Raw genomic sequence first — 57,671 nt, 5'->3', positions numbered from 1 at the left:
CATCTAAATTGTCAAGGGCAACGCGCAACCCTTCCAAAATATGTGCTCTTGCCTCAGCTTTGCGCAGTTCAAATGCAGTTCTACGTCTAATGACAACTTTTTGATGTTCTAAATAATAATACAAACATTGTTTTAAATTTAAAACTTTTGGTTGTCCATCTACTAATGCTAATAAATTAATGCCGAAAGTAGTTTGCAATGCTGTATGCTTATATAAATTATTTAATAACACATTTGCATTTGCATCTTTCCGGATCTCAATGACAATTCTCATTCCGCGGCGATCAGACTCATCACGTAAATCAGTAATACCGTCAATTTTTTTATCTCTAACAAGATCAGCTATTTTTTCAATTAACTTCGCTTTATTCACTTGATACGGAAGTTCTTTAACAATAATAACTTCTTTTCCGCTCGATTTTTCTTCAATTTCAACTTTTGCCCGTAATGTAATTGAACCGCGGCCTGTTTCATACACTTTTCGAATACCGCTTCGTCCAAGAATAAGTCCTGCTGTTGGAAAATCAGGTCCTGGAATATATTCCATTAGCTCTTGGGTGGTAATATCTGGATTTTTACTTAAAGCTAAAACTCCATCCATAACTTCTCCTAGTTGGTGGGGAGGAATATTTGTCGCCATCCCTACAGCTATCCCAGAAGACCCATTTACAAGTAAATTCGGGAAACGAGATGGCATTACAACAGGTTCTCTCTCTTGGCCATCATAGTTATCTTGAAAATCAATAGTATCTTTATTAATATCACGTAATATCTCCATTGATATTTTAGACATGCGGGCTTCTGTATAACGCATTGCAGCCGCTAAGTCACCATCAACAGATCCAAAGTTCCCATGACCATCTACAAGCATGTAGCGATAGTTAAAATCTTGTGCCATTCGCACCATCGTAAAGTATACTGCCGTATCTCCGTGAGGATGATACTTTCCAATCACTTCACCGACAATACGAGCAGACTTTTTATAAGGTTTATCTGAATGCATCCCTAGATCATGCATTGCATAAAGAATCCGGCGATGAACTGGTTTTAATCCATCACGAACATCAGGCAGTGCCCGAGAAACGATAACACTCATTGCATAATCTAAAAAAGAAGTGCGCATCTCCTGACTAATATTAACTTCTTTCACACGAGAATTTGGTGTTTCAGCCATATGTGGAACCTCCTTTTCCAAACTTGGCAGTTCAAGCTTAATCAAGTGACACCTTTATTAGTCTCAAATTGATGGATAGTTGAACCATTAAATTTTCAAAACGCTAAAATAACATATTTTTGCAGAATATATAAACTTCCATCAGTCATTTCAACCCTCACCGATGGAAGTGAATAAATGTTTGTCTATTTAAGGATTTTTAAATTATATTTAAGCTTTTTATTAGAAAATATATTATAGTTTCAATATATCTAAATTCTTTACGTTTAAAGCATTTTCCTCAATAAAATGGCGCCGTGGTTCCACTTTATCACCCATTAATATTTCAAACGTTTCATCAGCTTCAATTGCATCTTCTAGACTAACTTGCAAAAGCGTCCGCGTTTCAGGGTTCATTGTTGTTTCCCAAAGTTGTTCAGCATCCATTTCACCGAGACCTTTATAACGTTGAATCAAAGCCTTAGGCTGGCTCGGTAAACGTGCCGTTATTTCATCCATCTGGCGATCATTGTATGCATATTCAATCCGCTTTCCTTGTTGAACCTTAAATAAAGGCGGCTGGGCAATATAAATATATCCTGCTTCAAGGATTTTCCTCATATAACGGTAGAAAAATGTTAATAATAATGTGCGGATATGAGCACCATCTACGTCTGCGTCAGTCATAATAACAATTTTATGATATCGAGCTTTAGAAAGATCAAAATCTTCACCAATTCCCGTTCCGACTGCAGTAATAATCATTCGTACTTCATTATTTGATAGGATCTTGTCCAACCGAGCTTTTTCGACATTTAAAATTTTACCGCGCAATGGTAATATCGCTTGAAAGTATCTATCCCGCCCTTGTTTTGCAGAACCCCCGGCAGAGTCACCTTCAACGATATAAAGTTCACTTTTAGCTGGATCCCTTGATGAACAGTCAGCTAATTTTCCAGGTAAGCTAGATACTTCTAAGGCACTCTTACGGCGTGTCAACTCACGGGCTTTTTTCGCAGCAAGCCTTGCTCTTGAAGCCATTAAGCCTTTATCAACAATTTTTTTTTCAACAACTGGATTCTCTAATAAAAAACGTTCTAAATGTTTCGTGAAAATAGCGTCTGTTACAGTTCGTACTTCTGAGTTCCCAAGTTTTGTTTTTGTTTGCCCTTCAAATTGAGGGTCCGGGTGCTTAATTGAAATAATCGCTGTCAAACCTTCACGAACATCTTCACCTAAAAGATTTTCGTCATTTTCTTTAAAAATGTTATGCTTCCGTGCGTAATCATTAATAACCCTTGTTAAAGCAGTTTTAAAGCCTGATTCATGTGTCCCGCCTTCATGAGTATTAATGTTATTTGCAAAGGAATAAATATTACTAGTGAAACTATCATTGTATTGAAGAGCAATTTCTACTGTTATGCCGTCTTTCTCTCCCTCAATATAAATAGGATCATGAGCAACTTCTCTTGTCCGGTTTAAATGCTCAACGTATGATCTTATACCGCCCTCATAATGATATTCATTCTTTTTGTTCTCTACGCGCTTATCTTCAATCGTTATTTTTAAATTTTTATTCAAAAATGCAAGCTCTCTTAATCGGCCTACAAGTATATCGTAATCGTACATAACTGTTTCTGTGAAAATTTCTTTATCTGGTTTAAAATGAGTCGTTGTCCCAGTATGGTCCGTTTCACCAATTACCTTTAATTCTTCCTTCAGTACACCGCGTTCAAATTTAATAGAATAAATTTTTCCTTCTCGATGAACATACACTTCTAAAAACTCAGATAGGGCGTTAACAACTGAAGCTCCTACGCCATGTAATCCCCCTGAAACCTTGTAGCCTCCGCCGCCAAACTTCCCTCCAGCATGAAGAACTGTCATAATGACTTCGACAGCTGGACGTCCCATTTTCTCCTGTATACCGACTGGAATTTCTCGACCATTATCCCTAACTGTAATGCTATTATCTTCTTCAATGATTACATTTATTTCTGAACAATATCCTGCTAAAGCTTCGTCAATACTATTATCAACAATTTCCCAAACGAGATGATGGAGTCCCCTTGCACTTGTTGAACCGATGTACATCCCCGGACGCTTTCGAACGGCCTCGAGTCCTTCAAGAACTTGTATTTGATTCTCATCATAACTTTGTTCACTTATTGCCTTTTGATCCATAGCCACATCGATCACCTACACTTTCTATATCTCGCAATATCATTTAACTGTAAAAATACATCACTAAGAGAGAGTGAAGCTTCGGAAACTTTTTCAACATTTAGGACATGATCATTTGAAAATATTTTAACAAACAACAAATTATCTATGTTAAATAGAGCTTAAGTTCGCCCTATGCTTGATTTTAAAAATTTAAGAATCTCATTAGTTTGTATTTCGTTATAAGCTTATGAACTACGAACTCGATTCGCTTTCACCTTGTTTTTCGTCTCGATTATTTGAAGGATTTTCAAATTTATTTATAACTAAAAAGATTAAAAAATTCCGCTATTCATTAGAAAAATCTTGTATGATTAACTTTTGTGACCGTTTTTTTAAAGTTAGTGAAGAAATAGGGGAAAGATAAACTTTATCTTCAGTTACAACAACAGATTTGTAATTATTTTTAGCTAAATTAACAACATGGTCATCGATATCCTCTAGAAACTTTCTTGAATTGGCGGTATTATCCATACTATTTTTATCTATTATCACAATAATATCGTTTGATTTTACAAGAGTATCTTCTCCAATATGAACATACATAACTTCACCTCATTGGACTTTGCCAATTTGTCCTGCCTCAACATTAAACAGGGAAGCATTATTTAATGTTTGGTGGTCAATTCCTTCAATACTCGTAGTCGTTACAAAAGTTTGCACTTTTCCTTGAATCGTATTTAATAAATGTGATTGGCGAAAATCATCTAATTCAGAAAGAACATCATCCAATAGTAAAATTGGGTACTCACCAATTTCAGAATGGATTAACTCTATTTCAGCAAGTTTAACTGATAAGGCAGTAGTTCTTTGCTGACCTTGAGATCCGAACGTTTGCACATCGCGATCATTGACGAAAAAAAGAACGTCATCACGGTGCGGACCAAACAGCGTAGTTCCCCGTTCAATTTCTTTTTCCCCTATTTTAATAAATTTTTCTTGAAACACTTCTATCATTTTCGACAATTGATGCTCTTCTAATACATCAACGGACGGTTTATATACAATTTTTAATGATTCTTGATCACGTGTAATACCCCCATGAATAGGTTTCGCCCACTTTTCAAGCATTCTTAAAAAATTAAAGCGCTTTATAATAATTTTAACAGCAACGTCAATAAACTGCTCAGTTAATACTTCAAGTACTGTCTTATCCGTTTGTTTCCTCGTTTGGAGTAGCTTTAAAAATTGATTTCTTTGCTGTAAAATTTTTTGATATTTTCCGATGTCATGAAGGTATAATGGAGATACTTGCCCAATTTCCATATCAATAAAACGACGTCTAACTTGTGGGCTCCCTTTAACAAGATGAAGATCTTCAGGTGCGAACATGACTACGTTCAAGTTCCCTACGTACTGGCTTAATTTCCGCTGCTCAATATGGTTACATTTGGCCTTTTTACCTTTTTTAGATATCGTTAGCTGCATTGGCAATGCGCCATGGTATTTTTGGATCCTACCTTCTATTTTAGCATACTCTTCTTCCCAGCGAATAAGTTCTTTATCATTTGACGTTCGATGGGATTTGGCCATTGCCAAAACATAGATCGATTCCATTACATTTGTTTTACCTTGAGCATTTTCCCCTAAAAAAAAGTTTACTTTATTTTCAAATTCTATCTCCAAGCTCTCATAGTTACGGTAATTTTTCAACTGTAGTTGCTCAATATACATTTTTTTAATGCCTCTTACTTTCGAGAAACGAGAAATGTTCCAACATTCGGAATTTCAATTTGATCACCGACTCGAACTTTTCTACCTCTTCTTTGATCCTGTTCACCATTAATAAATACATGCTGTTCATTTAAAAACCATTTAGCCATTCCACCAGATTGAATGATGTCAGCGTGTTTTAAAAATTGACCGAGTGTAATATGTTCTGTGTCAATCTTTATTACTTTTGTCATCTACTCACTACCTTCATAAAAGTATCTAATACTTTATTTTACTAAAAAAAAAGAAAATACACAAAAGAGGCCCTTTAAGTGGCGAATTTAACAAAGCTGCCAGATAAATTCTGGCAGCTTTGTTAATTAATACGTGCGTACTGGAAGAATAAGTTGAAGAATCGAATCATCATGAAGCGGACGAATAACAAAAGGCCGCATCGCTCCGGTAAAGGAAACGGTAATTTCTGAGCCTTCTATTACTTTCAATGCATCAAGCATATATTTAGCACTAAAGGAAATTTTCAACTCTTCGCCTATTATCGATTGAGCTTGAACTTCTTCAATTACTTTACCTATTTCAGGTGTATTTGACGAAATTTCAATCAAATTATTTCCATTTGCAGAAAGTTTGACAACATTATTTTTTCCTTCACGTCCAAGTAATGAAGCGCGGTCAATTGCTTGTAGAAATGATTTTGTCATAACAGTAATATCTGTTTTGCTCTCTGTTGGAATTAATCGAGCTGTTTCAGGATAATTTCCTTCTAGCAACCTTGAGAAAAATAATAAATGCTTTGCTTTAAAAAGAACTTGATTTTCAGTAATAACAATTTCAACTGGATCATTTGAGTCATCTAAAATTTTGCTTAACTCATTTAAACTTTTACCAGGAATGACGACATTGTAGATCGTATCATCTTCTGTCTCTATACTTGATTTTCTTAATGCGAGTCTATGACTATCTGTTGCAATACAGATTAACTCATTATTTTCCACCTTCAAGTTGACACCTGTCAAGATGGGACGTGTTTCTGAGGTGGACACTGCAAATACAGTTTGGCGAATAATCGTTTTTAATAGATCAGTAGCAATCCGAAAAACATGACTGCCTTCAATATGAGGTAATCGAGGGTATTCTTCTGCATCTAATCCGTTTAAACTAAATTCTGAATGACCGGACCGAATAATTGTTAGAAAGTGATTCGTTACTTCAATTTCAACAACATCTAACGGCAACTTTTTTACAATATCACTAAAAAATTTTGCTTGTAAAACGATGGAACCGTATTCTTTTATTTCAACAATTTCATCCCCATCTTCCTCTTTAGGAATAAAAGAATCTATTGTAATATCAGAATCACTTCCAGTTAATGTTACTCCTTCATCTGATGCAGTTATTTTAATCCCTGTTAAAATTGGAATGGTTGTTCTTGGAGCAACGGCTTTCATAACATCTTGTACACTTTGAACGAGATGATCCCGTTGGATAATAAATTTCATTTTTTTAATCCTCCATTAAACATAATTTATTGCTAAGATCATATTATTTATATTTTAAAAATATAGTAGAAGTACTAGTAGTGCCTGTGGTTATGTGGATAACTCTCATTTTGAATGGAAACACAGCCTATCCACATGTGGACAGACTGTGCTTAATTCTTTAAAAGTTATACACAGAATTCCTATACTTTTAAAATTTCCTTGATTTCTTTTAGTTGTCTTTGCAATGTTTGATCAGTTTGCAAAAGCTTAGAGATTTTTTCATGAGCATGAATAACAGTTGTATGATCTCGTCCACCAAATTCTTCCCCTATTTTTGGGAGTGAAAAGTCAGTGAGTTCCCGGGATAAATACATAGCAATTTGGCGAGGATAAGCAACTGATTTTGTGCGTTTTTTTGCTTTAAAATCTTCCAATTTAACGTTGTAATGTTCTCCGACCGTTTTTTGAATATCAAGGATTGTAATTACTTTTGGTTTAGAACTAGGAATAATACTTTTTAAAGCTTCAGCAGCAAGATCAGCATTAATATCTTTATTAATTAAGGATGAGTAAGCAACAACTCGAATTAATGCACCTTCAAGCTCCCGAATGTTTGAATCAATTTGGTTAGCAATATAAAGCATGACTTCATTAGGAATATCTAAGCCTTCTGCTTTTGCTTTTTTACGAAGAATAGCAATTCTAGTTTCCAAGTCAGGAGGGGTGATATCAGTAATCAATCCCCACTCAAATCTAGAACGCAAACGATCTTCTAACGTTGGAATTTCTTTTGGCGGACGGTCACTTGAAATAACAATTTGTTTGCTTTCCTCATGTAATGTATTGAAAGTATGGAAAAATTCCTCTTGTGTCTGTTCTTTTCCTGCTAGAAATTGAATATCATCTATTAGTAAGACGTCTACATTTCGATACTTATTTCTAAAATCAACGGCCTTATTATCACGAATTGAATTAATAAATTCGTTTGTAAATTTTTCAGAAGATAAGTATAGAACTTTTGCTGAAGGATTATGCTCAATAACATAGTGTCCGATTCGCATGCATAAGATGAGTTTTCCCCAAACCTACTCCACCATATATAAAAAGTGGATTATATGCTTTTGCGGGAGCTTCTGCTACAGCTAACGAGGCAGCATGAGCAAATCGGTTCCCGGAACCGATAACAAATGTATCAAACGTATACTTAGCATTCAACATATTTTGCGGCAATTCGGGCTCTTCGATCTTCTTCTTTTTCCTGGCAGGAGTATTGGCATTAGTTTCTTCATCATTTTTCGTTTGCGGAATGATAAATTTTACTTCTAAGTTTTCACCAGTAATTTCATATAAAATACTGGATATTAGCTTAGAGTACCGTTCTTCTAACCAATCACGAGCAAACTCGTTCGGAGCCGTAACGACTAATGAATTCCCTTGGAGTGCATAAGCGACTGTCGATTTTAACCATGTTTCGAAACTAGGTTTACTTATTTTTTTTTTTATTTTAGTGAGCGCATTATTCCAAAGGTCTGCAATATTTTCCAAAAGATGTCCCCTCCTTTATGTATTTTTTCCAAATAGCGGATTTAGATTATTGAAAATGACTATAATTTTATAAATATACGAACCTAATAATGTGGAAAACCATATAATAAGGATGTAAAATGAAGTTTCGACAATATCCACTAACTGTGGACAAGTTTTATAAAGACAAGTGAATAACATATCCACAACATATCCACATTTTGTGGATAACAAAGTTTAAAATCGTTTTATTCACAGAATGAAAACACAAATATGATATCAAATTATGTCAAGTGGTGCAATGTCTTTAATTACTTTATCCACAAGTAAAACACATGTGAGTATATATTGTCCACAATTATTATATTTGTGAAAAAGTTGTCAATATGTGTTGTGGATAAGAAAAATAGCGAAAAAAATTATCCACAGTTTAATTAACGGATTCTTATTTGGTAAAAAAGTTGTGCGTGAAAATCACAAGTAGGGTTGTGATAGGGTATTTTTACTTACCAGAAAAATAAATCAGGATCGAGGAGTTGACTATTCGGATTGACGTTTATATAATTAGAAAGACTGTCTTGGATATTGCTATTTGAGTGTTATTCCTCAGGGAGGTGTCATATAATGAAACGAACTTTTCAACCTAAAAAACGTAAAAGAAGTAAAATTCATGGTTTCCGCAGTCGTATGAGCAGTAAGAATGGACGTAAAATTCTTGCTTCTCGACGTCGTAGAGGAAGAAAAGCTTTATCAGCTTAGGCCACTGAAAGTCTCAGTGGTCTTTTTTCTCATAACAAAGGTTAATAGCAATCTGATCCATATCTGGATTGTAGGTGCATGAAAATGAAAAAGGAATTTCGAATTAAAAAAAATAAAGAGTTTCAAGAAGTTTTTAAAAAAGGGAAGTCGTATGCGAACCGGCAATTTGTAGTCTATGTGTTACCAAAAAAAGATCAAGTACATTTTAGGATTGGTCTCTCAGTCAGCAAAAAAATAGGAAATGCCGTAAAAAGAAATGAAATTAAACGCTATATTCGCCAGTCTTTCCATGAGCTAATGGGTGAAGTACATAATGAAAATGATTATATCATTATTGCTAGGAAGCCAGCTGCTGAAATGAACTTCCATGAAGTAAAAAAAAGCTTGATCCACGTTCTTAAGCTAGCAAAAGTGTTGAAAAAAAAGCGGAATTAATACAATCAATAACACAACTGTAGTTATGTTTATGATAAAATATTGTTTAAAAAGATCGTAAAGGCTTTTTCACTATTTATCATTGAAAATATGTTTTACTGGACAAGCCTTTATATTAATAAATGACTTTAAAAAACGTTGCAGTTAGGAGGAAAAACGTTTGAAAAGGCGAATACTTCTTTTAATTGGATTATTTTCGCTTATAACCATTTTAACTGGTTGTACAGAATTTAACCAGCCCATCACTTCAGAGAGTACAGGCTTTTGGAACCAATATATTGTTTATCCGCTATCATGGTTAATTACGAAAGTAGCTGTAATGATAGGAGGCAGCTATGGTTTATCTATCATTCTTGTTACAATTTTAATTCGTTTAGCTATTTTGCCATTGATGATTAAACAAACAAAAAGTTCGAAGGCTATGCAGGCGTTACAGCCTGAGTTACAAAAACTTAAAGAGAAATACAGTTCAAAAGATCAACAGACACAACAAAAGCTTCAACAAGAAATGATGGGGTTATTTCAAAAGCATGGAGTAAATCCATTTGCAGGATGTTTTCCGCTTTTGATCCAACTTCCGATTCTAATGGGCTTTTATCATGCAATTAATCGAACTCCTGAAATTAAAAATCAAGCATTTTTATGGTTTGAACTTGGAGAAAAAGACCCGTTTTTCATTTTACCGCTCATTGCTGGGGCAACTACCTTTATCCAGCAGAAGGTAATGATGGCAGGAACAGAAGGACAAAATCCGCAAATGGCAATGATGCTGTGGATGATGCCAATTATGATTATTATATTTGCTATTAATTTACCAGCAGCACTTCCTCTTTATTGGGTAGTTGGAAATATTTTTATGATCATTCAAACCTATTTTATAAAAGGTCCCGAGCTTAAGAGTCAAGCGACGGGAAATGCGGGGGGAGCGAAAAAGTGAAACAAGTAACTGCTACGGGACAAACTGTCGAAGAAGCAGTCAAATCAGCTTTAGCTCAATTAAACACAACGAAAGACCGCACAGAAGTGACAATTGTCGACGAGGGCAAAAAAGGTATTTTTGGAATTTTTTGTTCGCGACCAGCTGTCGTGAAGGTAAAAGTTATCATTGATCCAATAGAAGAAGCACAAAAGTTTCTTTTAAGTGTTGCTAATAAAATGAATGCGCCAATTAACATTGAAGTCATTCGGGATGGAAGATTTATTCAATTTGTTTTAACGGGAGAAAAAATTGCCCTGTTAATTGGTAAAAGAGGGCAAACTCTTAATTCCCTCCAATATTTAACGCAACTTGTTGCGAATCGTTTTTCAGATCAATATTTAACCATTATGCTTGATGCTGAAGATTATCGAAAAAGACGAAATGATACTCTTGTCCATTTAGCTGAACGGCTTGCTCAAAAAGCATTAAGAACTCAACAAGATGTAGCACTTGAGCCGATGCCTTCATATGAGCGGAAAGTGATTCATTCTGCTTTAGCAGATGAAAAGCGTATTAAAACTTTCTCAACTGGGACAGAGCCATACCGTCATCTAGTCATTTCACCTGTAAAGAAAAGTAAGTATCCTACAAATAAAGATTAAAAGACAAGCTCCTAAGCATTTTACGTTTAGGAGCTTTTTACTTAATTAAAAAGTGTTGTGTACAAGCACAATGGAATTTTCACAATTTTAAAGTCTCTAGATATATTTGCCTAGGGACTTTTTATTTTGGAATAAATGGGTTATAAGACAGTTAATTGTTTAAAATAATGTTAATAAATAATGAGAATGGTCATACTTGACTAAAAATTTTGATTGTGGAAAAGTAAAAAAAAGTCTGTTGTACTTTATTGTTATTCACATGTGGATAAGATAAAATATATTGTATGTTAAAATTCACATGTGGATATTTTTAGCGAGGTTTTGATATAGTGAAAGTCTGTGTTATATTTTTTATCCACTAAATCAATCAAAGAGGACCATATCCTCTATATCATAAAACGTGTGCAATCTTTTTAACACGATATGGACAACCTCTCATAAAGAAAAGGGGTGAAAAGATGCAATTTGATACGATAGCAGCAATTTCCACTCCAATGGGGGAAGGTGCTATTGCAATTGTTCGGTTAAGCGGGCAGGAAGCGATTAAAATTGCTAATAAACTTTTTCATGGGGTAAGTGGCAAACAATTAAAAGATGTACCGACACATACGATTCATTACGGCCATTTAATTGATCCAAAAACAGGACAAACTGTTGAAGAAGTAATGGTTTCAGTGATGAAAGCTCCTAAAACATTTACAAAAGAAGATATTGTTGAAATAAATTGTCATGGAGAAATGGTTTCGGTTAATCGCGTTTTACAACTAGTGTTAAATAACGGTGCACGCCTTGCTGAACCAGGAGAATTTACGAAGCGTGCTTTTTTAAATGGGCGGATTGATCTTTCTCAAGCAGAAGCAGTCATTGATTTAATCCGTGCAAAAACTGATCGGGCAATGAATGTAGCTTTAAGTCAAATGGAAGGACGATTATCGAAGCTCATTAAAAAGCTTCGGCAAGAAATATTAGAGATACTTGCTCACATTGAGGTTAATATTGATTACCCTGAGTATGATGACGTAGAAGAAATGACTCATCATATTTTAATTGAAAAAGCTTTGTATATCCGTTCTGAAATTGAACGGTTATTAAAAACATCACAACAAGGGAAAATTTTACGAGAAGGTTTATCTACTGTTATTATTGGTCGTCCAAATGTAGGAAAGTCGTCATTACTTAATAGTTTAATACAGGAAAACAAAGCGATTGTAACAGATATTCCTGGAACTACCCGTGATGTCATTGAGGAGTACGTTAATATAAGAGGGGTGCCGTTAAGACTTATTGATACTGCTGGAATTCGGGAAACAGAGGATATTGTTGAACGGATTGGAGTAGAGAAATCACGGCAAGTACTTACGAAAGCAGACTTAATTTTATTTGTATTAAACTTTTCTGATGAGTTGACAGAAGAAGATGAAAAATTATTTGCAGCTGTAGCTGGAATGGACGTTATTGTCATTATTAACAAAACCGATTTGAAGCAAAAGATTGATCTGGATAAAGTACATAAGCTTGCAAACGGTCATAAAATCGTTTCAACCTCTCTTCTTTTAGACAAAGGAGTAGATGAGCTAGAAGAAGCGCTTGCAGCATTATTTTTTGAAGGGTCTCTTGAATCGGCAGATATGACATACGTATCAAACACGCGGCATGTTGCACTATTAAATCAGGCTTTAACAGCTATTAATGAAGCCATTCAAGGGGTTGAATCAGGTACACCAATTGATATCGTCCAAATTGATTTAACAAGAACGTGGGAGCTATTAGGTGAAATTATCGGTGAGAGTGTACACGAAAGTTTGATTGACCAGCTATTCTCACAATTTTGTTTAGGAAAGTAAGTAAAGAAAGGAGGCTTCTTATGCAATACGAGGCCGGAAATTATGATGTCATTGTAATCGGTGCTGGGCATGCAGGATGTGAAGCAGGCTTAGCAGCAGCTCGAATCGGAGCAAAAACATTAATGATTACAATTAATCTTGATATGGTTGCTTTTATGCCATGCAATCCTTCAATAGGGGGACCGGCAAAAGGCAACGTCGTAAGAGAAATCGATGCTCTTGGCGGACAGATAGCGAAGAATCTTGATAAAACGCATATTCAAATGAGAATGTTGAATACAGGTAAAGGCCCGGCTGTTCGTGCCTTAAGAGCCCAAGCTGATAAGTTTATGTATCAACACGAAATGAAAAAAACCTTAGAAAATGAACCAAACCTGACATTAGTTCAAGGAATGGTTGAACAACTGATAGTCGAAGATGGAGTATGTAAAGGAGTTATTACGAAAACTGGGGCTGTGTTCCGATCAAAAGCAGTTGTTATAACGACTGGAACTTTTTTACGTGGAGAAATTATTATTGGAGAACTTAAATATTCAAGCGGACCGAATAATCAACAGCCATCAATTAAATTAGCAGATTATTTAAAAGAACTTGGCTTTGAGCTCGTACGCTTTAAAACAGGTACACCGCCGCGTGTAAATGGAAAGACAATTGACTATAGTAAAACAGAAATTCAGCCAGGTGACAAAACTCCGCATGCTTTTTCTTACGAAACAACTGAATATATAACCGATCAACTGCCATGCTGGCTCACATATACAAGCAAAGAAACGCACAATATTATCGAGAAAAACTTGCACCGCTCACCAATGTATTCAGGTATGATTAAAGGAAAAGGGCCGCGTTATTGTCCTTCAGTGGAAGATAAGATTGTACGTTTTCACGATAAACCGCGTCACCAAATCTTTTTAGAACCAGAAGGGAGAAATACTGAGGAAGTATACGTACAGGGCTTGTCAACAAGTCTACCAGAAGACGTTCAACCTCATCTAATCAAATCTGTACCTGGACTGGAAAATGCTCAAATGATGCGCCCAGGCTATGCGATAGAATATGATGCAATTATTCCGACACAGCTTTGGCCAACACTTGAAACAAAAGTTATAAAAAATCTTTATTCTGCTGGGCAAATTAACGGAACATCGGGCTATGAGGAAGCGGCTGCACAAGGTTTAATGGCTGGGATCAACGCTGCCCGGTATGTTTTTAACAAAGAAGCGATTATTTTAAGTCGTTCTGAAGCATATATTGGCGTATTAATCGATGACCTTGTTACAAAAGGAACGAGTGAACCGTACCGGTTATTAACATCCCGGGCCGAATATCGATTACTTCTTCGCCATGATAATGCTGATCTTCGCCTAACAGAACTTGGATACAAGATTGGGTTAATTTCAGAAGAACGTTATAAAAAATTCAAATTAAAAAAAACAGCAATTGAAAAAGAAATAAAACGATTAAGATCAATTATTATTAAACCGTCGAAGGAAGCGCAAGCACTTGTTCAGCAACAAGGTGGCAGTCCGCTAAAAGATGGTGTAAGAGCATCAGATTTATTAAAACGCCCGGAAATGACATATGCACATATTCAAAAGTTAGCTCCTAGCGATATTGAAATTGATAAAGATGTAACGGAACAAGTTGAAATTCAAATCAAATACGAAGGATATATTGATAAATCGTTACAACAAGTAGAGCGATTGAAAAAAATGGAGGATAAAAAAAATCCCGAAGATATTGATTATGATGCCATTTCTGGTATTGCCAAAGAAGCCAGACATAATCTAAAAGAAGTTCGGCCATTATCAATTGCTCAAGCATCACGAATTTCCGGAGTAAATCCTGCGGATATTTCTATTTTGCTTGTGTATTTAGAACAAGGTCGAATTGCACGCGTAACAAATGAATAAAGAGGAAGGATTAATTTATGAACACGGAACAGTTCACTAGTTTATTGGCGGAAAAGGGGATCTCCCTTTCTTCCCGTCAATTACAGCAGTATGAGCTTTATTATGAATTATTAGTGGAATGGAATAAGAAGATTAACTTGACCGCAATTACTAACAAGGAAGATGTGTATTTAAAGCATTTTTACGATTCAATTTCTGCCGCCTTTTATTTTGATTTTAATAAACCATTCCATATTTGTGATGTAGGCGCAGGTGCAGGTTTTCCTAGTATCCCAATTAAAATTGCCTTTCCGAATTTACACGTAACAATTGTTGATTCTTTAAATAAAAGAATTACGTTTTTAAAACACCTTGCAAATATGCTATCATTGGAAAATGTTGAGTTTATTCACGATCGTGCTGAAACTTTTGGAAAAAGAAGAGAGCATCGTGAAGCATATGATATTGTCATGGCAAGAGCTGTTGCAAGGATGTCTGTTTTAGCGGAATTTTGTTTACCATTAGCGAAAGTTGGGGGAACATTTATTGCGTTAAAAGGTGCAAGTGGACTAGAGGAACTAGAAAAAGGGAAAAAGGCAGTTGCTTTATTAGGTGGTAAAATTAACAACATCCATTCTTTTCTCCTTCCAATTGAGGAAAGTGAGCGAACGATTATGATGGTGAATAAAATAAAGCAGACACCGAAAAAATATCCGCGCAAGCCTGGAACACCAAATAAGGATCCAATTGAATAACTGCGTGCAGCTAATTTTCATTGTAAGTATATAACCAAATAGGCAGGAACTTGTCTTTTTTTAGAGAATAGAGAATATGTAAAGGGAGTTTCATAAAGGTGGTGCAGGACTATGAAGCATACTTTCTCTCGTTTTTTTGGATTGGGTGAAAAAGAAGAAGAAGATAAAGAGATAGATCAAGTTGATGAAGATGAACAAGAAGAAATTCGTAAAATTCCAATTGATCATATTGTTCCAAACCGTTTCCAACCTCGGACAATTTTTGATGAAGAAAAAATAGATGAATTAGCTAGAACGATACATACACATGGGATTATTCAACCGATAGTTGTAAGAGAATATGAAGAAAATCAGTTTGAAATTATTGCTGGCGAACGTCGCTGGCGGGCAATGAAAAAGCTCCAATGGGAAACAGCACCAGCAATTATTAAAAATTTAAATGATACTGAAACGGCGTCAGTTGCGTTAATAGAAAATTTACAACGGGAAGAACTATCTCCAATTGAAGAAGCGATTGCTTACGGGAAATTGATAGAGCTTCATCAGTTAACTCAAGAAGCATTAGCACAACGATTGGGAAAAGGACAGTCAACAGTTGCTAATAAGCTAAGACTTTTAAAGTTGCCAAGTGAAGTTCAAGATGCCTTGTTGAATAAAATTATTACAGAAAGGCACGCTCGTGCTCTTATTCCGTTAAAAGATCCTGAAAAACAACGAATGCTATTAGCTGAAAATAGTGAGAAAAATTTAAATGTGAAACAAACAGAAGAACGGGTTATGAAATTACTCGAACAAAAAGACCAAAAGACTAAGCCAAAAAGAAAGACTTTTAGTAAAGATATGAGGATAGCTGTAAATACCATTCGACAGTCGCTGACAATGGTAGCAGATAGCGGAATAAATCTTGACTCAGAGGAAAAGGAATTTGAGGAGTACTATCAATTTACAATTCGTATTCCTAAAAAGAAATGAACTAGCTAAGCGATATGATATTAGATGATAGTGAGAAGCTAAAACAGATGTAGGTTTACTTTCTCACTGTTTTTTTATTTCTCATAAGCGGTTTTACTGCTTTCTTTGTTTTATATGTTTATCAATTCTAGGACATTTCATGATAAAATAAATGAGATGATTGCTATTGCTATTTTAGTAGGGAAAGAAGGTAGGTGACATCGTGGGCAGGATTATTGCGATCGCCAATCAAAAAGGAGGAGTTGGTAAAACAACAACCTCAGTTAATTTAGGTGCATGTTTAGCCTATACCGGCAAAAAAGTATTAATGGTAGATATAGATCCACAAGGAAATGCGACGAGTGGAGTTGGAATTGAAAAAGCCGATGTCGACCAATGTATTTATGATGTATTGGTGGATGACGAAGAAGCTATTCGGGTTATTCAACCAACTACAGTTGAAAATTTATATGTGATTCCTGCGACAATTCAGTTGGCTGGTGCGGAAATAGAACTTGTTCCAACCATTTCAAGAGAAGTGCGATTAAAAAGAGCTTTAGAAGCCGTAAAAAATAATTTTGATTATATTTTAATTGATTGTCCGCCCTCACTCGGGTTATTGACAATTAATGCATTAACGGCATCTGATTCCGTGATCATACCTGTTCAATGTGAGTACTATGCGTTAGAAGGATTAAGCCAATTATTAAACACCGTTCGTCTTGTTCAAAAACACTTAAATCAAGATTTAAAAATTGAAGGTGTACTCCTTACTATGTTAGATGCACGGACAAACTTAGGTATTCAAGTAATTGAAGAAGTGAAAAAATATTTTCAAGATAAAGTATATAAAACAATCATTCCCCGTAATGTTCGTCTAAGCGAAGCTCCAAGTCATGGAAAACCGATTATTATTTATGACCCTAAATCAAGAGGAGCAGAAGTGTATTTAGATTTAGCAAAGGAAGTGGTTGTAAATGGCTAAAGGGTTAGGAAAAGGAATCAATGCATTGTTTACGAATATTGACGTCAGCAAAGAAGAGACGATTCGTGAAATAAAAATAAAAGACCTTCGACCAAATCCATATCAACCAAGAAAGGCTTTCCGAAAAGAAGCGATTGATGAATTAAAGCAATCAATCATAGAACATGGAATTTTGCAACCGATTATTGCGAGAAAAAGCATTAAAGGCTATGAAATTGTAGTTGGTGAGAGGCGTTACCGTGCAGCTAAAGAAGCCGGCCTTAAAGAAATGCCAGTTGTTGTTCGCGAATTAAGCGAACAGCAAATGATGGAGTTAGCTGTTCTTGAAAATTTACAGCGTGAAGATTTAACTCCTATCGAAGAAGGAGCAGCTTATCAAATGCTAATGGAGCGATTAAACTTAACACAGGAAGAATTGGCACAACGCCTCGGAAAAAGCCGACCGCATATAGCGAACCACATTCGTTTACTTTCGCTGCCGCCCCAGATCCAATCACTCATTTCAGAAGGAAAAATATCGATGGGACATGGACGGGCTCTTCTTGGGTTACGGAAAAAAGATCATCTCCCTGCTGTAGTGAAGAAAGTTTTAAATGAAGGATTAAATGTCCGCCAATTAGAATTATTCATTCAAAAAATGAATCAAAATGTTTCACGTGAAACAAAAAAGGAGAAAAAAGAAAGAGACATTTTTATTGTGGAACAAGAATCATTTTTACGAGAAAGGTTTGGGACAACGGTTCATATTAAGCAATCTAAAAATAAAGGGAAAATTGAAATTGAATTTTTATCAAAGGAAGATTTAGAACGAATTCTCGAACTATTAGAAACGACTTATTCGTCATAAGCCATCGTACTCTTGATAAACTTTCGCATTTTTCTTTGCTTGCACTTCGTTGTAACATGAACAACTGTTCCTGAAGGCTTTGACTGACAAGCGTTTTCAATTTGTTGAGGTTATTTGGTTCGAAAATTTACTTTGTTATAAGCTGAAACCATCGTGAAGATGGTTTTTTTCTTTTTTTTTCACTCTAAAACGAGTACAATGCATCTATTCAAATAAGCATAAGTAAAAAAAGATAGGAAATAAATTGATTTCATGATAGTTTAATAGTATTAATCTTTTAAAGCGTTGAAAAGGTGAATAAGATGGTACTGCTTGGAACAATTGTAAATGGTATTTGTATTATGATAGGTACTTTAATCGGAAAACTGCTACATCGTATTCCCGAGGGAATAAAAGCAACAGTTATGCATGGAATAGCACTTGCTGTAATTGTCTTAGGGCTACAAATGGGCTTTAAAAGTACCAATTTTTTAATTGTTATTTTAAGTATTGTTATTGGTGCGGTAATTGGAGAAATATTAGCTTTAGAAGCAAAACTAAATGCGCTCGGAATTTGGTTAGAAAAGAAAGTTGCTTCAAAGGAGCAAGGCAGTATTGCACAAGGGTTTGTTACTGCGACGTTAATTTTTGTGATTGGAGCTATGGCAATTATAGGTGCATTGGATAGCGGTATTCGGGGAGATCATGCTGTTTTATATACAAAAGCAATGATAGATGGATTTACAGCATTAATATTAACAACAACGTTAGGAATCGGAGTTATTTTTTCAGTTATTCCAGTAGTCATATATCAAGGAGGAATAGCCCTCTTTGCTACCCAAATTGATCGTCTTATCCCGCAAGAACTTATGGATCATTTTATATTAGAAATGACGGCAACTGGTGGATTAATGATATTTGCAATCGGCCTTAATTTACTAGGTGTAACTAAAATTCGCGTTGCAAATTTCCTTCCAGGTATTATTATTGTTGCTATTCTCGTTTCATTATTGTACGGATATGAAAGAATCTTTTGATAAGAAGGGATTTAATATTTCCATCCCTTCTTTTTCTTTAAGGTGTATGTTCCTGGCTCGCTTTGCGATTCCAATTGATTTCAGCTAAAGTTTGCTTTTGATAATAAGTTAAGCTTGCTTGGTATATTCCGTTTGCGATCGTCTTTGCCATTTTTAAAACGAGATTAAGTCTTGTATTTTGCAATACAAAAAAATCCATAAATCCACTTACATTTACAATGCCTGTCAAATGAATATCTCCGACGGCTGGAAGCTCCTTATTAACACCAGCACCTGGTTTAACAGGGCCTTTACCGATTTGAACGATGCCAATACTTTTTAATCGGCCTAGACATGCATCAATTCCAATAATAAAAGGATGATGATGAATGTTATTTATTTCAACGATTTTCTCCTCTAAATTAATTGCGTGAATCGGATCTTCTAGAGTTCCATAAATAAAAAAACATCGGGTCATTTTTTCTTCTAGAAATGTACCAATGAGTGGTCCTAATGAATCCCCAGTAGAACGATCTGTACCAATACAAATAATAATGATGGGACGGTTACTATCAACTGGGATTAAATTGAATATTTCTTTACCAATCAAGTAATCTGCGTTTTTTTTCTCATAATGAATACGTACTCCATCATCTCGTCTGTCAAAAAAGCTTGGTTTAATATTCATTGGATCCCACTCCTTCAAAGTAGTATTAACAGTATACGGAATATTTCTAAAATCTATACGTGTGAAAATAGAAATAAAGGAAAGGAACTTGAAAGATGGTAAAATAAATGTAATCAGCTTTAAATCTCTTTTGTTTTCACTTAGAATACGTTTTAGAAGAAAGAGATGCTCAAAACTCAAAAAAATTTGAGGGAGGTACACTTGATGGGACAAAAGGAATTTCAACTGAATGATATAGTTGAAATGAAAAAATCGCATCCTTGTGGAACAAATCAATGGAAAATCATTCGAATGGGAATGGATATTCGAATAAAATGTGAAGGCTGCGGTCATAGCGTTTTAATACCACGTAAAGAGTTTGCGAGAAAAATGAAAAAAGTATTGCAGAAGTATGAAGAATCATAATTTATAGTTTTTTTAGCTTGTTGACAAAGTTATTATTTGAAGCAAATGCACGAAAGAATACTTTTAACCGCTTGTCAGTCAAGATGCGCTACACGAGGCGAAAGCAAATAGAACAGTTGTTCATAAGCTGACAACGAAGTGTAAGCAACGACGAATGTGAGCGTTTTGTCAACAGTTTGAAAGAATTTGTGCTACTTTTTCGTTTGTCATAGAGTTAAGATTTGCGTAATTCTTGAAAGTCTAGTTGAAGATACTTGTCAGTAGAGGTAAAAGCGAATAAAACCTGTCGTTGATAAGTTTACAACGGCGAATGCGAGTGTTTGTTAATAGTCTAAGAAGAAGAAGAAGTATGAAGAATGACCACTTATCCTACTTTGAGCTTGTAGTCAAAGTCAATATTAGAATTCATACTTCTTTTTTCAATTATTTTGAGCTTAGTGTCAATGCTTGTCTTTTTTTTTGCATATCTCTATAATTGTGAGAGACTTTGCTTTTATATAATGAGATATAAACGTATTTAAATATAGATTGGTCATAAAGAGGAGTGGTGTAAGGATGGCTTTAACGGCAGGGATAGTCGGTTTACCGAACGTTGGGAAATCGACGCTGTTTAATGCAATAACACAAGCAGGTGCAGAATCAGCTAATTACCCTTTCTGTACAATTGATCCAAATGTAGGAATGGTTGAAGTGCCAGATCATCGATTGCAAAAATTAACCGAACTTGTAAAGCCGAAGAAAACTGTGCCAACAACGTTTGAGTTTACTGATATTGCTGGGATTGTTAAAGGAGCAAGTAAAGGGGAAGGGCTCGGAAATCAATTTTTATCTCATATCCGGCAAGTGGATGCCATTTGTCATGTTGTTCGCTGTTTTGCTGACGACAATATAACTCACGTTGCTGGAAACGTAGATCCTATATCTGATATTGAGACAATTAATTTAGAGTTAATTTTAGCAGATCTTGAGACAGTAGATAAGCGAATCGGCCGGGTTGAAAAAATGGCGAAGCAGAAAGATAAAGATGCGATGTTTGAGTACGAAGTTTTAGCAAAGCTAAAAGAAGCGTTCGAAGAGGAAAAACCGGCTAGAACAATTGAATTTACAGATGATCAAATGAAAGTTGCAAAAGGGCTTCATCTTTTAACGATCAAACCAGTTTTGTATGTTGCGAATGTAGGAGAAGATGATGTTGCAGATCCATCCGAAAATGAATATGTACAACAAGTTAGAACATTTGCTGAGCAAGATCATGCTGAAGTGATCGTTGTATGTGCAAAAATTGAATCGGAAATTGCCGAGCTTGATGGTGATGAAAAGACAATGTTCCTTGAAGAATTAGGGATTAAGGAGTCTGGTCTTGATCAGTTGATTCGTGCAGCTTACAGTTTATTAGGGCTTGCAACCTATTTTACTGCAGGTGTTCAAGAAGTACGTGCTTGGACTTTTCGTAAGGGGATGAAAGCCCCTCAATGTGCCGGAATAATTCATACTGATTTTGAAAGAGGATTTATTCGTGCGGAAACAGTTTCTTATGATGATTTATTAGCCGCTGGATCAATGGGAGCCGCACGAGAAGCAGGGAAAGTTCGCTTAGAGGGGAAAGAATATGAAGTTCAAGACGGCGATGTGATTCATTTCCGATTTAATGTATAATGATTGATCGTCATCACTCATATGAAGGGTGATGATTTTTTTACTGACATTTTTATTGTCATTCAAAGGGTAATCATTGCATTTGTAATGATCATGTGTTATAATTTTTTTCTGTGAGTAATGAATAATTGTTCCTTGCCCAGAAGGGCCGTTTAGACCAAAAGGAGGTGACTGAGATGAGAAAGTACGAAATTATGTACATCATCCGCCCAAATATTGAAGATGAAGCAAAGACAGCGCTTGTTGAGCGTTTCGATAGCATCATCACTGAAAATGGCGGAGAAGTAATCGAATCAAAGGATTGGGGTAAACGTCGTTTAGCATACGAAATCAATGATTTCCGCGACGGTTACTATCGCTTAATGAAAGTAAATGCTACACCTGATGCAGTTGAAGAATTCTCTCGTTTAGCAAAAATTAACGAAGATATTATTCGTCATCTTGTGATTAAAGAAGACGAATAATAGTTTATAGATACAGATGTTTAAGCAAAATGTTTCACGTGAAACAAAGAGTTTGAAAGAAAGGATTGGTTCTGATGATGAATCGTGTCGTACTAGTTGGACGGTTAACGAAAGATCCTGAGTTGCGTTATACGCCAAATGGAGTACCTGTTGCAACCTTTACACTTGCTGTGAATCGTACATTTACAAATCAACAAGGGGAACGAGAAGCAGACTTCATTAATTGTGTTGTGTGGCGTCGTCAAGCTGAAAATGTGGCGAATTTTTTGAAAAAAGGAAGTCTTGCTGGTATAGACGGTCGTATTCAAACTCGAAATTATGAAGCCCAAGATGGAAGACGTGTGTATGTAACAGAAGTATTGGCAGAAAGTGTTCAATTCCTTGAACCTAGAAGTGCATCTCAAGATCGAGGCGACACTGGTTTTTATAGTGCTCCAAAAGAAAAAGAGTTTTCATATGGAAACACTAATCAGAATCAACGTTCAAATCAACAAGGTTATACACGAACAGATAACGGAGATCCATTCGCAAATACTGGACAAATTGATATTTCCGATGATGATCTACCGTTTTGAGAAGTGTAAGTGTGTGTAATGTGTAAACTACATTAAACACCTTATCTATCAAGGGGTTGTGTCTATTTAACAGTGTGTAATCTTTAAAAGGTATTCCAAAGGATTTAGGGGATTATTTATACCTTTAATTCCTTGTGTGTAATCTATTGAAAACTCTCACTACTCAGGGGGGATTATGTGTTATACTGTGTGTAATGTGTAATTCTGATATGGAGGGGGCTATTTGCCTTTCTCCTTTGAGTGGAGGGGAGTGCCTTGAAGGTTGAAAAAACCCTGTCATCCTTTGTGTTAGTGGATTCTAACATGAGGATTATTTCAGAGGTTTTAGATTTTACGAATACTCTGGAAAGCAAAGGATTGTCACCCAATACGGTAAAAAGTTATTTAGATGATTTGAAGATCTTCTATCTATGGCTTGAACGGGAAGGGTTAAAGTTCTATGAAGTGAAGCCATCATCCATAACCAGTTTCATTGAATACATCGACAGCAGAAAAACAAGTGGGAGAGTTGCCCCTGCAACGCTTAATAGATACTTGGCAACATTAAGCTCGTTTTTCAGACACTTTGAAGCTATTGGGGGATTTGTAGAAGAATCACCATTAGTCAAAGTAAGAGGCTATGCACCACATCAGAACAGAGGTTATTTTCGTCATGTAACGAAGAATTGGGATAAAGGTCTTCAAAGTTACTTTAGAAGAAAGTTAAAAAAAAAAAGTGACAGAAAGAGACTATATTCTAATACGGTGCAGAAGTATTACCAAGCTGTTGATATGCTTTGGGGGAAAAACGAATCTTTAATGTTTCGGAACAAGCTGATGTTTCGAGTGTTATATGAAACGGGATTTAGGGTGTCTGAGCTATTACACCTTAGAATTAGTGATTATGACTATCCTGATCCAACAGAGAAAACAGGTAATATTTATCTAATTGAGAGGGAAAATGAACCCCTTGATAGGCAATTGAAATCAGGCGAAAGAACCATACCTGTGTCATGGAAATTGTTACAGGCGTTAGAGGATTATGTTCTATTCCATCGCCCTCAAAAAGATGATATTGATTATATCTTTGTGTCACACTCTACGAGTAATTTAGGAGAACCGATTGGTAGAACCTCGGTGGAAGATGTGTTAAATGAAATTCAAGAGGAAAGTGGAATTGAATACTTCCGTTTAACACCACATTCTTTGAGACATACACACGCTTCCGAATTACAGGATATTGGAGTGGATGTAAATGTCATAAGAGAACGATTAGGACATCAGAGCATCGCTACTACAGCTAAATACGCAAAGCCTTCTGTTAAGACATTAGCAATGGCTCATGAGCGTTATTTAGAAAGTAAGAGGGGTGAGCTACTTGACTAATGTACTTCCTCTTATTGATATGAGTAAAGACACTTGGGTATTTCCTGCAAGTGAGGATTTGTCTCCTTACACATTTCGGTTTGATTTTTTACCGAATGAATGGTTTAAGGAAACGATTAAGAAGATTACAAAAGAGTCGATTACAATTGGTAGGCTTAAACTCTCAACATTACACAGATACAACTATTCGTTAGAGGTATTCTTTGAGTATTTAGAGGGTTATGATATTGTTCTTGATACGTTTGAGGAACTTACATTTGATATTGTAGAAGGGTTTATTCACTACCTATTAGCAAATGTAAATAAACCGCAAACGAGAGCTATATCGTTAGCTTCATTGAAACATCATATTAAGCATGGTCAACTCTTTGAGTGGGGTGGATTTCCACTTTACGAAGTGTTTGATGGAACTGAACAACGTACTTTACAAACAGAGGACTCGTTGAAAAGTATGCTTATTGATGACAATGTAATGGATTCGATTGATTCTTCACTTCGCCAAATGAAATCAACATTACAGCCAACTTTAGAATGCTTAAATGATGTTGTTCTTTGGACTTTAGTTACTGTCGTTAGACATACAGGAGTACGTTTAACAGAGGCTTTAAACTTAAATAAAGACTGTTTAAGAAGAGACTTATTGAAGAAATATCTTCTGGAAGTAGTTAGTTCCAAAAATGAGACCGAAAGGTTTATTCCTGTTAGCAAAGAGGTTTCGGTAGCAATTAAAATGTTAATTCAAGCTACGGAAGAACTTCGTTCTGAATTGAAGACCGACAAATTATTTTATTATTTTCAACCTATAAACAAGAAATACAAGCCTTTGAGACAAGTAACTGCAAGGGATTGGTTGAGAGATAAGTTTATTAAACGGTTTGATATTCGGGATAGCAACGGTGATTTGGCGGTAATAACGTTTCACCAATTCCGTCATCAAATTGGAACCGATCTTCTAAATAACGGTCTTAGTACGTTTGAGGTTATGCAGTATTTGGGGCATGAGTCTATGCACTCTACTCGCCTATATGCCAAAGTCCGAAATGACAAACTCACGAAAGAGTATAAAAAGATTGGTTTTATTGGACTTGTAGAACGTAAGGTTGATGACATTGTAGATGAAAGTGGTAAAAAACTTGATACCGAAAAACGCTTAATGGCACAGCTTCCAGATGGTGTATGTACTAAACCGATAAACAAAAAGGTTGTAAATTGTAAAAAGCCAAATGCTTGTTTATTTTGCCCGAAGTTTATTACCACTCCTGAATTCCTTGAAGTTCATAAGGATCATTTGGGGCGTATAAGGGCAGATAAGGAACGATATATGGCACAAGACCTCATGGGTAGTGATTACCTCTTAAACGAGACTGAGAAGGCTTTAGAAGTGATTGTCAGCCGTTTAGAAGCCCTTCAACAAGGGGTGATGGTCAAATGACAATAAACAATAACTTGCCTTTGGTTGACTACACACCGTCTAAATCTGTAAAAGAAGCTCGTTGTGGCAATAACAAATTCTCAGATGATATTTGGGACTTTAAAGGCTTTGTGGAAGCTCCACATTGGAATGATGCCAAATTTCGAATAGACTTTACTTCTTTTAGTCAATGGGAATCTATCAAGATTACGATTAAAAAGTATATACATTCGGAATTACTCATGAACGGTTTCAATTCAGTGAAACGGAAGCATTCAGCATTTAAGCAACTTATTGACTTTTTAAATGAAAATCATAGTATTGAGTCTTTTCAAGACTTTACGGACAACACGATCCGAGAATACTTTCAATACTTGCTTAAAGCCATTAGTGAAAGAGGAACACCTCTTAGTCCAATGAGTATTAAAAAATCGGCACAAGTGGTAAAAGAATTGTTAATTCGAGGCGGCCAAAGAGATTGGGAAGTGCCGACAAACACTACCAAAATAAACAGCATATACAATGAATTAATCATTAATAACAAAACGCTTAAAGAGGGTACGAAGTTTGGTGTAACCAACAAGGTTCTACCCGAAGAAGAAGTTATTAACAGCCTAATTAAAACGGCAAGAGAACAGCTTGAAAAGGGTGAGGATGTCCTTACTTCTGCAAGTATCCTTCTTTCCACTCAGTTAGGTCTTCGTATAAGTGAAGTTGTACTAATTCAAGAAGGCTGTTTAAGTGTAATAAATGGTGAGTACCAAATAACTTATCTGACTTCGAAAACACAAAAAACGCCAGAACGGGTAACAAGACCTGCGAATGAAATAGTAGTTGAAGCAATTAGAGCCTTAGAGAAACACTCAAAACCTTTGATAAGGCAGTTCGGTGAACCATATCTCTTCTTAACTTATACAAACAGAAGAAAAGATCCAATCACCATTGCGAGTCACTCTAACTGGACAGCAAAAAGATTGAATCCCTTTATTAAAAAGCATGATTTGCGTGATGAAAAAGGAAATCTTTTAAAACTTACACAACACTATTTCAGACATATATTTGCGACTTATGCCCTTAAAGGTGGAATGAAACTCCACGATGTAGCTGAAATGATGAATCATAAGTCTATTATGATGACTGAGACTTATGACCATACAAAAGGACAAAAACAAGAGGTTATCAAGGATATTTTATCAGGTGAAATTCCAGTCACAACGACCAATAAAATCGTACTGGAATCATTGGAAGGCGAAGAAAATCCGTTTAAAGGACTTACTACTGATCAAGTTGATAAAATGCGAAGAGCATTAAAGATTGAGCTATTACCTCATGGTATGTGTTTACATCACCCAATGCGTGGTGAACCCTGCGAACAAGATGGAGTATGCTTGGGCTGTCATGAATTCATAGCATCCGCAAGACACTTGCCTGTTTACGAAGCAAGGCTCGAAAGAGTCGAACAAGAATTAAATACTCTTGATAATGATAAGAGCATTTACACAACAAAACTTCGTTTTCAGCAAGGGATGTTAGAAAAATATGTTTCGGATTTACAAAAGAAACTGGCAGAGAAGGAATTCCAAGAGGCTCTTTTAGAAGTGGCAGGTGCTAAACATGACGAATGAGAAAAAACTAACTCTGGCAGAGCAAAATAGGCTCAGAACGACAGAGAAGGTCATAGAAGCTCTTGAAAAGTTGAAGAAGGGTAAAGATCCTATAACCATCAAAAGTGTTAGTGAGAAGGCAAATATATCACGAAAGACAATTTATAATCGACCTGATCTAAAGGCAATGATAGAGGAAACACAATCGCTACAAAGCGATTTAAACAGTTCTAAAAGGGAAGAACGTAAACCAAAGGGTTCAAGCCAAGCAGAGCAGATAAAACGTCTTAGAGAGAAGAATAAGGAGCTTGTAGAAGATAAGAAAATGATCTTAGAGCAAAATGTGATTCTCACTAAGAAAGTTACTGATTTACAAAATCGGATCGCTGACTTGGAAGATAAATTATATTCACAGGCTAATCTTAAAGTAGTGAATTTACCCCATAAATAACGTAGTATCAAATTTTGTCTGTAAGTTGGGATATATTGTTTCTGAATGAAACAAGTTTATCATAGCAGGAATTATTTAGATATTAAGTGAATAACTTTATAATCGCTCTGGATAAGAGAATAGATTGGGGGTAAATACTTTATGGGCTACTTTGCATTCGTGTTGATAATTCTTATAGCACTGCTTGTGGATCTTTATTGGCTTGATGTTAATGGTAAACGTTGGGGTTGGATGAAAAATTGGTCTAAGCTCAATAAAACATTATTCTTTTCAGGTATTATTATTGTTTCAGCATTAATTTACTTTTCCTTCGGTACGAAATATTTAAACTGATAAAGGCTACTATTTTACTTGAAACAATTAATACAAAAAGCGTGTGTTTTAATATCACCTAAAATAATTCGTAACGTCTAAAACCTCTGAAATCAGGGAACAATTTAAGGTATAGATTACACACGAATTATGGTATAATAACCTTACCCTTTGGAATACCAAAGATTACACACGTTAGAGTGGGCATAACTACCGTTTTAACAGGTGGATGAGATTGAATATAAATGAATAATATCGATAAAGGAGGGAAACCTCAATGGCAGGAGGACGCAGAGGTGGTCGTGCAAAACGCCGGAAAGTGTGTTATTTCACATCACACGGTATTACACACATCGACTACAAAGATGTTGATCTTTTGAAAAAGTTTATTTCAGAACGCGGTAAAATTTTACCTCGTCGTGTAACTGGTACAAGTGCAAAATATCAACGTAAATTAACAGTAGCTATTAAACGTGCTCGTCTAATGGCACTATTACCATATGTTACAGGCGAATAATAAGATAAAAAAGGCAGTGGGTGTTAACACCTCACTGCTTTTTTACTCTAATCCCTTGTAAGCTTTACAACATTTTTTCCAAAAGCAAAATGTACACTGGTTGATTGCAGAATGAATTGTCGTTACAATAGGAATAGAATTTTTAAGGGGTGAACGAGTGGGAAATATACATAAATTAACAGAAGGAGCACTGTTTTTATCTATTTATGCTGTTCTATTATTAGTTTTTTTATATATTCCGGTTCTTGGAGTGGTTGTTTCTTTATTTTTAGTGTTTCCTTTTATTTTAATGACAGTAAAAAATGAACTGAAGTTTTCCCTTGTTTTTTTAATCGCCGCTACGCTTATTTCCCTTATTGTTGGCACTATTTTAGCTGTCCCGGTAACGATTACTTATGGAACAGTTGGAATGGTCATTGGCTACTTATTGAAAAAAGAGAATAGCCGGTTTGCCATTTACATTGGCGGCTCACTCGCACTTTTAATTAATATCGTACTTCAGTATGTAGTTGCAGTTAGCTTCTTTCAACTTAATTTTATTGAAGAAACGATTCAAGTGTTTCGCGAGTCAACGGAACTGTCTTTTGAGATGTTAGCAAGAATGGGACAAAGTCCAAATGAAGCATTACAAAAGCAATTTGAAGATACAATAAAATTAATGAAGACGTTAGCACCGAGTTTGTTTGTATTAATGGCTTTTATCGGAATGTTTGTTATTCAGCTAGTAAATATGCCTATATTGAGACGTTTCCATATTCAACCTCCAAAGTGGAGACCGTTTTGTGAACTAACATTGCCAAGAAGTCTTTTATTGTATTATCTTTTAACTATTTTGATCATTTTATTAGTAAAACCAGCAGAAGATCAATTTTTATACGGTGCATTAACAAACCTTTCCTTTATTTTGCAAGCATTAATATTATTACAAGGGTTTGCGTTTATTTTTTACTTTAGTTATTCAAAAGGATATTCGAAGGCGATTCCAATTATTGCAACAATCTTAGCATTCATCATACCAATTTTCCTTCCTATTGTAAGGATATTAGGTATAATTGATTTAGGATTTAATTTAAGGCAATATGTTGGGACAAAAAAGTAACATTTTGCTGTAGGAGCTGAAAAAATGCCATTATTTTCAGAAAAGCGATTTATTCGCTATCCTTTATTTGGATTAATCGGTGTGTTAGCTGTATTTCTCACAGCTTTAGCCTTTTTTAATTGGCTTTTTAGCTTAATAGGCTTTTTTTTAATTTCTATCCCGATTTATTTCATTTTTAAAGCAGATAGCCGACAGCGGAAAGAAACAGAACGGTATATCTCAACATTATCCTCCCGAATAAAAAAAGTTGGGGAGGAAGCTTTATTAGAGATGCCGATTGGAATTATGCTCATTAATGATGATTATTATATTGAATGGACGAACTCTTTTTTAGCATCATGCTTTGATGAGGACACTCTTGTTGGCAGGTCGTTATATGACGTTGCAGACTCGCTTATTCCTCTCATAAAACAGGAAATACAAACAGAAATGATCACTCTTCATGACCGGAAATTTCGCGTGATTCATAAAAGAAAAGAACGCCTCCTTTATTTTTTTGATGTGACAGAACAAATGGAAATCGAAAAAATGTATGAAGGTGAACGCACTGTCATTGCGATTGTCTTTTTAGATAACTATGATGATCTCACTCAAGGAATGGATGATCAAACGCGGAGCAGTTTAAATAGTCATGTTACGTCTATTTTAAATAAGTGGGCGAATGATTACGGTATTTTTCTTAAAAGGGTTTCTTCAGAGCGATTTATTTCTGTCCTGAATGAAAATATTCTTCAATCATTAGAGAAAAGTAAGTTCGCCATATTAGATGAAGTGAGAGAAATTACATCGAAACAAAATGTCCCGCTAACCTTAAGTATTGGGATTGGTGTTGGTATGCCCTCTCTCCCAGAACTAGGAACTTTCGCCCAATCAAGCCTAGATTTAGCGCTTGGAAGAGGCGGAGATCAAGTTGTGATAAAGCAGATTAATGGAAAAGTGAAGTTTTTTGGCGGAAAAACGAATCCGATTGAAAAAAGAACGCGCGTGCGTGCACGTGTCATTTCACATGCTTTAAGAGAGATTGTAACTGAAAGTGATAAAGTAATTATTATGGGTCATAAATACCCTGATATGGATGCAATTGGCTCAGCAATCGGAATTCAAAAAGTGGCACAATTAAATGAACGGGAAGGATATATTGTTATTAATCCTCAACAGATGGATACTGGTGTAAAAAGATTAATGGAAGAAATAAAACAGCATCCAGACTTATATGCTCATTTTATTACACCAGAGGAAGCGTTGGAAATAAGTGGGGACGATACGTTATTAGTAATTGTAGATACGCATAAGCCATCTCTTGTAATTGAAGAAAAACTTATCGATAAAGTGAGTAAAGTCGTAGTGATTGATCACCATCGTCGCAGTGAACAATTCATTTCAAATCCTTTACTCGTCTATATGGAACCATATGCTTCATCAACATCGGAGTTAGTAACAGAGCTGCTTGAATATCAGCCAAAACGGGGCAAGATTAACCGTTTAGAAGCGACTGCGTTATTAGCTGGAATCATTGTTGATACAAAAAGCTTTACATTACGGACTGGATCTCGTACTTTTGATGCTGCTTCTTATTTGCGATCACGGGGGGCAGACACGGTGTTAGTACAGAAGTTTTTAAAAGAGGATATTGAAACGTATATTAAGCGAGCGAAAATTATTGAGACCGTCACGTTTTATCACGATGGAATAGCAATTGCAAAAGGAGATCAAGATGAGACGTATAGTCAAGTGCTCATTGCTCAAGTAGCAGATACGCTGTTATCAATTGACGGGATTAATGCTTCATTTGTTATTTCAAAACGATTAGATAACCGAATCGGAATAAGTGCTCGTTCGCTTGGAGAAATCAATGTCCAAGTAATTATGGAGAATATGGATGGCGGCGGCCATCTAACAAATGCTGCGACACAATTATCAGGAATTACAATTGAAGAGGCAGAACAGCGCTTAAAAGCTGAAATAGATGAATATTTAGAAGGGGGAACGAAAGAATGAAAGTCATTTTTTTAAAGGATGTTAAAGGAAAAGGGAAGAAAGGCGAAGTAAAAAATGTTGCTGACGGATATGCGCACAACTATTTATTGAAAAACGGATTAGCCGTTGAAGCAACTCCGGGCAATTTGAGTACTCTTAATGCGAAAAAGAAAAAAGAACAACAGCTTGCAGAGGAAGTGCTTAAGGAAGCTAAAAAACAAAAAGAAGCTTTAGAAAAGCTGACAGTTGAGCTTTTTGCCAAATCAGGGGAAGGCGGCCGTTTATTCGGTTCAATTACAAGTAAGCAAATTGCTGATGAGCTGCAAAAAAAACATCAAATAAAAATTGATAAACGAAAAATAGAATTAAGTGATGCCATTCGTTCATTAGGTTACACAAAGGTTCCGATTAAGCTTCATCCTGAAGTATCAGCAACGCTAACTGTACACGTAAAAGCAGCAAACTAAAATTTCCAATTAAACTATAAAAGAGACATGGTAAAATAGATTTATAACGATTCAGGATATTTGGAAGACTAGTAGATTTAAGATGAAAAGCGTTGAACATATGATCGGTGTCATACTGATCATTTTTTTCTTTGATGAGCCTTATTCCTCTTGTAAAGGGAGGTCATGATGAATGAGTGATATATTGGCTGATCGCCTTCCGCCTCAAAATATCGAGGCGGAGCAGGCTGTTCTTGGGGCTGTTTTTTTAGAACCGTCTTCGTTAGTGCTCGCCTCGGAAGTATTAATACCTGAGGATTTTTACCGTAACAGTCACCAGAAAATCTTTCATGCGATGCTTAAGCTTTCTGATGAGGGGAAAGCGGTTGATTTAATAACAGTTACAGAAGAATTAGCTGCTGCCCAGCTACTTGAGGACATAGGCGGTGTCAGTTATTTGAGCGAGCTTGCTGGGTCAGTTCCAACTGCGGCTAATATTGAATATTATGCCCAGATTGTTGAAGAAAAAGCACTGCTGCGCCGGCTTATTAGAACTGCAACAGAAATCGTTCAAGATGGATATGCAAGAGAAGATGAAGTCGATGAACTATTAAGCGAAGCAGAAAAAAGAATTATGGAAGTAGCCCAACGGAAAAATGCCGGCTCTTTTCATAGTATAAAAGATGTTCTTGTACGAACATATGATAATATTGAGCTACTTCATAATCGTAAAGGTGAGGTAACCGGTATTGCAACAGGCTTTACAGAGCTTGATCGTATGACGGCTGGTTTTCAACGAAATGATTTAATTATTGTTGCCGCCCGTCCTTCTGTAGGGAAAACAGCCTTTGCTTTAAATATTGCCCAAAACGTCGCCACTAAAACAGATGAAAATGTCGCCATCTTCAGCTTGGAGATGGGAGCAGAACAGCTTGTCATGAGAATGCTTTGTGCAGAAGGAAATATTAATGCGCAAAATCTTCGGACTGGTTCATTAACGGATGAAGATTGGCGAAAGCTTACAATGGCAATGGGAAGTCTATCAAATGCCGGCATTTTTATTGATGATACACCTGGAATCCGAATTAGTGAGATTCGTTCTAAATGTCGGCGGTTAAAGCAAGAGCATGGACTTGGAATGATTTTAATTGACTACTTGCAGCTTATCCAAGGCAGCGGTCGAATGAAAGAAAATCGTCAACAAGAAGTATCGGAAATTTCCAGATCTTTAAAGGCGTTAGCTCGTGAATTGGAAATTCCAGTCATTGCCCTTTCCCAATTGTCTCGTGGTGTTGAACAACGTCAGGATAAGCGTCCTATGATGTCTGATATTCGTGAATCAGGAAGTATTGAGCAAGATGCGGACATTGTTGCATTTTTATATCGTGATGACTATTACGATAAAGAATCGGAAAACAAAAATATTATCGAGATTATTATCGCTAAACAGCGTAACGGTCCAGTCGGAACGGTTCAGCTTGCATTTGTGAAAGAGTATAATAAATTTGTAAACTTAGAGGTTCGCTACGAAGATAGTTCGATTCCGCCAGGTGCATAAATTTTTTAGAATGGGGATATTTCATTCAGGTGTTTTTTCAGCTAGAGATTTCCCCTTTCCATTTTTTAACCTTTAATGCTAACTAATCTTTGATGGGATTCATGTTGGAAGCTAGCGGAGAATGTTAAGTAGATGTTCCATGTTGTCTTACGAGAAGTTCATCTAACTTTAGATTATTTTCACACGGTCGACTTGCTCGTTAAGGAGCTTGATGTTTTTTGAAACGCTTTTTGACATCTCACATAACGCATCGATCGCCTTCGCCTTATGGTTAGATAATTGATAAATAATATCATTAAAAAGAAGTTCCATTTCTTCAAGAATAGCAATTGCTGCTAAATTATAAAGATGGACATTGAAATATTTTGAAATTCCAAATAAAGCGGTATCAAAATATTGTCTGAAATTACTTAAAAACTGAGGATAATTGACAACCAAAGCGTTAATCCCTTGTGAAACACCTTCAACTGTTGCGGCCATCTCCTGCAAAAGCCCTGAAATTTCATCAACCGTTGTTCTCACTTTTTCTCTAAAATCCCCAAAAAGTTTTAACACCTTTCCTACCCCAGGGGGAAGAGTGAGCATATTTGGAACTTGCTTAATTGTAAAAGCGATTGTTTCGATTGTAGTTGCTAAAAAGTCTAATACTGTTTGTAACGCAGTAAGTATTGGCGTAAGCAACGTTTCAGTATTGTGAGTAAAGTTAGTAAAGGCTAACTCTAAATGAATCTCTTTTATGTTCATTTTTTCTTCCATGTAAGGTGATTCTTGAATGCAGTATAAGCTTGGTTGAATGTCTAAAGTGACATCATCAATTCCTTGATTATTTTTAATCGCTTGTGCTAAGCTTTCATCACGCTTCTCAAAAGCTTCTGCCACTTTTGCTACTAGAGTTGCAAAATCAGTTAATTGCTGAACAACCTTTTCTTTATTTAGATTAATAATGTCAAAGTGTGCGTGTAATTCTCCGACAATCGCATCAACGAACATATCTTTTCCGCCTTCAAACAAAGCAGGGATTTTTTCATGTTGAATATGGTAAACGCAAGCTAAAAATTCATCAATTAAAGCCTTGATTCGATATAAAAAACCCCTTGCTTCACCGATCACACTTTCAACGCTTAGATCAATTTTTAAAATGTATTCTACTAACTCTACAGGGCTTGAGTTTAAAATGATATTTAATGATAGAGCTTTTCTTTCTACATCGTTGAGAAGGAAAATAAGTCGATTGATTTTCGAATGAAAAAAGTCCCCAATTAAAGAAAGCCCGTTTGAAATTGGATTTCCGCCAACAGTTTGAAAGAATTCAAGAAAACTATTTTTTAGCTCGTCTATTCGAGTAGAAAATTTCTCTCCTTCATCTTCGACAATCGCAATTGAATTTGTTAAATAAGTATCGGCACGCTCCAAACGAGGTTTAACATTGTTCTTTAAAGCATGCGCTAACAAATCAAGATTTTCTTTATTAATTTCGATCCTTTCTGAGCTACCCTCATAAAGCGGTTCACCGGTCCAAATACTTAGAACGATATGTTCATCTGCATCGATATAAATGTTTCCGTTTCCCGGCTCTTCCTCGTCACCAATTGGGTAATACTGCGTTTTATCTTTATTTCTAAGAAAGCCAGTGTGATTAGTACCGATTTTCTCTTTCGTGAGAATAGGAATACCATTTTTAATCGTAAATTGCTTTCCAGGAATGCGGTCGTGCATTTGCAAAGCAGTTTCTGCCCTTGTTAGCACATCATATAGACTAAAATAATTCGTCATATTCGAATAATCTTTATTTGGGTCTACCATTTTATCAGGAAGAATCGCTGGATTTAACGTAACAGCCTTCACATCTGGATGCTCAATCGCAACTGAATTCGTTAAACCCCCACCAAGTGAGTTTCCGCAGATCGAGGAAATGCCGTATTTCTCATCCATTTCATTAAAATATTTTCGAGCTTCTTTTATTTGCTCAGGTGTTAAGTCGCTTAATAGTTGAATGTCCGTAATCAAATCTTGTTTTCCATTTTCAGCGTGTATATCTGTACCGACGTATACAACAGTGAATTCGCCACTTTCTATATTTTGGACTGTGAGCGCGTCAAGTCCTGTAGGGTGATTATATTCTGTGTCCATAACTATAAATCTTTTACCATTTACGGGGATTATACTTTGTTCTTTAAACTCACGATAAGCATGATAACCCGCTAACTCTACTAAATCTTTATCATCTGTCGCTGCTCGCTTTGCAGTAACCATTTCAATATCTCCTTCCTATTGCTTTATAATATAATCTGGTTCAGATTTTTCAAGACTATTATCTTTTGTTGCTATCGCACTCTTTTTGTTTACGTTATTATCATGTAAAAATACACTGTACCATCCTGGAGAGAGCCCGTCCATATTTTCCAAATCTAAAATAACTTGATTAAAAATTTCTTTATCTGGTTCAGTATTCGGTTTAGCCATATGTAAATGGATCGTAATCCTAAACATTTTTGGATCAAGTTCGTTCATGTTTAAAGCATTTTTCCATTCTTCTTTCGGTCTTTTCGGATTTGTAATGTACATTTCATAAAGAGGTTCAAACGTTTTATCAAAGATGGTGAGATAGTAATAAGGTGTCATATAACCACTTCCTCCCGTATTTTCGTTCGCTTCCTTTCTTACACCAACAACAGGGTATTTTTCGACAACTGATTCTAAATAACGATCAAGTGTGGCAAGCTCTTCCTCAAAAATTAACGCATATAACCCACCCATAATGGCATATTCAACTTGTCCTTCTTGGCACCATACTTGATCAGTTAACACTTTTTCTTCTTCAATATCGACCGGAACAATGGCATACGTGTAAAAGTGCGGTTCGCCGACCCATTCGACAAAAACCGTTGCCCCATCGATTGCCCCGACAGTGTTATGAACGATTACTTCAGTTTTATAGTTGTCAAGAAAGAATTTCTTTACCGCTTTATCAATTTCATCACGATGAGCTTTCGCAATTTTATCTGTTTTTTCACCATTGCGAAGTGTATAGCCTTGCCCTGTATATTCTTGAACTGGGACGTAATGCTCCCTTGCGTATTTTTCCTCTGGTGTTTCTTTAGTTTGTTCATTTTTGGCTTTGTTTGTTTTATGATTCGTGTTATCCATATTAAAGCAACCTCCTAGTAATAATGACATTCCAACACTGAAGGTGAGAATTTTCTTTTTATGTTTCATTGTGCTCATTCCTCCTTATGTAAGGTGAAAGGTTTTTACTATTATAAAAAAATAATTTACATGGCATCCTAATAATACCATAATATTAAGGTTGTTTCCTAAAGAAAAAAGAGAGAATAGAACAAAAAAACATAATAATTAGCTATCTATTTCTACAATTTTTTCAATAAAAATAAGGGGGGATCAAAAATAGAGGAAAATGTTGATTTCATGTTCTTTTTAATATTATAGAATAATTGAGAAGGTGTTTAGAAGAATGGATTTAACGTAACAGCCTTCACATCTGGATGCTCAATCGCAACTGAATTCGTTAAACCCCCACCAAGTGAGTTTCCGCAGATCGAGGAAATGCCGAATTCTTTATCCATTTCATTAAAATATTTTCGAGCTTCTTTTATTTGCTCAGGTGTTAAGTCGCTTAAAAATTGAATGTCCGTAATCAAATCTTGTTTTCCATTTTCAGCGTGTATATCTGTACCGACGTATACAACCGTATATTCGCCGGTTTTAACATTTTTAACTGTAAGTGCGTCGAGCCCCGTCGGATGGTTATAGTTTGTGTGAACAACTTTAAATTTTTTGCCGTTGACTATGATCTTTTGTTGTTCACTATATTCTCGATAGGCGTGGTAACCTGCTAATTCTACTAAATCCTTATCATCTGTCGCTGGTCGTTGTATAGTCGTCATATGTATTTCTCCTCCTACTCTTTCATAATATAATTTGGATCTGTTCTTCTAAGGGTATTGTCTTTTGAAGCTATTGCGTTCTTTTTATTCACGTTATTATCATGTAAAAATACGCTGTACGATCCAGGAGGGAGACCTTCCATATTTTCTAAATCTGAAACGATTTGATTAAAAATGTTTTTATCTGGCTCTGTATTTGGTTTAGCCATATGTAGATGGATCGTTACACTGTACATTTTTGGATCAAGCTCACTCATATTTAAAGCATTTTTCCACTCTTCTTTCGGTCTTTTCGGATTTGTAAGATACATTTCATAAAGAGGAATAAATGACTCACCAAATATTGTAAGATAATAATAAGGTGTCATATAACCACTTGCCCCTGTATTTTTGTTGGCTTCTTCTCGTACGCCAATAACCGGATATTTATCAACAACTGATTCTAAATAACGATCAAGTGTGGCAAGCTCCTCCTCAAAAACTAACGCATATAACCCACCCATAATAGCTTCCTCAATTTGTCCTTCTTGGCACCATACTTGATTAGTTAACACTTTTTTTCCTCATCAATATCAATCGGGACAATGGCATACGTGTAAAAGTGCGGTTCGCCGACCGATTCGACAAAAACGGATGCTCCATCAACTGCGCCGACAACGTTATGAACGATTACTTCAGTTTTATAGTTGTCAAGAAAGAATTTCTTTACCGCTTTATCAATTTCATCACGATGAGCTTTCGCAATTTTATCTGTTTTTTCACCATTGCGAAGTGTATAGCCTTGCCCTGTATATTCTTGAACTGGGACGTAATGCTCCCTTGCGTATTTTTCCTCTGGTGTTTCTTTTGTTTGTTCATTTTTGGCTTTGTTTGTTTTATGATTCGTGTTATCCATATTAAAGCAACCTCCTAGTAATAATGACATTCCAACACTGAAGGTGAGAATTTTCTTTTTATGTTTCATTGTGCTCATTCCTCCTTATGTAAGGTGAAAGGTTTTTACTATTATAAAAAAAATAATTTACATGTCATCCTAATAATACCATAATATTAAGGTTGTTTCCTAAAGGAAAAAGAGAGAATAGAACAAAAAAAACTAATAATTAGCTATTATTCTACAATTTTTTTCAATAAAAATAAGGGGGGTTCAAAAATAGAGGAAAATGTTGATTTCATGTTCTTTTTAATATTATAGAATAATTGAGAAGGTGTTTAGAAGAATGGATTTAACGTAACAGCCTTCACATCTAGATGCTCAATCGCAACTGAATTCGTTAAACCCCCACCAAGTGAGTTTCCGCAGATCGAGGAAATGCCGTATTTCTCATCCATTTCATTAAAATATTTTCGAGCTTCTTTTATTTGCTCAGGTGTTAAGTCGCTTAATAATTGAATGTCCGTAATCAAATCTTGTTTTCCATTTTCAGCGTGTATATCTGTACCGACGTATACAACCGTATATTCGCCGGTTTTAACATTTTTAACTGTAAGTGCGTCGAGCCCCGTTGGATGGTTATAATTTGTGTCTACAACTCTAAATTTCTTCCCATTAACTACAAGTGTATCATCTTTATCATGAGAGCGATAAGCATGATAACCAGCTAATTCTACTAAATCTTTATCATCTGTTGATTTTCTCTGTATAGTCATTACGCTAATCTCTCCTTCCTAATGTTTTATTTTATCGTTTGGATCAGAGCGCTCAAGACTATTATCCTTTGTTCCTATTGCAGTTTTTTTGTCTACATTATTGTCATTTAATATCACTGTATAAGAACCTCGTGGTAAACCGTCCATATTTTCAATATCAGAGACAATTTGATCAAAAATGGCTTTATTAGGTTCAATGTTTGGCTCTTTCATATAAAGTTGGATCGTTAAGATAATTCCCTTAGGGTCAAAATCATTACGAGTTAATTGTTTTTTCCACTCATCTTTACTTAAGTTTGGATTTTGAATATAAGTCTTGAAAAGAGAGTCAAAGGCTTCATCTATTGTATTTATATAATAATAAGGGGTACTATATCCATTTGCGCCGACATTTGCAATCGCATCAATCCTCTTTCCGATTACTGGGTGGTTATTTACAAAGGTTTGTAAATAATGGTCAAGAGTTGCAATCTCCTCATCGAAAATCATTGCATATAGTGCTCCTGCTATAGAATCTTCTACCTGCCCTTCCTGGGACCATACTTGGTCGGTTAACACTTTTTCCTCATCAATATCAATCGGGACAATGGCATACGTGTAAAAGTGCGGTTCGCCGACCGATTCGACAAAAACGGATGCTCCATCAACTGCGCCGACAACGTTATGAACGATTACTTCAGTTTTATAGTTGTCAAGAAAGAATTTCTTTACCGCTTTATCAATTTCATCACGATGAGCTTTCGCAATTTTATCTGTTTTTTTTCACCATTGCGAAGTGTATAGCCTTGCCCTGTATATTCTTGAACTGGGGACGTAATGCTCCCTTGCGTATTTTTCCTCTGGTGTTTCTTTTGTTTGTTCATTTTTGGCTTTGTTTGTTTTATGATTCGTGTTATCCATATTAAAGCAACCTCCTAGTAATAATGACATTCCGACACTGAAGGCGAGAATTTTCTTTTTATGTTTCATCGTGTTCATTCCTCCTTATGTAAGATGAAAGGTTTATAATTGGCTAGAAGATAATTAAAGTTATCCAAGAAACAGGTAAAGAAACGCCTAATAAAAGCATAGGTACAATAAAAAGCGGAAGTACCTAAAATGTAGACGAGTAAAAAATACCTTTTTCAAAATTTTAGACATTAACATAGCATAATCATTCCCATCAACTTCTCCCTTGGTTCATCATTTTTTTAGTTTTTATAAACGATCAAACGATATGAATCTCTTTTTTTTGATTTTCTAATAAATATTATTAGTAAAACTATGCACCTAACATATATATAAAATCTCCAATAAACATAATTAGTTACCTGTTAATATAAATTAATAATATGTGTTCCCACGGGCTATGGCTGAATTTGAACCTACAAGTAAAGAAACACTTCTTGTCAGCGTTCCCCAGCCCTAATTGCTTCCTAGTACAAGTGTAGCTGATAATGTAAGTGCTTGTTTTTCCTTGCCAATCTTCAGTTACCTAAGGATTGGATTTGCATACGTACCTTCAACTTGCAAACACTTCAGTTTTCAATCCATGAGATGGAGTCGTACGCACCAAAAGCAGAGAATAGTTAGCCTTAAAACTCATTTCTCCCCAAACTGATGGATTAGAAGAATAAATTTTTTCTTTGTACAATTTATATAGCCAGAACCACCAGAGCAACTACCATTTTTAATTCCTATTGCTTTTTTTTAGTTCTTACATATTATTCTAATAATACCATAATCTTAAGATCATTTCTCAAAAAACTAGCTATCATTCTATCATTTTTCAGGGATTTTTATACAGGAAATTAGGGAAATCTTTTAGTTTATGATGCTTACTAATAAATTGATAAATGATTAGAGAGGCGTTAACTCCGTCTTTGCAAGCCAAATATTTGGTGTAAAATTAATTCATACTATTCTCATAAGAATTATATGTTGACTTTGAATTAATCGGTATGTACAATAACGTTTAAGCTTATAAATTGCAGATTAGTAGGAAATTTCAATTATTAGTATTCAGTTTAATTTTCCCTTATGTGCAGAAACTCATGGGTTAAGGAGGAGGAATGAGATGGTATATGTATTAGAAAAAAATAAAAAAGTGGAAGAAATTGCACAAGATTTAGCAAATATTTTTTCTAAAACAGCTGTTGAACGTGACCTCGCTGGCGGTACTGCTAAGGTTGAACGTGATTTAATTCGTGAAAGCGGCTTGCTAAAGCTACTAATTCCTAAGGAATACGGCGGTCAAGGTGGCGATTGGCTAGATGTATTGAATGTCGTGCATATCTTTGCGAAGGTTGATAGTTCATTAGCGCATTTATACGGCTATCATTTCGTTAATTTAATTACACCGCACTTATGTGGCAACAAGGAGCAAAAGGAGTATTATTACAAAATTACAGCAAAGCATAATTATTTTTTGGGTAACGCATTTAATCCTGTAGATATTAAATTAAGGGCACGCAAAGAGGGAAGTAAGTATATTTTTAATGGTGTTAAAACATTTTGCTCTGGCAGTGTTGACTCAGATTATTTATTAGTATCAGCATTGATCGATGGTCAGGAGGAGCCTTTACTCGTCGTAATTCCTACTAATCGTATGGGAATATCTATTAAAAATGATTGGGACAATTTTGGCCAGCGTCAAACAGATAGCGGAACGGTTGAATTTAACAATGTTGTCGTCGAAGAGAAAGAAGTGTTGCGAAATGGTTTCAATCATGATGAGTTTTCTAGACTGAGAGTGAATATTGCAAGCTTTGTTTTAAACCATCTCTATTTAGGTATTGCGGAAGGTGCATTTGAGGCAGCATTACCATATACAAGAACGCAAACGAGAGCAAGAACGCCACATAGATCAGCAATCGATGATCCTATTATTCAACACCATTATGGTGAATTTTATGTACAGCTCGAAGCGGCAAAATTACTTCTCGAAAAGTCGAACGTCATGTTCCAAAATTTATGGGATATGGGCAATCATATTTCACCAGAGGAGAGAAAAACACTTGATGATGCTACACATGCAGCAAAGGTATTTATTACAAAAGCAGGTTTAGACATAACATCACGCATTTTTGAAGTAATGGGCAGCCGGGCGACAGCAAATCGTTATGGTTTTGACCGATTTTGGCGTAACTTACGGACAATGACGTTGCATATACCAGTTGATATAACGATTCAAGAGCTAGGCAGACATGTACTATACAACGAATAAAGGGGTGTTCGAATGGTCACTGTTTTAAATAGATTGCAAGAACCTCAGCAAGTCTTAGATGAAAAATTCAAAACAAATAAAATCGAAGTTCAATCAATTCATTTTAGTTATGAAAAAATAAAAATTTTAAATGAGATTAATTTAACCGTAAAAGAAAGTGAATTTCTTGTTTTTATGGGTCCAAGCGGCTGTGGGAAAAGTACGTTATTACGCTTAATCGCAGGGTTAGAACAGCCAGATGGAGGCGACATAGTCGTTAACGGGAATTCAATCCAGAAGATACATCCTGATTGCAGCGTTGTTTTTCAAGATTATTCATTGTTTCCGTGGCTTACCGCACGCGACAATATCATTCTAGCTTTAAAGCAACGGAATCAGAACGTTAATAAAAAGGAACTTGAGCATATCGCGGAGGACTATTTAAGCTTAGTGAATCTTGGGCATGCGGTGAAAAAGTATCCAGGGCAAATGTCTGGTGGAATGAAGCAGCGGGCTGCAATTGCACGGGCATTAAGCTATGGGGCTGATTTATTATTGATGGATGAACCGTTCGGAGCATTGGATCCGGTAACGCGCGTCCAACTACAGGATTTATTATTGCGAATAAGCCGTGAGCAAAATCGTACAATCGTTTTTGTAACGCATGATGCAGAGGAGGCAATTTACTTAGCCGATCGCATTATTATGTTTCTCCCAGGAGCGGGTGGAGCAAAGACGGTAAATATAGAGATCCCATTTAGTCGAAAAAATATGAATCGCAAGCAACTTTTTGCAAGCAAGGAGTTTATCCATTTCCGTGAGCATTTGTTGAACATGATGAACAAGGAAATATTGAATAATTTAGCTAATCAAACTGTTTTACAAGATGGGGCAGGCATTTAAGGGGTGATTTAGATGAGAAAGTTAACATTTAAACAGAACATCTTACAAGGGTTACTATTAGTCGCAAGCTTATTTGTTCTTTCAGCCTGTCAATCTGATGAAAATGGACGAAAAAAAGCAAACGGTGAGGGACAATATGAAATGACTGTAGGAATTAGTCAGACTAGTGGCGCACCATTGGTCGATATTGCTGTGCAGGAAGGTTATTTTGAAGATGAAAATCTTACAGTTAAGCGTATCGGATTTGCTAACTCTGCAGACGGTTTGAATGCACTTCAAGCGGGAAAGATTGATATCGGGATGTCATTCGGCACAGCAGGTCCGCTTACATTTATTGCAAACGATTCTGATCTTTCGATTATTGGCGGTCATTTAGAAGGTGGACATCCGATTTTAGTAAAAAAGGGAAATAAAGATCAATACAAATTGCTTGAAGATTATAAAGGGAAAAAGATTGGTACAATTCGGATTTTTACATCGGACATTGTATTCCGTTCAGCGTTAGCAGAAGCAGGAATTGATTGGGAAAACGATTTAGAAATTGTTGAGTTTAAAACAGGTAATATGCTGCTTGAAGCAGTTGCTTCAGGAAAAGTCGATGTTGCTGTATCAGCAAACACTTTTTACGCACAGGCGCAAGAAATGGGGCTAGAGGCAGTTACATGGAGTAATGATTTACAGCCTTCACATGTTTGCTGTCGTGTCGTAACGAGAACAGAACTACTTGATGAAAATGATGGTGAAGCATATAAACGGTTTTTAAAAGCGATTATTCGTGCAGAGCGTAAAAAACTTGAATCCCCGAAAGACGCGGTAACTGCTGCCCGTGAATATATGAACGTGGATGATGAAGTGATCGATACAATAGTCAATGAAGAACATTCTCACTATTCAGCAGATCCAAGCAAAAACAAGGTCGTTGAAATGTGGAAACAAATGCAGGATATAGGCTATGTAGAAGATGTGGAAAATATAGATATTAATCATTACATCAATATAGACCTTTATGAACGAGCATTACGGGAGTTAATTGAAGAAAATCCGGATGATCGTTATTATGAAGAACAATTTGTCAAATTTAAAGAACAAAACACATAAAGGAAGTGATGTTCATGCGCACATTTTTAAAGCAATACAGTATAACCATTTTTATCGGTATAGCGATCATTGTGGCATGGGCTTTATTTACGAAATATGCGAGTTGGGTTAATCCTGTTATTTTTCCCGATCCGCTGACCGTCACAGAATCTTTTAAGAATAAATTAGGTGAGCTCGTTCTCGGACTTGTGAGTTCAATGGCATTGTTATTACCGGCATTTTTCTGTGCTTTATTGATCGGTGTGGCAATGGGAATGTTTTTCGGATTAAATAATCATTTTCGTCAAATATTCATGCCCTATTTCCACGCGCTCAGTCCGATTCCACCGACGCTTTTTATCCCGTATGCAATTGCGTTAATGCCGACGTTTCAATCAGCATCGACGTTGTTAATTTTTATTGGCGCATTTTGGCCGATCTTTTTAGGGACAATTCATGGCGTTTTATTAATTGAGCAGCACTATTTAGATAATGCGAAGACGCTTCGATTAAAAGGTGGAGATTTTTTATTTAAAGTTGTCCTGCCGGCAAGCTCACCGTACATTTTAAATGGAACTAGCACTGCACTTGGGATGTCTTTTTTAATATTAACGATTGCTGAAATGTTTGGAGCTTCTTTAGGTATGGGCTATTTTATCCAGTATTACAGTGATTTTTCGCAATATCATTACGTCCTGGCTGGCATTATTTTTAAAAGTATCATTATCGTGTCCATTATGATTGGATTTGAAAAATTGAAAAAGCGTCTACTATTTTGGACGAACTTAAAGACGGAATCAAATTAAAAGATCATGTGGAAGGAGAGAGTTTATGGAAACGAAGTTTAAGCAAGAAACAATTGCATTACATGGTGGACAAAAAGTCGATCCGGTAACACGTTCAAGAGCAGTACCACTGTACCAAACGACATCATATGTCTTTGAAAATACCGAACATGCTGCAAGTTTATTTAAAATGCAAGGCGATGGCTATATCTATTCACGTAATGCAAATCCGACTAATACTGTTCTTGAGGAGCGTTTAGCCAGACTTGAAGGTGGAGTTGGAGCTTTTGCCGTCTCATCTGGGCAAGCAGCCATTTTAATTACTGTATTAACATTGGCACAAGCTGGTGAAGAAATTGTAGCAACAAACGCATTGTACGGCGGCACATATACGTTGTTTGCAAAAACATTGCCACGCTTTGGTGTCACTGTACGCTTTGTCGATGGTAAAAATTTTGCAGAAGTCGAAGCAGCAATGAATGAAAAAACGCGTGCTGTTTTTACAGAAACGATTGGGAATCCAAGCTTGGAAATTGCTGATATTGAACACTTAAGTGAAATTGCCCATCATCATAAAATACCACTGATCGTTGACAATACGTTTGCAACGCCATTTTTATCAAAACCGATTGAATATGGAGCAGATATTATCGTCCATTCCATCACGAAGTTTATAGGTGGTCACGGGACATCAATAGGCGGAGCTATTATTGATAGTGGGAAATTTGCATGGTCAAATGAAAAGTTTCCGACGTTTGTTGAACCGAATGAAGTAATTTGTAATCGTTCATTCGTTGAGGTGGCATGTGAAAAGGCATTTATCACGAAGGCGCGCTTTGAGCTTGGGCATGATTTTGGAGTTACACTATCACCATTTAATGCATGGTTATTTATTCAAGGTCTTGAGTCATTGTCGGTTCGTATTCATAAACATGTTTCCAATGCCGAGCAAGTAGCGGAATATTTAGCACGACATGAACTTGTTGAGTGGATAAATTATCCGACACTGCCCGAAGATAAACAAAATGATTCAGCAAAAAAGTATTTGCCTAAAGGTGCGGGTTCTATATTTAGCTTTGGTATTAAAGGTGGTCTTGAATCGGCAAAAACATTTATCAATTCTGTACAGCTTCTATCCCATGTAGCAAATGTCGGTGACTCAAAAACACTCGTTATCCACCCAGCTAGTACATCTCATTCTCGTCTCACACCTGAACAACGAATAAGCAGTGGAGTGACACCAGAATTAATTCGCTTATCGATTGGTCTTGAAGATGTTGAAGATATCATTTCAGATATTGATCAGGCATTGAAAAAGGCTGATCAATCAAGCAAAATAGCAAATAGCAAATTAATATACTGTTAAAACCAAGTAAACACATATGAAAGGAGTAATAAAAATGACAATTGCAGTCGTATTAAATGAGCAAAATATGATGACGCCAATTGTAGAAGGCACAATATTACGCATTGTGAACGAGGATGACTTTTCGTATGAAGATTTTAGTAATCCGGCACTTAGTCTGGAAAAAGGGCGACGAGGTGCAACATTACGTTTTGCAATTGAAAAAAATGCAACTATTTTTTTTGCGCCACCTGAAACGTTTTGTGAGCTTTCTTATAAAAAGGCATTAGAAGAGGAGTTCGCTTTTTACGAAATGGAGACAGGGCAATCATATGCAACATTTGAGAACCTTTTAAGGAAAGGTCAAATTCAAGTATCAAAGCAACTGCGAGCAGTTAATGTAGTACCTAGTGCACCTGTGAAAAAATAATAATCGAATGGAGGATGGATGATGATCGAGTTTATTACGATGGCGCCTACTTCTGGCGATAGCGAATACGTCGGTGGACCGTCAAAAGATAAAAAGATTGGAGGCTGGACTGGTACCGGTACAGATGTAGTCCGTCAACCGTCTATTGAGTATATAAAAGAAATTGCAGCAGCAGCAGAGAATGGAGGTTTTTCAACGCTTCTCCTCCCCATTGGAGGTAATTGCATCGATTCATTAGTTGCAGCATCGTATTTAATTGCACATACAAAACACCTTAAGCTTTTATTTGCAGTCCGTCCTGGATCTATCGCTCCGACTCAACTCGCAAAGCAATTTGCTTCACTTGATTATTGGTCAGGCGGTCGCGTGTTTATCAATATTGTGACAGGGGGATCACCTGTTGAGCTTGCTAGTGATGGGGACTTTTTATCACATACAGACCGCTACAAACGAACTCGTGAATATATTGAGATTTTAAAGCGTTTATTTGCTGGAGAGACATTCGATTATAATGGTGAGTTTTTCAAATTAAAGGATGCGTCATTGCCGCGTGTGCCAAAAGAAGTTCCCCCAATTTACTTTGGCGGTTCTTCCCCAATTGCAAAAGAAGTTGCGACTGATTTAGCGGATACTTACATGCTTTGGGGAGAAACACTTGAAAATACGGAAGAAGAAATAAACACCGTGAAGAAACTAGTGAAACAAAAAGGCCGCGATTTGTCATATAGCGTTTCCTTTCAAGTTGTCGTTGCAGATACAGAGAAGGAAGCTTGGGAACAGGCAGATAGGTTGATTAGCAAGGTAGATCCCAACGTGTTAGCAGAAAAACATAAAAGCACGCTAACAAGCGGAGCTGTTGGCGTGAATCGCCTGCACAAATTAATGATTCAATCAAAAGAAAATAATTTTGTGATTGGTCCAAATATTTGGGCGGGCTTAACGCAAGTTTTATCAGGCAATTCGATTGCACTTGTTGGTACGCCAGACCAAATTGCAGAGCGAATTGTAGAGTTTGTAGATCTAGGTTTTGATAAAGTATTGCTTCGTGGTTTCCCGCATTTAGAGGTTATACAAGACGTGGGCAGAAAAATCATTCCACGTGTTCACTCCATTTTAGAAGCAAGGACGGTGGGGGTGAAATGAAGAAAAAACAAAAGAAGCTCGGCGTATTTTTAATGGGAACAGGCCATCATATTGCCTCTTGGCGTCATCATGAAGTCCCAAGTGATGCGAGTGAGAATATTGAATTTTTCAAAAGAATTGCCAAAAAAGCGGAAGCGGGTAAACTCGATATGCTGTTTTTAAGTGATGGATTATCATTCCATGATTTATCACATCCAGCCGAGCTTGTGCGTTTTGAACCATTAACTTTACTCGGTGCTCTTACAACAGTAACTGACAATATTGGCCTAGTAGCAACCGCTTCAACAACGTATAATGAACCCTTTCATCTCGCACGAAAATTTTCGTCGTTAGACCATTTAAGCGGTGGGCGTGCAGCATGGAATATCGTTACATCGTACTACGAATCAGAAGCAAGTAATTTCAATAAAGATAAGCATTTAGACCACTCGCTGCGTTATGATCGCGCAGATGAATTCGTTGAGGTTGTAAAAGGGTTATGGGATAGCTGGGATGAAGATGCTCTCATGCGTAACAAGGAAACAGGTGAATATTTTACAAAGGGCAAGCTTCATACATTAAATCATCGAGGAAAGTATTATGCTGTACGCGGACCTTTAAACTCATCTCGTCCACCTCAAGGATATCCCGTATTAGTTCAAGCAGGTTCTTCTGAAGCCGGAACAAACTTAGCAGCCAAAACAGCAGACGTTATTTTTTCAGCGCAGTCTACATTAGAGGACGCTCAAGCGTTTTATAAAAAGTTAAAGGCTAAGGCGGTTGCATATGGAAGAAGCGCAGCTGATATAAAAATTATGCCCGGTGTATCTGTATATGTAGCAGAAACGGAAAAAGCAGCACGCGAAAAAAATGAGGGACTTCAACAGCTTATTACACCTGAAATCGGGTTAGATTTTTTAGCAGATTATTTAGCTTTTGATTTATCAAGCTATGATTTAGACGGACCGCTGCCAAAAAATATCCCGCCAACAAATGGCAATCGCAGTCGTCAACAGTTGATAATTGAGCTTGCTGAGCGCGAAAGCTTAACAATTCGTGAACTTTACATGCGCATTGCTGGATCTCGCGGTCATCGAATTATTTTTGGTTCCCCATCACAAATTGCCGATCAGCTTCAAGAATGGATTGACCGTGAGGCAGCAGATGGCTTTAATTTAATGCCTCCATATTTTCCTGACAGCTTTACAGATTTTATCGATTTAGTCATTCCAGAGCTACAAAGGAGAAAGATATTCCGAACAGAATATGAAAGTAGGACGTTGCGGGGAAATTTAGGGTTAAAGCCAGTTGTATCACGTTATCAAAAAGATAATCAATTTGTATAACATAAAAAAATGATAGGATGTGCAAAAAAATGAAAGCAGTTATCATAAATGGTGGCAACAGTATGACATCTAGGCTGACAGGGATTGAAAATGAGATAAAAGCCAATTTACAGGCAGTCGGGATTGCGTTTAACGTCATTCAAGTGCATCAATTACCAGCAGATGATTTAATCACCGCAAACTATGCAAGTGACGAAATCATCAACCATCTATCATTAGTTAGTGAGGCAGAAATAATCTTTGTTTTAACGCCGATTTATAAAGGCTCGTACTCAGGTATTTTAAAAACATTTTTAGATTTACTACCACAAAAAGGTCTTCAAAATAAAATAGTGATCCCAGTGGCAATTGGAGGCTCAATTGCCCATTTACTTGCGCTGGAATATTCATTAAAACCTGTCCTATCGATTTTAGGGGCAACAACCATTTCAAGTCCAATATATATTGTCGATAAGCAAGTCCAAAAATTAGCCAATGGTCAGTTTTCGCTTGATGTGGAAGCGAAAGATCGGATTAAATCAGTATGGGAAGCTATTTATGGCAGCAAATAGAATTTAATACAAAACAAGACTGTCTGAGATAACTGAACTGCCTCCTGTTAAGTAGACAGTGGAAATAATAAAAATGTATGTAAGCGGCTTTAGCTCTAAATTTCACTGAATTAAAGCCGTTTAATCCTTCTTTTCAAATGTGTCATATTAATTCAAATAGTATTTCTCACACTTTAATGTCCACATTAAGTTTTTTTAGATTAATAGGAAGCTATTCTATCAATTGTGTTTTTCCGTTTTATTAATCAACTGTTGACAAACGTTCGCATCCATCGTTGCTTGTTCTTCGTTGTAAGTGCATGAACACTTATTCCATTTGTTTCGCCTTGTGCTGTGCGCTTTGACTTTGCTACAGGCTCAGGGGATTTACTAATTTATTTTATCTCCCTATTTAAATGGTTAAGTTTTTACTAGAGCCCATCCATCTATTAGTCGAATTTCATAGAATCTAAGTTTTCTATGTTACGAGTTTTATACGAACATATTTTAATATTTATCAGAAAATTGTTCGTGTTTTATTGACTTTTAGCATGAGAAATTGATAAAATAATCATGTTTGATTCGGAACGTAAAATAATTTGATTGCCATCTGTTGGAGGTGCTTTAAGATGTCTTCAGTTGTTGTTGTAGGAACACAATGGGGAGATGAAGGAAAAGGGAAAATTACAGATTTCCTTTCTGAAAATGCAGAAGTTATTGCTCGTTATCAAGGCGGTAATAATGCAGGACACACGATTGTTTTTAATGGTGAAACATATAAGCTTCATTTAATACCATCAGGAATTTTTTATAAAGATAAAATTTGTGTAATCGGTAACGGAATGGTTGTTGACCCTAAAGCACTTGTTAAAGAGCTTGCATATCTTCAAGAAAAAGGTGTTACTGCTGATAATTTACGAATTAGTAGTCGAGCACATGTTATTCTGCCGTACCATTTAAAATTGGATGAGGTAGAGGAAGAACGCAAAGGTGCAAATAAAATCGGCACAACGAAAAAAGGAATAGGTCCTGCTTATATGGACAAAGCCGCACGGGTCGGAATTAGAATTGCTGATTTGTTAGACCGTGAAGTTTTTGAAGAGAAGCTTGCGCGTAACTTAGAAGAGAAAAATCGGATGCTTGAACGTTTTTATGAAACAGAAGGATTCGAACTTAAAAGTATTTTGAATGAATACTATGAGTTAGGTCAGCAAATTAAAAAATACGTTTGTGATACATCCGTTGTATTAAATGATGCTCTTGATGATGGTCGCCGAGTTTTGTTTGAAGGCGCACAAGGAGTTATGCTTGATATTGACCAAGGTACGTACCCGTTTGTTACCTCATCTAATCCGGTAGCTGGTGGCGTTACAATTGGTTCAGGGGTCGGTCCAACGAAAATCACTCATGTCGTTGGGGTTTCTAAAGCGTACACAACCCGTGTTGGAGATGGACCATTCCCAACAGAATTAACGAATGAAATCGGCGACCAAATTCGTGAAGTAGGTCGCGAATACGGAACGACAACTGGTCGGGCTCGCCGAGTTGGTTGGTTTGACAGTGTTGTTGTTCGCCATGCTCGCCGTGTAAGTGGTATTACTGATCTTTCTCTTAACTCAATAGATGTCTTAACAGGAATTGATACTTTAAAAATTTGTGTCGCTTACCGCTATAAAGGAGAAGTCATTGAGGAATTCCCAGCTAACTTAAAGGTGTTGGCTGAATGTGAACCAGTATATGAAGAACTTCCAGGTTGGTCAGAAGATATTACTAATTGTAAATCATTAGATGAACTTCCTGCGAATGCACGTCATTATTTAGAGCGTGTTTCTCAATTAACAGGAATTCCATTATCAATTTTCTCTGTCGGTCCTGACCGGACGCAAACAAATGTTGTCCGCAGTCCATGGCGGCAAAATTAATAAGTGCAGTTGCCCTGCTGCTCAGACTGTTGACAAATGCTCACACTCATCGTTGCTTGAACTTCGTGGTAAGCTCATAAACACCTAGTCTATTCGCTTCTGCCCCGTTGTTCGGTGCCTTGACTACAAGCGTTTTGATTTTAGTCTATCGGAAACTGGTTCTAATTTTCACTTTGTCTTCAATCTTCACAGCTGCCTTACTATAACAGGCAGTTGTGAAGATTTTGATTTATGTTGTTTCTCCTATTCAAATACACTTTACTTTGAAAAATAAAAAGAGATAAAAAAGATGTTGCGGTACTATAAAGTGTTATGTTATGATTAAAAGCGTCGTGACAAGCCTAAGTCATTCGAAATAAAGAGCCATTAGCTCAGTCGGTAGAGCATCTGACTTTTAATCAAGCAGAGGCACGAAGACTACCCTAAATAAATAAATCATTTACATAACAAGCACTTTCCACAATGGTGGGAGGTGCTTTTTTTTGTATTTATTGACATAATCAGCTGAAGATTGTCCTCACCCTCAAATATTATAAGATAATATCAATTAAATTAACACGGGACCTTAATTTTTTCCTCAATTTTTTGTATATGTTTAATGAAGGAGGATATTTTGATGAATGCTGAACGATTGAAACATTTGAAAAAACATATACATCTTTTAGAGATTGATATAGAGAGGGGTCTAATTCTTAATAAAAAGCAGTTTTTGGGCAATCGTGGGTACTATTGTATTTATCTTAGTGGTAAATTATATAAAGTTCATCAAATTATAGCTGTAGCAGCTGGATTGGATATTTTAGATAAAACGATAAACCATATAAACTGCAATAAATTGGACAATCGTATTGAAAATCTCGAAGTGGTATCATTGTCTGAAAATGTTAGTCATGCTCATAAAAATGGGTTACATGAACATTTAATAGGAAATAATCATCATAAGGCAAAATTGACGGAAAAAGACGTTAAACAAATTAGACGATTATTGAACGAAGGTAAAATGTTAAAAGCTGAAATTGCTCGAAAATATGATGTTTCATTCAAATTGATAACAAAAATACAACAAAACAAAATATGGAAACACGTTTAAAAGCCGAAATTGTACCTTTTAGAACCCCTCTAAACCCCATAGCTAATTAGGTCATTGTATTAAACACAATGATCTTTTTTTGTTCAATTAAAAAATCAGATGAATTTTGTATATAACAAATGAACGAAAAGCAATTACTTCAACATATAGCAAATTTAATATTGAAAATCAGAAAAAAACAGACGAAGTGGTCTTTTCTTCCAAAATATTGTCTGATAATATCTTTTTGTAATCAACAACAGAACATACTTTCGGTTGATGATTGTTCTATATTGATTGCACTGCTCATTGAAAATTTAATAAAAATGGAAAGGGAGATGATTTTACATGAGCGGAACACTTGTAAAAACATTGGGAGCTGTGACACTTGCTGGAGGTATTGTTGTTAGTGGTATTGTTTGGACAGGTACTGAACATCTAAACAACATCAAAACGAAAGTGGTTGACCTTGTGGATAAAGTTGAAGTCCTTGAAGATACCCGTGTAGGATTGGAAAACATATTAAACGAAGTAAAATCAGATGCAACAAACAGAATCCAAACAGCAAATGGTATTATCTATTCAAAAGATGAACAAATTGCCCAATTAAATGCAACGATTGAAGACTTGGAAACTCAAATTGCTGAACTTCAAGATGGACAAATTGATACTGAGGAAATTCAAGGCGAAATCAACCGTTTAGAAGGTGAATTGGAAACAGCAAATGCTGAAGCAGAACAATTAGAAGATGAAGTGGAAGCTGCCTATGCTGAAGTTGCTGAAGTTGGAGAAGAAGAATTTGACGCTTCAAAATATAAAACAAATTTTCCAATGGTTGAAGAAGAAATTCCAAGTGTAACAGATGATGGTTCGTTATCTGCAACTCACCTCGAAATACTAACAAACGTGGATAATCTTCGACTCATTCAAAACTCTTACGGTGTTAAATTAACCAAAGTTGGTCAAATGAATATACCTTCTGTTTCATATTTCATTGAAGGCGACTCATTAGTTACTTCTCCAACTGCTGAACAAATGGAACAACTAAAATCTATTGCCAGACAAGTTAATCGTGATATTAAAATTAAATCGGCTGGCGGACATGATTTAACAACAATCACACTTTACTAAACCACATAAAGAAGGAGATCATGCAATCATGCACGGTCTCCTTTTTTTGTTAGTTAAAAATATTAATTGTTTTTGTATATAACAAAATAAACGAGTATTTACGTTGCTATTCGTTTTATTAATCGTTTGATGTATTTCATCATAAAAAAAATAAGAACGTATAGGAATTAAAGCTATGCAATATAGCACGATTATAAAAACACCATATGAAAATTAATACTTGAGATGGATTGATACCAAATGAAATAATAATGCCAACAAAAAGAAAGAGCCTACCCTTCGTGATTGGACTGGCAATCCAATCGGGCAGACACTTTCAACATGATATAAACCTATTTCGTTAGTACCAGTATATCATGCTGAAAAAATGCACCTCAACAAAAATCTTATTATTTAATAATATTTGTTGATGAAAAGTAGGCTCTTTCCAAAAAACATTGGGAGGAGTTTTTATTATGAGGAGATATACTGTTGATGACAAATTCACGACAAAAGAGGAATATAAAAAGAAATTGGAACAACCGCCATATAATAAATTAAAAATCAATCGAATTGCTGTTTATGATGTTATTAGACAAAGAGTCTATGGTTCATACAAAAATTATCATGATAACAAAATTAAAAAATTCGTAAACGGTAAAGGCGAAGTATTTGGACGTATTAATCAAACCGAAATTGCCGAAAAATGCAGAATAAGTGAATCCACAGTAAAACGGGCAATTAAAGATTTAATGAAATTCAATTTAATTGAAGTGGAAGAATCTGAAACGTATGGAAAGCATGGTGGGAAATCTAATAAATATTTCATATGCGAACCAACGCCAAACGAAAACATTACAGAGAATGATGTATCAAAGATAATTGTAAACGAACCTAAAAAAATCAAACAAATAAAATCTCCAATCAAGGAACGTATGAAAAAGATATATTATAAAAAGGGAAAAGTTACCAATAAGGCTATGGCTGAATTTTTAGGGGTAAGTGTGAAAACAGTTCAACGTAAAAAAGCGGAATTACGAGCGGAAGGATATTTAATTGATGAAAAAACACAATCTAAAATGGTTGCAGAACGTGTTAATTCAAATATGCTAAATTATAATTTAACCCCTGAAGAAGATGCAAAATTGGAGAAATTATTTCATGATTGATATTTTTGAAGCTCTATCTCGTAAATGTACAGGAAAACTCAATTTGACCTCATCTGTCCCTCTTGCCAAAAAAGAGGGACTTTTTGAGGACAGAACAGGTCAAATTGACCTATGGAGAAGGACAAAAACAGGACAGGTCAGGTCAATTTGACCTTTAAGATAACAAAGTAATATAAATAAAAACCAAAACTAAAAAGTAATAGTATGGCTCGGGCTAAACCCTCGCCAACACCAACCTATCAAGTTAGTTCCACTAAAGAATAACCATTCAAAAATTGTTAGTCATAAATACCAAAAGTTTAATTAAGGCGGGAACATGAAATCATTTAGGAATTGCATTAGAAATAAATAGCTTACGTTCTACACGGTTTTAAAATCAATCAATGAATAAAACATCATAAAACAACTAAAACACGTTAGAAACGAAATACTTAAATTTCTGCTGAAGCACCTAAATATAATAGGTGATTTATTGTTTATGTAACAAAACAAAAGAATTGATACATAACGAAATCTATTAGAAACGTGATAGGCTCAACACTTATCACGATTTTTTATTTTTCAACTTGTTTATGATGTAACGAAAACAATATTAGATTTACATCATATGTAATTAATCGGAATAGACACTTGTCTTGGTATGGTAGGTTGATATAATCCATAAGACCAAACGGTATTGATACCATTTATTGATACTTCATGAACGGGAGGAAATATCGAAATGAAACAACAAAAATTATCCAAAAAGGAGCGGAACCCAGTTTCATATTGGAAAGCACAAGTAAATTTCTCCATGAAAAAATTAGCGGAGGCTCTGGACAATGAAGCGAAGCGGGAAGTTGAAGAAAAACGTCAAATTGAAAAAATGATAAATGGGTGATGTTATATGAACAATCAAAAAAAGTTTCCAGCATGGCATGATGAGATGGAAAATTTTATTGAAAAACATGGTAAATATATTGTTCTTACATCACGAATGAAAAACGGTGAATTAAAACCTTATTTATTAGGTCCATATAAAACCTATGAAGATATCGAAAAACTCCAAACAAATTGCAATATATCCATTTTAAAAGTATTTGAAATAGCTTCAAAGGAACATGAACAAATTTTGGAATACTTTTCAAATGTTGAAAATAACGAGGTGAAATCAAATGAGTTGGTTTAAAATTGATGGATTTAAAAATCGTTTAACTTACTTTGATGAAGATACCGTAGTTATCGAAGTAATCACCCGAGATAAAGAGCATTGTTACAACATCATGATAGATAAACACAATCTACCAAAAATCGTTGAAGCGGGATCTTCTGTTCATATCATGAATATCGCTGGAAAATATCCGTATGCTTACCTCGTATTTAGAAATGGTAATGGCGAAAAAATATTGCTTCACAGATTTATAATTAACTGCCCAAAAGATAAAGTGGTAGACCATTTCGACTTCGATACTCTGAACAATCGTGAAAACAATTTAAAAGTATGCACGTTTGGAGATAACTCTCACAAAAAAAGATTAACTGGTGTTGGTGGAAGTAAATTTACAATAGCTAACGAAAAAAGAACCCAAAAAAGCGGGTGGTAAAATGCCTGAATATAAAATGAAAATGAACTACTACAACAAAAAATGGGAAATATACCGAGTCTATCAAATAGACCAAGTAAGATACCGCCAACATCATGGATATTATAATTCATTACATGAAGCGGAACGGAAAGCCAACCAATTAAATGCAATCCATGAAGGATTGAAACAAGAACAATCAAAATCAAAACATTCAAATTTAGCTGAACAAATAGGCCACAAAATATTAATTGATGTAAAACAACATGGATTATCCATTCGACAAATAGCTGAAAAATACAATATTTCATATGCAACAGCACGAAAGATAAGGAAAAAGGTAATTGAAGATGCCAATTAAATCTCCAAAAAAGTACCCATAAAAAATCATGGAAATGTTGATAGCTCAACAATTATCAATGGAAGGGGTGATATAAAATGCCAAAAAAGAATGATGATTTTATTTATTCCAAAGACATGAATTTAAAAACCAGAAATGATGTTAAAAAGGCATTATCCAGAGTTGTAAATGGATTAATGACTGGGAAACTAACAAACATTTCAAAAGCAAAAGCATTGGTATATGCACTCGATATAATGCTAAAAGCATTCAAGCATGATGATGAAATGCAACAATTTAGAGAACAAATGGAAATGGATAAGAAAATCTATGAATATGAGAAAAAGCTTATGGAAATTGAGGAATATCTGAAAGAGAGGGGGCTGTAGCATATGAGTTTGAAATCATTATTATCATTTGAACGAAAACTAAAACGGATTGAACGTGCAACCATTGAAGAAAATCCAATTAATGTATCAGTATATGTTTATTCCCCATCTGAATGGAATGTAAAAACTCAATCATTTGAAGATGAAATCAATGCTGAATTAGGATTGGTAACTGTATTTAAAGGCTTTGAAAAATATAAGGAAATCATTGA

At 35.7% G+C, this 57,671-nt stretch carries 57 protein-coding genes and 3 pseudogenes (2 of these 60 running past the window's edge); 44 read left to right on the top strand and 16 right to left on the bottom strand.

The window, feature by feature from the left end:
• From gyrA to dnaA, 7 genes and pseudogenes are all read right to left on the bottom strand, one after another.
• Positions 1–1,174 carry the 5' portion of a DNA gyrase subunit A gene (gene gyrA, locus K6959_RS16765; protein ID WP_223087104.1) on the bottom strand. 1,310 nt of this gene lie to the left of the window's left edge, so 1,174 of the gene's 2,484 nt are visible here — the first part of the coding sequence; its start codon is at positions 1,172–1,174; its stop codon lies beyond the left edge, outside the window.
• Positions 1,175–1,408: 234 nt separating this feature from the next.
• Positions 1,409–3,337, bottom strand: coding sequence for a DNA topoisomerase (ATP-hydrolyzing) subunit B (gene gyrB, locus K6959_RS16760; protein ID WP_223088419.1), 1,929 nt, complete (start codon positions 3,335–3,337; stop codon positions 1,409–1,411).
• A gap of 327 nt (positions 3,338–3,664) precedes the next feature.
• A complete protein-coding gene (remB, locus tag K6959_RS16755) occupies positions 3,665–3,922 on the bottom strand; it encodes an extracellular matrix regulator RemB (RefSeq protein ID WP_163242314.1) in 258 nt (85 codons plus the stop codon).
• 9 nt (positions 3,923–3,931) lie between these two features.
• Positions 3,932–5,050: a DNA replication/repair protein RecF gene (gene recF, locus K6959_RS16750; protein WP_223087103.1), complete on the bottom strand. Its 1,119-nt coding sequence runs from the start codon at positions 5,048–5,050 to the stop codon at positions 3,932–3,934.
• A 14-nt stretch (positions 5,051–5,064) separates the two neighbouring features.
• Positions 5,065–5,283, bottom strand: coding sequence for a S4 domain-containing protein YaaA (yaaA, locus tag K6959_RS16745; RefSeq protein WP_163242312.1), 219 nt, complete (start codon positions 5,281–5,283; stop codon positions 5,065–5,067).
• Positions 5,284–5,409: 126 nt separating this feature from the next.
• On the bottom strand, positions 5,410–6,546 hold the full coding sequence (gene dnaN / locus K6959_RS16740; RefSeq protein ID WP_223087101.1) for a DNA polymerase III subunit beta: 1,137 nt from the start codon (positions 6,544–6,546) through the stop codon (positions 5,410–5,412).
• Positions 6,547–6,728: 182 nt separating this feature from the next.
• Positions 6,729–8,073 (bottom strand): annotated as a pseudogene (gene dnaA, locus K6959_RS16735) (chromosomal replication initiator protein DnaA).
• A 603-nt stretch (positions 8,074–8,676) separates the two neighbouring features.
• Between dnaA and rpmH the strand changes: the two are divergent.
• The 11 genes from rpmH to K6959_RS16680 all read left to right on the top strand — a co-directional run bounded on the left by rpmH (position 8,677) and on the right by K6959_RS16680 (position 19,114).
• Positions 8,677–8,811, top strand: coding sequence for a 50S ribosomal protein L34 (rpmH, locus tag K6959_RS16730; protein WP_163242309.1), 135 nt, complete (start codon positions 8,677–8,679; stop codon positions 8,809–8,811).
• 84 nt (positions 8,812–8,895) lie between these two features.
• Entirely contained in the window at positions 8,896–9,246 is a 351-nt protein-coding gene (gene rnpA / locus K6959_RS16725; RefSeq protein WP_163242326.1) for a ribonuclease P protein component, read from the top strand.
• 160 nt (positions 9,247–9,406) lie between these two features.
• Entirely contained in the window at positions 9,407–10,183 is a 777-nt protein-coding gene (spoIIIJ, locus tag K6959_RS16720; protein WP_163242308.1) for a YidC family membrane integrase SpoIIIJ, read from the top strand.
• Positions 10,180–10,827 (top strand): RNA-binding cell elongation regulator Jag/EloR, encoded by a 648-nt coding sequence (gene jag / locus K6959_RS16715; protein ID WP_223087100.1) that lies wholly within the window; start codon positions 10,180–10,182, stop codon positions 10,825–10,827. The genes spoIIIJ and jag overlap by 4 nt, the downstream gene beginning before the upstream one ends.
• Before the next feature lie 458 nt (positions 10,828–11,285).
• Positions 11,286–12,671: a tRNA uridine-5-carboxymethylaminomethyl(34) synthesis GTPase MnmE gene (gene mnmE, locus K6959_RS16710; protein ID WP_223087098.1), complete on the top strand. Its 1,386-nt coding sequence runs from the start codon at positions 11,286–11,288 to the stop codon at positions 12,669–12,671.
• Positions 12,672–12,691: 20 nt separating this feature from the next.
• The gene (gene mnmG / locus K6959_RS16705; protein WP_223087097.1) at positions 12,692–14,581 is read left to right on the top strand and encodes a tRNA uridine-5-carboxymethylaminomethyl(34) synthesis enzyme MnmG; all 1,890 of its coding nucleotides are present in this window, start codon (positions 12,692–12,694) and stop codon (positions 14,579–14,581) included.
• 17 nt (positions 14,582–14,598) lie between these two features.
• Positions 14,599–15,315 (top strand): 16S rRNA (guanine(527)-N(7))-methyltransferase RsmG, encoded by a 717-nt coding sequence (rsmG, locus tag K6959_RS16700; RefSeq protein WP_163242304.1) that lies wholly within the window; start codon positions 14,599–14,601, stop codon positions 15,313–15,315.
• 111 nt (positions 15,316–15,426) lie between these two features.
• Positions 15,427–16,287 carry a nucleoid occlusion protein gene (gene noc / locus K6959_RS16695; protein WP_223087095.1) on the top strand — a complete coding sequence of 287 codons (861 nt, stop codon included), beginning with the start codon at positions 15,427–15,429 and terminating at the stop codon, positions 16,285–16,287.
• Between the two features lie 202 nt (positions 16,288–16,489).
• A complete protein-coding gene (locus tag K6959_RS16690) occupies positions 16,490–17,251 on the top strand; it encodes a ParA family protein (protein ID WP_163242302.1) in 762 nt (253 codons plus the stop codon).
• Entirely contained in the window at positions 17,244–18,098 is an 855-nt protein-coding gene (locus K6959_RS16685) for a ParB/RepB/Spo0J family partition protein (RefSeq protein WP_163242301.1), read from the top strand. The genes K6959_RS16690 and K6959_RS16685 overlap by 8 nt, the downstream gene beginning before the upstream one ends.
• 302 nt (positions 18,099–18,400) lie before the next feature.
• On the top strand, positions 18,401–19,114 hold the full coding sequence (locus K6959_RS16680; RefSeq protein WP_163242300.1) for a DUF554 domain-containing protein: 714 nt from the start codon (positions 18,401–18,403) through the stop codon (positions 19,112–19,114).
• A 37-nt stretch (positions 19,115–19,151) separates the two neighbouring features.
• Here the strand turns inward: K6959_RS16680 and yyaC are convergent, their stop codons facing one another.
• Positions 19,152–19,781, bottom strand: coding sequence for a spore protease YyaC (gene yyaC, locus K6959_RS16675; protein WP_223087094.1), 630 nt, complete (start codon positions 19,779–19,781; stop codon positions 19,152–19,154).
• A 204-nt stretch (positions 19,782–19,985) separates the two neighbouring features.
• Between yyaC and K6959_RS16670 the strand changes: the two genes are divergently transcribed.
• The 14 genes from K6959_RS16670 to dnaB all read left to right on the top strand — a co-directional run bounded on the left by K6959_RS16670 (position 19,986) and on the right by dnaB (position 33,621).
• The gene (locus K6959_RS16670) at positions 19,986–20,186 is read left to right on the top strand and encodes a DUF951 domain-containing protein (protein WP_163242298.1); all 201 of its coding nucleotides are present in this window, start codon (positions 19,986–19,988) and stop codon (positions 20,184–20,186) included.
• A gap of 555 nt (positions 20,187–20,741) precedes the next feature.
• Positions 20,742–21,842, top strand: coding sequence for a redox-regulated ATPase YchF (gene ychF / locus K6959_RS16665; protein WP_163242297.1), 1,101 nt, complete (start codon positions 20,742–20,744; stop codon positions 21,840–21,842).
• 176 nt (positions 21,843–22,018) lie between these two features.
• Complete coding sequence (gene rpsF, locus K6959_RS16660; protein WP_163242296.1) at positions 22,019–22,306, top strand: 30S ribosomal protein S6; 288 nt, start codon at positions 22,019–22,021, stop codon at positions 22,304–22,306.
• A gap of 74 nt (positions 22,307–22,380) precedes the next feature.
• On the top strand, positions 22,381–22,881 hold the full coding sequence (gene ssb, locus K6959_RS16655) for a single-stranded DNA-binding protein (protein ID WP_163242295.1): 501 nt from the start codon (positions 22,381–22,383) through the stop codon (positions 22,879–22,881).
• Positions 22,882–23,136: 255 nt separating this feature from the next.
• The gene (locus K6959_RS16650; RefSeq protein WP_223087092.1) at positions 23,137–24,246 is read left to right on the top strand and encodes a tyrosine-type recombinase/integrase; all 1,110 of its coding nucleotides are present in this window, start codon (positions 23,137–23,139) and stop codon (positions 24,244–24,246) included.
• Positions 24,239–25,678, top strand: coding sequence for a tyrosine-type recombinase/integrase (locus tag K6959_RS16645; protein WP_107920281.1), 1,440 nt, complete (start codon positions 24,239–24,241; stop codon positions 25,676–25,678). The genes K6959_RS16650 and K6959_RS16645 overlap by 8 nt, the downstream gene beginning before the upstream one ends.
• Positions 25,675–27,282 carry a site-specific integrase gene (locus K6959_RS16640; protein ID WP_107920282.1) on the top strand — a complete coding sequence of 536 codons (1,608 nt, stop codon included), beginning with the start codon at positions 25,675–25,677 and terminating at the stop codon, positions 27,280–27,282. Before K6959_RS16645 ends, K6959_RS16640 begins: the two co-directional genes overlap by 4 nt.
• On the top strand, positions 27,272–27,712 hold the full coding sequence (locus K6959_RS16635) for a DUF6262 family protein (RefSeq protein ID WP_107920283.1): 441 nt from the start codon (positions 27,272–27,274) through the stop codon (positions 27,710–27,712). Before K6959_RS16640 ends, K6959_RS16635 begins: the two co-directional genes overlap by 11 nt.
• Positions 27,713–27,853: 141 nt before the next feature.
• On the top strand, positions 27,854–28,045 hold the full coding sequence (locus K6959_RS16630; RefSeq protein ID WP_223087090.1) for a hypothetical protein: 192 nt from the start codon (positions 27,854–27,856) through the stop codon (positions 28,043–28,045).
• A gap of 256 nt (positions 28,046–28,301) precedes the next feature.
• Positions 28,302–28,541: a 30S ribosomal protein S18 gene (rpsR, locus tag K6959_RS16625; protein WP_163242294.1), complete on the top strand. Its 240-nt coding sequence runs from the start codon at positions 28,302–28,304 to the stop codon at positions 28,539–28,541.
• Positions 28,542–28,698: 157 nt separating this feature from the next.
• A complete protein-coding gene (locus K6959_RS16620; RefSeq protein ID WP_163242293.1) occupies positions 28,699–29,640 on the top strand; it encodes a YybS family protein in 942 nt (313 codons plus the stop codon).
• Positions 29,641–29,664: 24 nt separating this feature from the next.
• Positions 29,665–31,638, top strand: coding sequence for a DHH family phosphoesterase (locus K6959_RS16615; protein ID WP_163242292.1), 1,974 nt, complete (start codon positions 29,665–29,667; stop codon positions 31,636–31,638).
• Positions 31,635–32,084 (top strand): 50S ribosomal protein L9, encoded by a 450-nt coding sequence (gene rplI, locus K6959_RS16610; RefSeq protein ID WP_163242291.1) that lies wholly within the window; start codon positions 31,635–31,637, stop codon positions 32,082–32,084. The genes K6959_RS16615 and rplI overlap by 4 nt, the downstream gene beginning before the upstream one ends.
• A gap of 172 nt (positions 32,085–32,256) precedes the next feature.
• A complete protein-coding gene (gene dnaB, locus K6959_RS16605) occupies positions 32,257–33,621 on the top strand; it encodes a replicative DNA helicase (RefSeq protein WP_163242290.1) in 1,365 nt (454 codons plus the stop codon).
• A gap of 168 nt (positions 33,622–33,789) precedes the next feature.
• Here dnaB and K6959_RS16600 read toward each other — a convergent pair whose 3' ends face one another.
• From K6959_RS16600 to K6959_RS16565, 8 genes and pseudogenes are all read right to left on the bottom strand, one after another.
• Complete coding sequence (locus tag K6959_RS16600; RefSeq protein ID WP_223087089.1) at positions 33,790–35,874, bottom strand: SA1320 family protein; 2,085 nt, start codon at positions 35,872–35,874, stop codon at positions 33,790–33,792.
• Positions 35,875–35,889: 15 nt separating this feature from the next.
• Positions 35,890–36,837, bottom strand: a complete 948-nt coding sequence (locus tag K6959_RS16595) for a DUF1672 family protein (RefSeq protein WP_223087087.1) — start codon at positions 36,835–36,837, stop codon at positions 35,890–35,892.
• A gap of 257 nt (positions 36,838–37,094) precedes the next feature.
• A pseudogene (locus tag K6959_RS16590) lies at positions 37,095–37,526 on the bottom strand (SA1320 family protein); the annotation flags it as partial.
• A gap of 14 nt (positions 37,527–37,540) precedes the next feature.
• Positions 37,541–38,080, bottom strand: a complete 540-nt coding sequence (locus tag K6959_RS16585; RefSeq protein ID WP_223087083.1) for a DUF1672 family protein — start codon at positions 38,078–38,080, stop codon at positions 37,541–37,543.
• Positions 38,074–38,490 (bottom strand): DUF1672 family protein, encoded by a 417-nt coding sequence (locus K6959_RS16580; protein WP_223087081.1) that lies wholly within the window; start codon positions 38,488–38,490, stop codon positions 38,074–38,076. The genes K6959_RS16585 and K6959_RS16580 overlap by 7 nt, the downstream gene beginning before the upstream one ends.
• A gap of 257 nt (positions 38,491–38,747) precedes the next feature.
• Positions 38,748–39,176: pseudogene (locus K6959_RS16575) on the bottom strand (SA1320 family protein); the annotation flags it as partial.
• A gap of 18 nt (positions 39,177–39,194) precedes the next feature.
• Positions 39,195–39,899 carry a DUF1672 domain-containing protein gene (locus K6959_RS16570; RefSeq protein WP_262421999.1) on the bottom strand — a complete coding sequence of 235 codons (705 nt, stop codon included), beginning with the start codon at positions 39,897–39,899 and terminating at the stop codon, positions 39,195–39,197.
• A gap of 39 nt (positions 39,900–39,938) precedes the next feature.
• Positions 39,939–40,145, bottom strand: coding sequence for a hypothetical protein (locus K6959_RS16565; protein WP_223087079.1), 207 nt, complete (start codon positions 40,143–40,145; stop codon positions 39,939–39,941).
• A gap of 1,087 nt (positions 40,146–41,232) precedes the next feature.
• Between K6959_RS16565 and K6959_RS16560 the strand changes: the two genes are divergently transcribed.
• The 19 genes from K6959_RS16560 to K6959_RS16470 form a co-directional block, all read left to right on the top strand.
• The gene (locus K6959_RS16560; RefSeq protein ID WP_223087077.1) at positions 41,233–42,381 is read left to right on the top strand and encodes an acyl-CoA dehydrogenase family protein; all 1,149 of its coding nucleotides are present in this window, start codon (positions 41,233–41,235) and stop codon (positions 42,379–42,381) included.
• 12 nt (positions 42,382–42,393) lie between these two features.
• Positions 42,394–43,263: an ABC transporter ATP-binding protein gene (locus tag K6959_RS16555; protein WP_163242989.1), complete on the top strand. Its 870-nt coding sequence runs from the start codon at positions 42,394–42,396 to the stop codon at positions 43,261–43,263.
• Between the two features lie 12 nt (positions 43,264–43,275).
• Positions 43,276–44,361, top strand: a complete 1,086-nt coding sequence (locus K6959_RS16550) for an ABC transporter substrate-binding protein (protein ID WP_163242990.1) — start codon at positions 43,276–43,278, stop codon at positions 44,359–44,361.
• A 14-nt stretch (positions 44,362–44,375) separates the two neighbouring features.
• Entirely contained in the window at positions 44,376–45,146 is a 771-nt protein-coding gene (locus K6959_RS16545; protein ID WP_223087075.1) for an ABC transporter permease, read from the top strand.
• A 25-nt stretch (positions 45,147–45,171) separates the two neighbouring features.
• Positions 45,172–46,491 (top strand): O-acetylhomoserine aminocarboxypropyltransferase/cysteine synthase family protein, encoded by a 1,320-nt coding sequence (locus K6959_RS16540; protein WP_223087074.1) that lies wholly within the window; start codon positions 45,172–45,174, stop codon positions 46,489–46,491.
• Between the two features lie 34 nt (positions 46,492–46,525).
• On the top strand, positions 46,526–46,900 hold the full coding sequence (locus K6959_RS16535) for a chemotaxis protein CheY (RefSeq protein ID WP_223087072.1): 375 nt from the start codon (positions 46,526–46,528) through the stop codon (positions 46,898–46,900).
• A 21-nt stretch (positions 46,901–46,921) separates the two neighbouring features.
• On the top strand, positions 46,922–48,043 hold the full coding sequence (locus tag K6959_RS16530) for an LLM class flavin-dependent oxidoreductase (protein ID WP_223087071.1): 1,122 nt from the start codon (positions 46,922–46,924) through the stop codon (positions 48,041–48,043).
• Complete coding sequence (locus K6959_RS16525; RefSeq protein WP_223087069.1) at positions 48,040–49,368, top strand: LLM class flavin-dependent oxidoreductase; 1,329 nt, start codon at positions 48,040–48,042, stop codon at positions 49,366–49,368. Before K6959_RS16530 ends, K6959_RS16525 begins: the two co-directional genes overlap by 4 nt.
• 29 nt (positions 49,369–49,397) lie before the next feature.
• Positions 49,398–49,919 (top strand): NADPH-dependent FMN reductase, encoded by a 522-nt coding sequence (gene ssuE / locus K6959_RS16520; RefSeq protein WP_163242996.1) that lies wholly within the window; start codon positions 49,398–49,400, stop codon positions 49,917–49,919.
• 608 nt (positions 49,920–50,527) lie between these two features.
• Positions 50,528–51,820 (top strand): adenylosuccinate synthase, encoded by a 1,293-nt coding sequence (locus K6959_RS16515; protein ID WP_223087067.1) that lies wholly within the window; start codon positions 50,528–50,530, stop codon positions 51,818–51,820.
• A 616-nt stretch (positions 51,821–52,436) separates the two neighbouring features.
• Positions 52,437–52,910, top strand: a complete 474-nt coding sequence (locus K6959_RS16510) for an HNH endonuclease (protein WP_163242998.1) — start codon at positions 52,437–52,439, stop codon at positions 52,908–52,910.
• Positions 52,911–53,237: 327 nt separating this feature from the next.
• Positions 53,238–54,020, top strand: coding sequence for a hypothetical protein (locus tag K6959_RS16505; RefSeq protein ID WP_223087066.1), 783 nt, complete (start codon positions 53,238–53,240; stop codon positions 54,018–54,020).
• 455 nt (positions 54,021–54,475) lie between these two features.
• Positions 54,476–55,168, top strand: coding sequence for a winged helix-turn-helix domain-containing protein (locus K6959_RS16500; RefSeq protein WP_163243000.1), 693 nt, complete (start codon positions 54,476–54,478; stop codon positions 55,166–55,168).
• Between the two features lie 721 nt (positions 55,169–55,889).
• Complete coding sequence (locus K6959_RS16495; RefSeq protein ID WP_163243001.1) at positions 55,890–56,048, top strand: hypothetical protein; 159 nt, start codon at positions 55,890–55,892, stop codon at positions 56,046–56,048.
• A 6-nt stretch (positions 56,049–56,054) separates the two neighbouring features.
• Positions 56,055–56,336, top strand: coding sequence for a hypothetical protein (locus K6959_RS16490; RefSeq protein ID WP_163243002.1), 282 nt, complete (start codon positions 56,055–56,057; stop codon positions 56,334–56,336).
• On the top strand, positions 56,323–56,751 hold the full coding sequence (locus tag K6959_RS16485) for a hypothetical protein (RefSeq protein ID WP_163243003.1): 429 nt from the start codon (positions 56,323–56,325) through the stop codon (positions 56,749–56,751). Before K6959_RS16490 ends, K6959_RS16485 begins: the two co-directional genes overlap by 14 nt.
• 1 nt (position 56,752) lies before the next feature.
• The gene (locus tag K6959_RS16480) at positions 56,753–57,091 is read left to right on the top strand and encodes a helix-turn-helix domain-containing protein (protein WP_163243004.1); all 339 of its coding nucleotides are present in this window, start codon (positions 56,753–56,755) and stop codon (positions 57,089–57,091) included.
• Positions 57,092–57,168: 77 nt separating this feature from the next.
• A complete protein-coding gene (locus K6959_RS16475; RefSeq protein ID WP_077737171.1) occupies positions 57,169–57,459 on the top strand; it encodes a hypothetical protein in 291 nt (96 codons plus the stop codon).
• A 3-nt stretch (positions 57,460–57,462) separates the two neighbouring features.
• Positions 57,463–57,671, top strand: partial view of a hypothetical protein gene (locus tag K6959_RS16470; RefSeq protein WP_163243005.1) — the 5' portion only. The gene runs 97 nt beyond the window's last position; only the first 209 of its 306 coding nucleotides appear in the window; it begins with the start codon at positions 57,463–57,465; its stop codon lies beyond the right edge, outside the window.

The sequence above is a fragment of the Bacillus aquiflavi genome (assembly GCF_019915265.1).
Classification (GTDB): domain Bacteria; phylum Bacillota; class Bacilli; order Bacillales; family Cytobacillaceae; genus Bacillus_BT; species Bacillus_BT aquiflavi.
Note: the sequence above shows the minus strand (reverse complement) of the source record. Positions and strands in the feature narration are given on the sequence as shown.

What these genes read in the sequence shown, in the direction of transcription:
- gyrB (WP_223088419.1), bottom strand. Translation starts at nt 3,337, where the DNA reads ATGGATCAAAAGGCAATAAGTGAACAAAGTTATGATGAGAATCAAATA.
- remB (WP_163242314.1), bottom strand. Translation starts at nt 3,922, where the DNA reads ATGTATGTTCATATTGGAGAAGATACTCTTGTAAAATCAAACGATATT.
- recF (WP_223087103.1), bottom strand. Translation starts at nt 5,050, where the DNA reads ATGTATATTGAGCAACTACAGTTGAAAAATTACCGTAACTATGAGAGC.
- yaaA (WP_163242312.1), bottom strand. Translation starts at nt 5,283, where the DNA reads ATGACAAAAGTAATAAAGATTGACACAGAACATATTACACTCGGTCAA.
- dnaN (WP_223087101.1), bottom strand. Translation starts at nt 6,546, where the DNA reads ATGAAATTTATTATCCAACGGGATCATCTCGTTCAAAGTGTACAAGAT.
- rpmH (WP_163242309.1), top strand. Translation starts at nt 8,677, where the DNA reads ATGAAACGAACTTTTCAACCTAAAAAACGTAAAAGAAGTAAAATTCAT.
- rnpA (WP_163242326.1), top strand. Translation starts at nt 8,896, where the DNA reads ATGAAAAAGGAATTTCGAATTAAAAAAAATAAAGAGTTTCAAGAAGTT.
- mnmE (WP_223087098.1), top strand. Translation starts at nt 11,286, where the DNA reads ATGCAATTTGATACGATAGCAGCAATTTCCACTCCAATGGGGGAAGGT.
- mnmG (WP_223087097.1), top strand. Translation starts at nt 12,692, where the DNA reads ATGCAATACGAGGCCGGAAATTATGATGTCATTGTAATCGGTGCTGGG.
- rsmG (WP_163242304.1), top strand. Translation starts at nt 14,599, where the DNA reads ATGAACACGGAACAGTTCACTAGTTTATTGGCGGAAAAGGGGATCTCC.
- noc (WP_223087095.1), top strand. Translation starts at nt 15,427, where the DNA reads ATGAAGCATACTTTCTCTCGTTTTTTTGGATTGGGTGAAAAAGAAGAA.
- K6959_RS16685 (WP_163242301.1), top strand. Translation starts at nt 17,244, where the DNA reads ATGGCTAAAGGGTTAGGAAAAGGAATCAATGCATTGTTTACGAATATT.
- K6959_RS16680 (WP_163242300.1), top strand. Translation starts at nt 18,401, where the DNA reads ATGGTACTGCTTGGAACAATTGTAAATGGTATTTGTATTATGATAGGT.
- yyaC (WP_223087094.1), bottom strand. Translation starts at nt 19,781, where the DNA reads ATGAATATTAAACCAAGCTTTTTTGACAGACGAGATGATGGAGTACGT.
- K6959_RS16670 (WP_163242298.1), top strand. Translation starts at nt 19,986, where the DNA reads ATGGGACAAAAGGAATTTCAACTGAATGATATAGTTGAAATGAAAAAA.
- ychF (WP_163242297.1), top strand. Translation starts at nt 20,742, where the DNA reads ATGGCTTTAACGGCAGGGATAGTCGGTTTACCGAACGTTGGGAAATCG.
- rpsF (WP_163242296.1), top strand. Translation starts at nt 22,019, where the DNA reads ATGAGAAAGTACGAAATTATGTACATCATCCGCCCAAATATTGAAGAT.
- ssb (WP_163242295.1), top strand. Translation starts at nt 22,381, where the DNA reads ATGATGAATCGTGTCGTACTAGTTGGACGGTTAACGAAAGATCCTGAG.
- K6959_RS16640 (WP_107920282.1), top strand. Translation starts at nt 25,675, where the DNA reads ATGACAATAAACAATAACTTGCCTTTGGTTGACTACACACCGTCTAAA.
- K6959_RS16635 (WP_107920283.1), top strand. Translation starts at nt 27,272, where the DNA reads ATGACGAATGAGAAAAAACTAACTCTGGCAGAGCAAAATAGGCTCAGA.
- K6959_RS16630 (WP_223087090.1), top strand. Translation starts at nt 27,854, where the DNA reads ATGGGCTACTTTGCATTCGTGTTGATAATTCTTATAGCACTGCTTGTG.
- rpsR (WP_163242294.1), top strand. Translation starts at nt 28,302, where the DNA reads ATGGCAGGAGGACGCAGAGGTGGTCGTGCAAAACGCCGGAAAGTGTGT.
- K6959_RS16615 (WP_163242292.1), top strand. Translation starts at nt 29,665, where the DNA reads ATGCCATTATTTTCAGAAAAGCGATTTATTCGCTATCCTTTATTTGGA.
- rplI (WP_163242291.1), top strand. Translation starts at nt 31,635, where the DNA reads ATGAAAGTCATTTTTTTAAAGGATGTTAAAGGAAAAGGGAAGAAAGGC.
- dnaB (WP_163242290.1), top strand. Translation starts at nt 32,257, where the DNA reads ATGAGTGATATATTGGCTGATCGCCTTCCGCCTCAAAATATCGAGGCG.
- K6959_RS16600 (WP_223087089.1), bottom strand. Translation starts at nt 35,874, where the DNA reads ATGGTTACTGCAAAGCGAGCAGCGACAGATGATAAAGATTTAGTAGAG.
- K6959_RS16595 (WP_223087087.1), bottom strand. Translation starts at nt 36,837, where the DNA reads ATGAAACATAAAAAGAAAATTCTCACCTTCAGTGTTGGAATGTCATTA.
- K6959_RS16580 (WP_223087081.1), bottom strand. Translation starts at nt 38,490, where the DNA reads ATGAAACATAAAAAGAAAATTCTCACCTTCAGTGTTGGAATGTCATTA.
- K6959_RS16565 (WP_223087079.1), bottom strand. Translation starts at nt 40,145, where the DNA reads ATGAAACATAAAAAGAAAATTCTCGCCTTCAGTGTCGGAATGTCATTA.
- K6959_RS16560 (WP_223087077.1), top strand. Translation starts at nt 41,233, where the DNA reads ATGGTATATGTATTAGAAAAAAATAAAAAAGTGGAAGAAATTGCACAA.
- K6959_RS16555 (WP_163242989.1), top strand. Translation starts at nt 42,394, where the DNA reads ATGGTCACTGTTTTAAATAGATTGCAAGAACCTCAGCAAGTCTTAGAT.
- K6959_RS16550 (WP_163242990.1), top strand. Translation starts at nt 43,276, where the DNA reads ATGAGAAAGTTAACATTTAAACAGAACATCTTACAAGGGTTACTATTA.
- K6959_RS16545 (WP_223087075.1), top strand. Translation starts at nt 44,376, where the DNA reads ATGCGCACATTTTTAAAGCAATACAGTATAACCATTTTTATCGGTATA.
- K6959_RS16540 (WP_223087074.1), top strand. Translation starts at nt 45,172, where the DNA reads ATGGAAACGAAGTTTAAGCAAGAAACAATTGCATTACATGGTGGACAA.
- K6959_RS16535 (WP_223087072.1), top strand. Translation starts at nt 46,526, where the DNA reads ATGACAATTGCAGTCGTATTAAATGAGCAAAATATGATGACGCCAATT.
- K6959_RS16530 (WP_223087071.1), top strand. Translation starts at nt 46,922, where the DNA reads ATGATCGAGTTTATTACGATGGCGCCTACTTCTGGCGATAGCGAATAC.
- K6959_RS16525 (WP_223087069.1), top strand. Translation starts at nt 48,040, where the DNA reads ATGAAGAAAAAACAAAAGAAGCTCGGCGTATTTTTAATGGGAACAGGC.
- ssuE (WP_163242996.1), top strand. Translation starts at nt 49,398, where the DNA reads ATGAAAGCAGTTATCATAAATGGTGGCAACAGTATGACATCTAGGCTG.
- K6959_RS16515 (WP_223087067.1), top strand. Translation starts at nt 50,528, where the DNA reads ATGTCTTCAGTTGTTGTTGTAGGAACACAATGGGGAGATGAAGGAAAA.
- K6959_RS16510 (WP_163242998.1), top strand. Translation starts at nt 52,437, where the DNA reads ATGAATGCTGAACGATTGAAACATTTGAAAAAACATATACATCTTTTA.
- K6959_RS16505 (WP_223087066.1), top strand. Translation starts at nt 53,238, where the DNA reads ATGAGCGGAACACTTGTAAAAACATTGGGAGCTGTGACACTTGCTGGA.
- K6959_RS16500 (WP_163243000.1), top strand. Translation starts at nt 54,476, where the DNA reads ATGAGGAGATATACTGTTGATGACAAATTCACGACAAAAGAGGAATAT.
- K6959_RS16495 (WP_163243001.1), top strand. Translation starts at nt 55,890, where the DNA reads ATGAAACAACAAAAATTATCCAAAAAGGAGCGGAACCCAGTTTCATAT.
- K6959_RS16490 (WP_163243002.1), top strand. Translation starts at nt 56,055, where the DNA reads ATGAACAATCAAAAAAAGTTTCCAGCATGGCATGATGAGATGGAAAAT.
- K6959_RS16485 (WP_163243003.1), top strand. Translation starts at nt 56,323, where the DNA reads ATGAGTTGGTTTAAAATTGATGGATTTAAAAATCGTTTAACTTACTTT.
- K6959_RS16480 (WP_163243004.1), top strand. Translation starts at nt 56,753, where the DNA reads ATGCCTGAATATAAAATGAAAATGAACTACTACAACAAAAAATGGGAA.
- K6959_RS16475 (WP_077737171.1), top strand. Translation starts at nt 57,169, where the DNA reads ATGCCAAAAAAGAATGATGATTTTATTTATTCCAAAGACATGAATTTA.